The sequence below is a fragment of the Paraburkholderia sp. MM5496-R1 genome, from assembly GCF_050436205.1.
Classification (GTDB): Bacteria; Pseudomonadota; Gammaproteobacteria; order Burkholderiales; family Burkholderiaceae; genus Paraburkholderia; species Paraburkholderia tuberum.
This window is the reverse complement of record NZ_JBNDLT010000001.1, coordinates 172,864-230,534: the sequence shown is the minus strand read 5'-3', so window position 1 is coordinate 230,534 and position 57,671 is coordinate 172,864. Positions and strand designations below refer to the sequence as shown.

Genomic DNA, 57,671 nt, shown 5'->3' with positions numbered 1-57,671 from the left:
GGTTTGTTACTGACCAGGACTGGTCTGTCGCCGTCAGTCGACGAAACACTTTTCGCTACGTCGCCGTTCGAAGATCGCTGACGTTGCAGCTCAGTGGTCAGTACGACGCCGTCAATTGTCCCGCCAGCTCGCTCTATCGCTACGGTCCGAAGACGATCAGCCGGCCTCCCTTGGCTCGATTTTCGCAAGCACTTATCCCGGGCGGAGGTTGCTCATCGACCCGCGGAACCTCGATGCCATCCTCGGAAACTTGGCATCTTCTTCAAAATGCAGTGGGTAACGGGGCTCACGGGGCGTGCGGGTTGAAGCTGGAGAAATCCAGCTTGCCGGCGATGAGAAAGAGGACGGTGCGCATCGTCGTGAAGCGCGCGTCACCGCGAGCCTTGCGCTTGGCAGCTTGAAACAAGCCTTGATGACCTCGATGAAGCCGTTGGTCTGGCAGGTCTGAGTCCAGGCGACGATGCGATCGAAGTGCTGGCGAATCATTCGCGCCACTTCCTTCATCGGCTTGACCTTCGAGCGCATGACGTTGGTGCACCACTGCCGCAACACGCGTGGACAATTGACGCACCGCAAGGTTTGCGTATGTTCAAAGTGTTCAGCTTCTCAATTCCTCGTATGATTCACTCAGGCGGCCCGAGGTAATGTCAAACCAAGCATAGTGCTGGTCAGAATGCCATTAGGAAGAAAAGCGATCGTCATCTATGGCTTTCGTTTTCCTGCAGCGGGCATCGGCTACGCAGTACGCCGGCACCACCGCCTCAATCTTAGTCCACGGGAATTGCGCTGCACTATCTCGGTTGGCCAATTCCCCTCTAACGGCGGAACAAGTTCCTATGGACATGCTAGACGTCATCGGTATTGGTATCGGACCGTTCAATCTAAGCCTCGCGGCGCTCATTCAGCCCACCGGTTTGCGAGCGCTCTTCTTTGAGAAGCGCATAAAATTCTCCTGGCATCCGGGGCTCATGCTGCCCCAAAGTCAACTCCAGGTGTCGCCGCTCAAGGATTGTGTGACCCTGGTGAATCCCACAAGCCCATATTCATTTCTCAACTATCTCGCTGTACATCGACGCCTGTACAGTTTCGTGAATAAAGGTGGAAACAGCACGTCGCGACGTGAGTTCACCCACTATTACCAATGGGTCGCGCAATGCCTGGACACGCTTCGATTCGGCGAGGAGGTGATCGATATCAGGCCTTGCAATAAGGGCTATTGCGTGACCACTACCGCGCGCACCTATCATGCGCGCGCGGTAGTGGTCGGGGTCGGCGTCGAACCCAAGGTGCCGGCATGTGCGCGGCAGGTGGTTGGCGAGACGGTCTATCACGTAGACGACTACCTTAACCGGAAACCGTTCAGCGAAGACGAACATGTGCTGGTGGTAGGCGGCGGGCAGAGCGGCGCGGAAGTCGTCGAGCACATGCTGACCGAGTCAGGTCCCGACAAGATCACTTGGGCGACGTCGCGCGCCAATCTGTTTGCGATGGACGACAACGCATTTGTCAATGAAGCATACATGCCCAGTTATAGCCAACGCTTTCACACGCTGCCGATCCAGCAGCGCCGGGCCATCGTCGAAAGCGAAAAGCTCACCAGCGACGGCATCTCCGCCAGCCTGTGCAACCGGCTCTATGAAGCGTTGTACGAACGCAGCGTCCATGGCACGCTAGCCGACTGCTTTCGTCTGTTGCCTTCGGTGACGATGGACGAGATCACCCGCCGCAGCGGTCGATGGCATATCGGGTTGACCTCGCTCGTCACGTCGCAGCGCAACGGCATAAGCGCGGACAGAATCATCCTGGCAACCGGTTTTCAGCCGCGCCATTTGCCATTCGTTCAGAAGCTGCTCGACGGCGCAAGCCGTGAAGACGGTCTGCCAACGCTCGATCCCGATTACGCCGTGCGCTTCGATGCGCCAATGCCCGGTCCCGTGTATCTGCAAAACCAAAGCCGCGTGCAGCACGGCCTGCAAAGCGTCAATCTTTCACTGGTCGCGTACAGGAACAGTCGCATCATCAACAGCCTGCTAGGTCGTGCGTTCTATCCGGATGTTCCGGACCGGCAACTGCTCGACAGCATTGAGGATCAGGAGACTGAAGCAGGGTCGATACTGTGCGACGCCCCTCAGGCCTCGCGTCAACCGGCAGTGGCGTAAGCGCATGACTGGCTCCTCCATTTATCTATCGACTGGCGAGCGTGCGATCTCACACGCCGAGCACTTGCCGGCATCCCTCCAATTACGGGCGTTCATTCCGTTTCTGATCGCGTCACTGGTGATCGCCGCTTCGTACGGGACGAGTTTTCTCCTGCCCGAGTACCTGCAATCCCTGGGCATGAAGAGCGGTGTCGCCGGCGCCGTGATTTCGAGCGGCATGGTCTCGACCATGATCTGCTGCTGCGTGGCTGGGCGCATAGCCCAGCGTATCGGTGTCATGCCGACCATCGCGCTGGCCTCGCTCGTCATGGCAGGCAGCATGCTCTGCTTCGCCGCTGCGCCAATGGACATTCGTGCCGTCTATGCAGGCGGTTTGCTGTTGGGCGCTGGGTGGTCCGTGTTCTTCATACTCGCGCCGCTGCAAATCATCCATCATCTGTGCCCCAACGCGCGTATCCAGTACCTGACCTTCGTCTCCGGCACGCAAATGGCCGGCCTGGGCATGGCGGCGCCTTTGAGCCGCCTGATCGCCCAACATACCGGCTCGATCGCGCTGGCCTACCTTCTGTTCGCTGCGGCATGCGCGGTGGCGGCAGTCTGCGTCAAGATCGCCGGCGAGGCGATGAGGGATAGGTCCTGTTTACCGATGACGCGCGTGGCCATTACCGCGACAGACACGTTGGCCCTGCTCAGGGCACGAACAGCAGTGCCGATCGCAATGATCGCACTGGCAGCCTGTGTCTTCGCCGGGCTGGCGACTTACCAGACACCCTATGCCGTCTCGCGTAACCTCAGGCCAGACCTGTTCTTCCTGACGTTCACGATAATCAGCGTGGCACTGCGCTTGTCGCTCGCGAGAACCATGGGACGCATCAAGCCCGCGCGACTGGCGCACGCATTGTTTTTGCTGACCGGCGCCTCGCTCGTACTGTTCCTGTTGAACCACGGCAGCACGACGCTTTATATCGTCGCTACCGCGCTGTTCGCCACGGGCTACGGACTGAGCTACTCGACCCTGAACGGCATGGCCGTGAACCTCGCCGGAGACCACGGCGTATCGGTGCCGGTGACTTCGCAAATCTTTACGCTTGCCTATTTCATCGGTCTGTTCGGATGCCCTTCCCTATGTGGCGTTCTGATTCACGTTTTCGGCGCCGATGCAATGCTCGTCGCCCTGCTAGGCGCCGTACTCGCCAATGTCGTGCTACTCGGCGTCATGCGAATGAAGGCGCATTTCGCCGCCTGACTTCTCCTTGAAAACTCCGTTCTTTAACGAGGTGGTTCGTATGCTGAATGAAACGCAAAAATCCAAGTGGCACGAAGATGGATATCTAAAAGTAGAGGGCTTTTTCGATCCGGTCACCCGCGAAAAAATTTCTGCTCTGGTCAACGATGTTTCGCGCTGGGAAATCAGCGACAACAAATGGATGATGTGGTTCGAGAAGACCGAGGACGACCGCAGGATCGTTTCAAAGGTAGAGAACTTTTTAGACTTCAACAATGAGCTGCGCGACCTGTTGCTGGCCGACAAGCGCATCCAGACGGCTGTCGAATCGCTTCTCGATGAAGATACCCGCATGCTCAAGGAACTGCTCATCTTCAAGTACCCGGACAGCGGCGGCTACCGTCCGCATCAGGACATCTATCACATCCCGCACAAAATTCCTGAACGCATGGTTCATGCCGTGGTCGCCATCGGCATCGACGATTCCGATCCGGACAACGGCGGCCTGTTCTTCAGTCCGGGCAACCATCAGAAAGGTGTGTTCCCGATGGACGCCGGCGGCGTGATTCATCCGGAAGTGGCCGAGACGTTCAAGTGGGAACCCGTGCCCTGGAAGGCCGGCGACATCTTCGTCTTCGACGACTACGCGCCGCACTATTCGCAGCCCAACAAAAGTAACCGTTCGCGCCGCGTGCTCTATCTGGTGTTCCAGCGCGCCTCGACTGGTGGCCCCACGCGTACGGAATACAACAAACTGAAGCGTGCCTACAACCCACCCGAAGGAAAGGAATCGGATATCCACGATCTGAAGCCGCCAAATGGCATTTTCTATCGCACCTAATGTAATTCAGCGGAGGATGTGCGTGTACACAAAGCAGATTGACCCATCCATGATGCGGCCGGAATACGGCGTTCTTGTTTGCCGGCTGCTCGAACATCTGCCCGCTGGCCTGACAACAGCGTTCGGCACGTCGATTGTTGAGGTCGTGCCGGCGGGCGCTGTCAATCTGCACTCCCATTCCGAGCATGAACTGTGGGTACTCATTTCAGGCAAGGGAGTCTTCGAGGTGAATGGTCAGGCGCGGCCAGTCGCAGATTCAACGCTGCTCTATATCGAGCCGAATCAGGAGCACGCGATTCGCAATGCCGATCCGGCAGCGAGCCTGAAATTTCTATCGATATGGTGGGACTAACGTGACCACACGCACTTTTTTCGTTTGCCCCGCACCGCCCTGCCCGAACGGCAAGCTGCATCTCGGCCATATTGGCGGGGTCTATCTGCTCACCGATCTTTTCGTTCGCTTTCAACGCATGAGAGGTCACCGCGCCTACCATGTCACAGGTGCGGACGAGCATGGCACCTATACGGTAGTGAAGGCGCGCAAGCTCGGTCGTCCGATTGACGAAGTCGCGCAGTTGCATATCGACGAGATAATGGATTGCTTGCGGGCAATGCACATCGAGCCCGATGTCTTCATCAGAACAACGGACGCTACGCACAAGCAGAACAGTCTGAAGATCTTTCGCGAGCTGGAAGCTGCAGGCTACATTGATGTGCGTGATGGCCATCAACTCTACTGCGAAAACTGTGACGAGTTCGTGGCCGATTCGCTTGCCGTCGGCCTCTGCCCCGCGTGCGATGCGTCCACCGACAGCAACTTGTGCGAAAACTGCGGTTTGGCGCAACAGCACTCGAAGTTGCGAGCGCCAGTCCACACGTCGTGCGGCAAACCGCTATCGCTTCGCCCTATCGAACAGGCGGTTTTCGACGTCCCTCGCATGGCAGCCATGCTTGACGATGCGATCAAAAGGAGTGAATGGGATCAAACGATCCAGCGTAAAGCGCGTGCATGGTTGCGTGACGAATTGCGGCCGCTGCCTATGTCGCGCATTTTCGACCGGGGTGTGACACTTGAAGCACCCGCGAAGATTGCGGGGCAAACGTTGATGACGTGGTTCGAAGGGCTTTGGTGTTTCGAGACGGGGATCCGCTTGCAGTGCGCGCGCGACGAGGTCAACTACGATACCGTGATGCGCGACCCCGATACACGCCTCCTGTTTTTCATGGGCCAAGATAACCGCTTCTACTACACCATCGGCGTGACTGGCAGCCTGCTTGCGCGCGGCTACCCGCTTCCGGCAAATCATTCGATCCAGGACTTCTATAAATTGGAGGGCGAGAAATTCTCGACCAGCCGCGACCATGCACTCTGGGCAGATGAAGTATCCCGGCAGGTCGACCCGAGTGTGTTGCGCTATGCGCTCGCTCGGATTGCCAAGCCGTTCGGCACCAACAATAACGATTTCCAGATCGGCGAACTGATCCGGTCGGCTTCGCACATCCTTGCGTGGGAAAGCGCCCTCCGCCGCGATTCACTGCACTCGGCGAATGTCGATGGAAGCGGTCTTACGCCGGCGCACGACGACATAGTCCAACGTTATATCACCGCGATGGACCAGGTACGCTTCTGGAACGCCCTCGATCTGATTGACGAATACTTCGTCGCGACGGGCTTCGGCACGAGCCCGGAAACGTGGCGGCCGGTGCACGTATCCGTCTTTCTGAGCATGCTCCATCCCGTGATGCCAGTGCTGGCCGAACGCTATGGAAACGTGTTCTTTGGCGAGAATTGGACACCGGCACTCGGCGCAAACGCTACGCCATTGGCTACGCCTCCCAGAGCAACGGCCGAATTTCCGCCGTTCGGAATGCCGATTGCCGACTCGTTCATCCGCCAATATCAATCGCGCTTCCAGCGCGCCGTCGATGCCGCGTAACCAACGACGGAGCCAGTCATGTCGATGCGCAGTCGCACTTCGCTCAGTTATGGGGTATTCGACTACACCTCAGGCAAGGACACAGTCAACTTCGCCTATGGGCTTCCCGATCCTTTGACGTTCGCCCGCCTGCAATGGCCGGACCCGCTTACCGTCGAGACGGGCGTCAGCATCTCCGACCTACCGCAGTACACCGACGCCTATGGCCTTCCTGAACTGCGCGGACAGCTTGGCCAAAGGTACCGGATGGCGCGTGGCAATGTCATTCTGACGAACGGCGCTTCACAAGCCCTGCAACTGCTCGCCGATGCTTTTATCGACCCAGGAGACGTCGTGCTGACCGAGGACCCGTCCTATCTCGGGGCGTTGCGCATTTTCTCTATTGCGGGCGCGACGGTGGTTCAAGTAGGTGCGGATTCCTCGGGTGTCGACCTCGATCTGCTCGAACAAGCATTGCTGCACGCAAAGGGGCGAGCCAGGTTGTACTACACCACTCCGGCGTTCCACAATCCGACTGGACGATACTTTGCACACCGGCATATGGTCGAGGTGGAGGCTCTACTGTCCCGCAACGGCGTGCGGCTGGTGCAGGACCTGGTTTATAGCGAGTTGCCCTATGATGGCGCGTCACCCGAGATTCTGCAGGCGGGCGGTAACATCATCAATGTGCATAGCTTCTCCAAAATCTCAGGCCCCGGGCTTCGCGTAGGCTGGGTGCTGGCCGAGCCGGAAATTGTCGACCGCCTAGCCCACCTGAAATGCGATGGAGGTGTGAGTCCCATTGTCAGCAATATGGCGCTCGCCTTATTGCAGTCGTCGTCTTTGGACGCTCACGTCGAACACCTAAGGACGCACTACCGGAGCAAGCGCGACGCAATGCATAGGCTGTTACAGGCCTGCCGATTCTGCGAACCGGATTACGAGATTCCGAGTGGTGGATTTTCGTTCTGGGTCTCGCTTGCCGAAGGCGTCGATTCCGCCGAATTGGTCGGCGAGGTGCGCCGGAAGCACAATGTGAAACTCGTCGAAGGAAAGCACCATGGGCCGAGCGGTGCAGCCCGTGTACGCTTAAGCTTCAGTTATCTCCAGCCGCGTTTGATAGAGCGCGGCTTGGCTCAGATAGACGATGCGCATGCGAGCCTTCTGAGATCGACGCGCTTTAAGCGGCGTGGCTAGAGAATGCCAAGTACTACGGATAGTCGGTGCGAGATGTACAAGCGTAGGCCGAGCGAAGACATCCACTGTGCCGCCCTCTACCGCAAACAAGTCGACGAGCGCTTTTCGGCATGGCACCAGGTCACTGATTTCGCTCAGGATCCGTCCGTTATATAGGCAGACACCCCCTTCGCGCGTGTCTCGGAACCAGTCAATTCCTGTGCGTTCTGTACGATCAGCACGTCATCGCTCTGCAGCCGATATCAACATCAAGACCTACCCGATGTAAACGGTATGGGATTCCGACCAAAATCGAAACAGGAGAGCAAGTGAGAAAACTGCTGATCGTGTCGATCGCGGTCGTGCTGATACGCTATCTCTGCATCAGCGGTATCGCGATTCAACGAGTACTGGATCGCTTTGGTGGTGTCCGATTTCGCTGAGAGTGTGAGAAGCGTCGCCTCGAACCCACCGCTTCATGTCATCAAGCAGCGCAACGGCGTGTGCCTGGCGGATGCGCCGTCGCTCTTCGGGCGGCTTGCCTCGAATGTGCTCTTCGATGCGATAGAGTGCGCCAATACGCTTTAGTGCTTCGCCGGTGATCGACGATGGCCGGACAGCGTGCAGATCGTGCAGCTTTCGACGTGCGTGCGCCATGCATGCTGCCTCCTGAATCTGACCGCCCACGTACAGCTCCGCATAGCCCGCGAACGCGTCTGCCTGTAGCACGCCCTTGAAGTTGGCAAGATGCCGCTGCGGATGTTCGCCGCGACGATCCGGTGTATAGGCAAACCAGACCGCCGGAGCTTCGACGGAGCCACTGGGCCGATCATCGCGCACATACACCCAGAGCCGGCCGGTCTTCGTGCTGCTGTCGCGTGATCTGGCTGCTTGACGATACGCCGGCCAACCGCAGGCTGATTCACCGCTATATCGACGTGTGGGAGTGTCCGGACGGACGCCTCGAGATCCGCGCCGATGGTGTCGCGTTGCCCTGTGTCCAGTACGACAAGCTTGCCGAGATCGACCAGGGCGCGGTGGTGGAGCACAAGCGTCTTGGTCATGCGCTGAGTAAGCACCTCACGACGACCGTCGTAGACGACGGCGAGAAGCGACATCAAAGTGGTGCCCATCATTTTCGATTTGATGGACATCACTGTGACAGAGTCGGAAGCCAAGTCGGGTAGCCGCAAGGGGCGCCCGAATTATGATCGCGAATTTCGACGCCGTCTTGCGGCCGCTGCATGCGAGCCCGGTGCATCGGTCGCGAAGCTGGCGCGGGACAATGGCATCAATGCAAATATGCTGTTCACCTGGCGGCGTCGCTATCGCGAGCAATTGCAGGCGGAAACGACGTCGCTGATTCCCGTGGCGGTGGTCCATGAAACGCCGCCGCAGCGCGTGACGATGCCCTCGGATGCAGGGGCCGTCGGCAACCGGACTACACGAGCCGGGACAATCGAGATCCGGTTCGGTGACCTGGTAGTCAAGGTGGACGGCATCGTCGACGCCGATACGCTACGGGTCGTACTGGGGAGCATGCGATCGTGATCTCTCTAACCACGGGTACACGCGTCTGGCTGGTGGCAGGCGTCACCGACATGCGCTGCGGGTTCCAGGGGCTGGCGGCAAAGGTGCAGACGGCGCTCGAGGACAATCCGCTGGGTGGCAACGTGTTCATCTTCCGGGGACGGCGCGGCGATCTTGTGAAGGTTCTGTGGGCGAGCGAGGACGGGCTCTGGCTTCTTGCGAAGCGGCTTGAGCGTGGTCGCTTCGTCTGGCCGCAGGCCGATGGCGGCAAGGTCCATCTGACGGCGGCGCAATTGTCGATGTTGCTCGAAGGCATCGATTGGCGGCAGCCGCGTCGCACCGCTGCACTGTCGATGTTGTAAACCGAGCAGAAGACTCGTAAACTGCGCCGCATGTCGAACGGCGCCGAACTTCCTGACGATGTTGCAACCCTGCGGGCCTTGCTGGTCGAGGCTCGTGCCCAGCTTGCCGAGCGCGATCTGGAGATCGAGCAGCTCAAGGCGCAGCTCGACAAGCTTAGGCGTATGCAATTCGGGCGCAAGTCCGAGCAGTTGGACCGGGAGGTCGCGCGGCTCGAAACCGCGCTCGAGGACTTGACGGGCGAGCGCGGCGTCTCTGATGTGCGGCGCGCCCGCCAATCAAGCGCGAGCACGCCTGTGGGCAACGCATCGCCGAAAGAAGCGCTGCCGCCGCATCTGCCACGCGAAGAACGCGTACTCGACGCCGACGCGACCTGCCCGAAGTGCGGCAGCGCCATGCACCCGCTCGGAGAAGACGTGTCCGAGCAGCTCGCCCGCGTCGCGGCAATGTTCAAGGTGATCCGCACGATCCGGCGCAAGACGGTCTGTCCGTGCGGCCACCACTTCTCGCAGCCGTCCATGCCCGGCCTGCCGATCACGCGCAGCATTGCCCATCCGAGCCTGCTGGCCGACATCCTCGTCTCGAAGTACGCTGACCACGCGCCGTTGTACCGGCAGTCGCAGATTGCCGCGCGCGACGGCGTGAAGCTGGATCCGGCCAGCATGGGACGCTGGGTCGGCCAGTGCGAGGCCCTTTGCGTGCCGCTGACCGAGGCGCTTCGCCGCCACACGGTGGCACCGTCGAAGCTGCACGCGGATGACACGCCTATCCCGGTGCTCGAGCCGGGCAAGAAGAAGACGAAGACTGGGCGCCTGTGGGTGTATGTGCGCGATGACACCCGTTCGGGCTCGACCGAACCGGCCGCGGTGTGGTTTGCTTACTCGCCGGACCGCAAAGGCATCCACCCCCAGACCCATCTTGCTGGATTCGAGGGCATCCTGCAGGCCGACGCCTACAGTGGCTTCAACGAACTGTACGAGAGCGGCAAGATCCGTGAAGCTGCATGCTGGGACCACGCGAGACGGTACCTCTACGACGTGCATGCCCGAACGCCTACCGAGGCGACCCGAGAGGTGCTCGAACTGATCGGTGGACTTTACGGCATCGAGGCGGACATCCGTGGCAAACCAACCGCCGAACGGCTGTGCGTGCGGCAGGAGAAAAGCGTGCCGCTGCTCGCGACCATCAAGACGTGGATGACGGACAAGCTCGCAACGCTGTCGAAGAAATCCGAACTGGCCAAAGCGATCCGTTACTCGCTCAACCAGTGGGACGCGCTCGCGCTGTACTGCGAAGAGGGTCGTGCTGAGATCAGCAACGCCCTGGCCGAAAACGCGCTGCGCTGTGTGAGTCTGGGCCGCAAGAACTTCCTGTTCGCCGGCTCCGACAGCGGAGGCGAGCGGGCAGCCGCGATGTACGGTCTGATCGGCACATGCAAGCTCAACGGGATCAACCCGCGCGCCTACCTCGAATACGTCCTGACCCATATCGCTGACCACCCCATTAACCGCATCGACGAACTGTTGCCCTGGAACGTGGCCACGAAGCTGCCTCGGCAGTCTGGCCCATCGGCGTCTGCTGACACGTAACCCGATTCCCGATCATGCCTCACGCGGGCGCCGCGTTGCGGACGGCCGTCGCGAGGTGCTTACTGCGCTGAAGGTAGCCCAGGCACTGCAGGCGCAGCGCGACAACCGCCGGATATCCGGCTCACCGTCACGCACGAACCGCAGTGAACCGGTGCGTACGAAGGCGCGGCTGCCTGGCACGAGGAAGCCGCGCGAAGTGACGCTCGAGGACTGGAATGCGACAGTCATGGGGACACACCAGAACCCGGGAGGCTCGGTGCTAAAAACCCCTCCAGAGAGAGATAAAAGGACTGCAAAACGACCCTAACCCACCACCCAAAACCGACCCTCAACCCCGACATCTGTATCTTGCTGGAACCCCGACATTTCAATCTGGCCTCGACAAATTTTGTGATTGATGTGACGGCTTTTTAGTAATGTCCGATTCTGGCCAAGTTCAAATGTCCGCTTCCGTGGCGCGTAAGCTGACCAGCGGCCGGTACCTCGGCGCTGGAGGCTGCGATGGCTGCGACCGAACGGATCACGATGACGATGCGCGAACTGGACAGGTACAAAGTGATTCAGGATGTTGCCGATGGCGTGCTCACACCGTGGCGGGCTGCGGAGCGACTTGGGCTGACGACGCGGCAAATCGGTAGTCTTGTCGGCCGGCTGCGTGAACACGGGCCGCAAGGACTCGTGTCAGGGCGGCGCGCCATGGCCAGCGCAAACGGTGAGCTGGTCACACTGTACAGGGAGATCAGACGGTACATCCTCGACCTGCAGAAGGAACCAGGCTGAGGGTGCCAGTGCCGTCGAGCGGCTCGCGCGCGATCTCGAGGCAGTGTTTCCCAACATGCGCGGGTTCTCGCCCGGCGGCCTCAAATACATGCGTACATGCGCGCGCAAGCCTTTCGCCTTTGGGAATTTGTGCAACAGCCCGTTGCATAAATACCGTGGTCGCACGCTGCCACACTTCTCGACAAGCTAGACGGCGCAGCTCGGCGACTCTGCTATGCCCGCCTGAGATAGCGGGAACGTCCTGCCCCGGCGTGTCTACCGTCCAGAATAATCAGTAAGCGCCCAGGAGGCGATCCAGCGCGGCCGTGATCCGGTCACGGTGTTCGACAAGCGAACCGGTCTTCGGCCCCAGTTCGCTTAAGGGCACGGCCGCGACAAACGCCGGATGCAGGATGCACCGGATGCCGCCGATATCGAATGATGGCGTGAAGTCCGCCGGGAGCTTCCCGGGCGGAAAAGCATCAGCCTGAATTAGCGGTACGACGACGCGGGTATTTCCGCATCCTGTTAGGACGCTCACCTCCCGATGCCCCGTTCCCGCCGTTCCGGCAGTCCGCGAATGCCGACGCACCTCCCGAAGACAATGCTTCTGCCGTTGTCGGCGAAGCATGTTTGCTCGATCTCGCTCGGCTACCATCTGGCGCTAGCTACATGCCGCGGCACGGGCGGGACGCTGACGTCGATGGACGAACTGACGCGCGCCGTCTACCTGTCCTATTGCTTGGGGAAGCTGGGCTACGGATGCGCTAGTGAGGTCTTTTACCGGGATGCGGAAGCGCACCTCGAAATTGCGATTCGCCACGCGATTGCAGACGGGGGCTTCCATCTCGGCCCGCATGGCGCGACCGCGGCGGTGTTGCGCGTCCTGGACGGACAGCTTGCGAGCGCACAGACCCTGCACGTGGTTGAAGCAGGCAATCGCTTGGCCCGATGGGTCGCGGGCACGTACCTCAAGTCGCCGTTGACGCATAAGTCAGAGGTTTCTGGCTGACAATTGGGGGTGCGTTTCGGCAGGGACCGCCTAAAATAAAACGGTCTCCCCCTTTTCGAGGCTCATGTCATGAACACCTACTCTCGCCCGGCGCTGATTGCGCTGCTCGGTGCGTCGTCTGTGGCCTCGGCGTATGGGCAACCCTCAATGCAATCGTATGATCCATCGGCCCCCAAAGCACGCGCTCAGGTAATCGCCGAACTTAACGAGTGGTTTGCCGCCGGTTTCAATCCGCAAGAATGGTACTACTACCCCGACAATGCTCTATCTGCTGGGCGCCTCGTCGCGCAACGACGCGCCGAGACAGCGCCGATTCAGCAGTAGCCGACTCGTCGGATAGTCGGTGAAGGCTGGCTTCCCGGCCTCTCGAGGGTGTACGTGCGACTTCGTTTCAGGGCGCTGCGGCTCGCCAGTTCAGTTGCCGCGGGTCCTTTTCGCTTTTCAATTCCGGCTCCCGTATCGCGAGAGGGCCGCCCGAATCGAGGCTTGAAGTCGCACGGATCTCCGGACGGGGCGCCAGCGCGCGCGAGTGGTCGCACCGTTGAGTATTCTCGGCGCAGCCGCTCGGTTTCTGCCTGCTTTCCAAGACGGGGGCGCCCCGGTCCTGGCCGCTCATTTCGCGCGGATTCCCGCTAGATGTCCTGTCGCGCCGCAAAACGCTTAGTGGCCCAAATGTCTTCCATCAGGCGTTAATGCGGCAGAGTCTAACCAGTCCGCAGGTTAAATCTCCGGCACAATGCCTTGTCCAACAGACGGGTGGGCAGGAACTTGCTGATATGCCACATCGGATTGAGCGGATAACGCGCCTTCGGCCTCGGTTTGAGCAATGCGTCGCGAATGACCGCGCTGACCGTCTCCACCGGCTGCCCACGGATCGCCGCCACGTTCCCGACTTTTTCCATCGCCTCCATCGCCGCAGAAAAATCGGTGGCGGCGTAGCGTGAATACAGGTCGGACCGACGGGCCTTATCCCAGATGGGGGTGCGAATCGGACCGGGTTCGATCGCCGCCACATGAATTCCGTAAATTGACAGCTCTCGACGCAAGCCATCAGTCATCGCTTCCACCGCAAACTTCGATGTGGAATAGGCCACAGCCATGGGTGTGGCGACGCAGCCGGCATTCGAACTGACGTTCACGATGCGCCCCGGCGGATGGGCGGATCCCCGTTTGGCACCGAGCAACGGCAGAAACGCCTGGGTGACGCGCAAGACACCTGTAACGTTGATATCGAGGAGACGCTTGAAATCGCTGACCGGCATGTGCATCAACGGTCCGACAGGCGCGATCCCCGCGTTGTTGACCAGACCCGTCAAACCGTGTGAGCCAACCATAGCTTCGACCGTTGCGACGGCCGCAGCGATGGCGTCTTCGTCGGTCACGTCAAAGACGAGCGGACTAAAGCCGTCGCCCAGCGCATGACCTACCCGTTCGCCATCCTCGACGCTGCGTACGCTGCCAAAGACGTGACAGCCGTTGGCGATCAGTTCGCGCGCGGCGTCGTAGCCGATGCCTGTGGATGTTCCGGTGACCAGTACATATTTGTTCATTGACTCTTCCCGATCAGTCCCATGATTGATTGCGCTGCGACGAAGTGGCGGACGTGGACCGCGTCACGTGTACCTTCCATGCAGCTTGTGTACTGAGGTGGGTGCATTGTCCTCAGATCCATCAAAGCGCGAGCTGGTCCGCGCCCTTGAGCTGCAAAATTTCGCGCGCTTCATCGGGCGTGGCGACCTCCAGGCCCAGTCCTTCGAGAATCTGGCGCACCTTCCTCACCTGCTCGGCATTGCTTTTGGCAAGCTTGCCTTTACCCAGCCATAGACTGTCTTCCAGCCCCACGCGCACATGGCCACCCATGGAAGCCGCCATCGCCGCGATTTTCATCTGGCTCGCGCCGGCACCGAGCACCGACCAGTGATATTCCCCGCCGAACAGGCGGTCGGCGGTGCGCTTCATATGCATCACGTCGTCCGGGTGTGCACCGATGCCGCCGAGGATGCCGAACACTGTCTGGATGAAGAAAGGCGCTTTGATCAGGCCGCGCTCGGCGAAATGTGCAACGTTGTACAGATGCGCCGTGTCGTAGCACTCGAACTCATAGCGCGTGTTGTTCGGGCCCAGTTCCTTGAACACGGTTTCCAGGTCACCGTAGGTGTTGGGGAAGATCAGCTCCTTGCTGCCTTCCAGGTAAGGACGCTCCCACTCGTGCTTGAACTCGTTGAAGCGGTTAAGCATGGGAAAAAGTCCGAAATTCATGGTGCCCATATTCATCGAGGCGATTTCGGGCTTGAACAGTTTGGCCGGCTGCATGCGCTCCTGCACCGCCATGTAGGGCGAGCCGCCTGTAGTCAGGTTGAGGATGGCGGGACTTCGCTGCTTGATCGATTTCAGGAAGGGCGTGAAGGCCTCCGGACGCTGATCAGGTTTGCCCGTCTGTGGATCGCGCGCATGCAGATGGACGATGGCTGCGCCTGCCTCGCAGGCCTCGACCGCCGCGTCGGTGATCTCCTCGGGCGTCACCGGCAGGTAAGGCGACATTGAAGGAGTATGGATCGCGCCCGTCACGGCGCAGGTGATGATGACTTTGTTCTGGAGTGTCATGTCCGCCTTCTATTAGCGTGAAGACGGAGCCGCAGGTGCCGGCGCACCACGCCGGCACCGTCGGGATGAACTCGCACGTCTGACGTCACGCAGCGCGCAGCGGAACGTTTTTCTCACCCGGTTTGCGGTTCGGCGTCATGCCGTTGGCGGCCAGGGTTTCGTCGGCCGCTTTGTACCAGGTGCCGATGCGGTAGATTCTCTTTGCTTCCTTGCCGTTGGCGATCTCGCGGCCCAGTTCCTGGGCGATGCGCACGGTTTGCCGAACCTGCTGCACCGAGGTCATGCGCTTGCCGTGCTGGTCGATCAGGGTGTCCTCGATGCCGCAGCGGGCGTGCAGGCCCATGGCCAGCGCCATCGTGTTCCACGGAAGCACGTTCTTGAACAGCGATTCGGCGGTAATCGTGCAGCCGTCCGGTGCACGCTGGATGAAGTCGAACAGATTGTACGGATGCGGGCCATGATGACCGCCGCCGATGCCGATGCAGGTCAGGTTCAGCGGACCCGTGTAGACACCGCGACGCACCAGACGGTCCAGCGATTCAAGCGCATGCATGCCGACCAGTTGGAAATGCGGCTGGATGCCGGCTTTCTGCAGGCGGCGCAGGTGCTCTTCCACCCATGCCGGGCCGGCGGGAACAATCATTTCACTGTAGGCCTCGATCACAGCCGGCTTGTCGAGCGAGGTGCCTTTATAGTATTCCGGGTAGATCAATTCCATGATGTTCATCTGGATGGTATTGATCGCCACGGTCACCTGGTCCGGCTTCGGGTCAAGATCGGCCAACGCGTGACGGGTATCGTCCGACAGCCACTTGGCGGCCTGGCCCTCGTCTTCCGGCGCGAATGAAATGGAGCCTCCGACCTGGATGATCATGTCGGGCACCGCCTTGCGCACGCCGGCGATCAGTTCATTGAACATGGACAGGCGCTTGGAGCCCTTGCCGTCGGGTTCACGTACGTGCAGGTGCAGCACGGTGGCGCCGGCTTCGTAGCATTCCACGGCCTTGTCGATCTGTTCTTGCATGGTCACCGGAATGTCTTCCGGGAAGTCTTCCGGCATCCACTCGGGTCCATACGGGGCCACCGTAATGACCACTTTGTCCATGTTTTCCGGGTGCAGGGAATCGTCTAGAAATTGCATTTGTGTCTCCTCGATGGGTACGGCGGATGGGACAAAGTATCCGCGAAGGAGAGAGCGCCAACTTGACATTCCGGGGCATCGATTTTACATTTTGGGGCATACGTGGAGACCCCCTATGCTGAACCTGCTGAGAAGCTCAACCCTGACGAACTATGTCGAGGTTGCACGCGCTTCCGGTCTGGATCCCTATCGGCAGTTGCGCAAGGTCGGCATCAGCAAATCGGCGTTACTGGATCCGGACATCAAGATCGCGGCGAAATCCGTCAGGCGCCTGCTCGAAGAGTCCGCCCAGGTTGCGGGCGTCGAGGACTTCGGACTACGCATGGCCGAGACCCGTCAACTGGAGAACCTTGGACCGCTGGCTATTGCCCTGCGCGAGGAACCAACGCTGCGCAAGGCCTTGAATTCGCTGGTGCGCTATTTCGGCTTGCACAACGAATCGCTGGTCTTGCGCATCGAGGAAGCGGACGGCGTGGCGATTTTCAGTCAAGAACTGATAGATGCGCGAGGATCGCTGCGGCAATCCGTCGAGCTCGGCGTTTGCGTGATGTACCGGATACTGAAGCAGCTCCTTGGAGCGGGCTGGAAGCCTCGCGGCATCTGTTTTACGCACAGCGCGCCGGCCAGCCTGGCCACCCACCGGCGCTTGTTTGTCGGTACGTCGGTTCTGTTCAACCAGGACTTCGACGGCCTCGTATTGGCCGAAGCGGATCTCGATGCAGCGATCATGTCGTATGACCCGGCCTTGGCTCCTCATGCGCGGGAGTTCCTCGATGCGAAAATGGCCCAGTCGGACGCGACGATGCCCGAGAAAGTCAGAAAGCTGGTGTTCGCGCTGCTGCCCACAGGAGCGTGCGTAGCCGAACGTGTGGCGCAGGAGCTTGGCGTGGACCGCAAGACCATGTACCGTCATCTGGTCTATCACGGTCACAGCTACTCGACCATCGTCGATGCGGTTCGGGTCGATCTGGCGACCCGATACGTTGAGAACCGCGAACGGCCGCTGTCAGATGTGGCGACGCTGCTGGGCTTCGCTTCATTGAGCGCTTTTTCGAGATGGTTCTCGGGTCGCTTCGGTTGCAGTGTCTCGAAGTGGCGCCGCGAATGACCGGCCTGTCCCGGAAATTCGCGGAATGGAGTCGGCGGCCGTCGCCGCCGGCGACGCCATATCGTTGACAGATCCACAATCCGCTGCATTGACTGGCGATCGCTCAATCCCCCCTTCACGCCTTGCGATGCAGAACATCAGCAAACCCAGGCATTGCAAGATCGCCATGCCCAAAGCCATGTAGAGTGTGCTGCCGAGCAGTATCGGCACGAGCAATGCGGAGGACAGGAAGTTTCCGAATTGCTGGACGGTGACATAACAGCTGGACGCCAGCCCGCGCCGCTCCGGGAAACAGTCAAGAGCCATCACTTGCAGACTGGGCTGGGTGATCATCATGCCGGCCGCAAAGATGGGCAGCGCCACCAGACTCCACGGCAATGGCGATGCGTGCACCGCGTTGACGCCGATGTTGATGACGCCGGCGGCGATCATCACCATATGGCCAAGCATCACGCTACGCACCGGACTGCCCTGCCCGGCGATACGGTGTGCGATGGCCGCGCCGGCGATCAGGCCCACCACGATAGGCACAAAAAGATAGCCGAAGGACTGCGCGCCGAGGCCAAGATGCTTCACCACGAAGGTTGGCGCAGCCAGCACATAGAGGTAGATGCCAAGATTGACCGCCGCGTTGGCGAATGCGAGCGCAACGAAGCGTGGGTTCGCGAACAGGGTTGCGTAGGCCCCCCCGAGTGCAACCGGATGCAAGGGGTGGCGGCGGGACGGCGGCAGGGTCTCGGGCACGAGAAACCAGCTGATCACCAGCAGCGATGCCGACAGTATCGCGAGGAAGATGAAGATGCCGCGCCACCCGGTCCAGAGCAGCAACCAGCCGCCACAGACGGGCGCGAGCGCGGGCGCAAGCGCGAAGATCATCGCGACCAGCGCCATGATTTTCTGTGCGTCGGTCCCATGAAAGACGTCACGCACCATTGCCCGGCCGATAATTACACCGGCCCCGGCGCTCATGCCTTGCAGCGCCCGTCCGGCATAAAGCAGCGAAATGCCTGGGGCGGCCGCGCACATCAGCGACCCGACCGTGAACAGCGCGTTGCCGAGCAGAATCATCCGGCGACGGCCCGTTGCGTCGGAGATTGCGCCGTGCCAGGGAATCATCATTGCGAATGGCAGCAGGTAGGCTGACAACGACTGCTGGATTTGCGTCGGACTGGCATGTAGCGCCTGCGCCATGGCAGAAAACGCGGGCAAATACGTGGCGATCGCAAACTGACCGAGCATGGACAGTCCCGCGACGAGTACGACGATCGTCCCGGTGCCAGGCTCCTGCTCTGCTATCTCCGCTGTCTGGTTTCGAGTCGACATTCAACCGCCCAGATCGAGGTTCGCCGCAAACCCTCGGCTCGTACCGTCTTGCGCGGCCGCGCAGAAGGCAACGCTCAAACTTTTAAACCGTCCTGTCGTTCTTGCGCTGCCACCGCATGTCTTGACGAATCCGGAATGAAGCCTGTCCCAGTCCGACGCCGACAGATGGCGCCGTGCCGCCGGCAGTATGACTCCTAGTTCCCGTCCCCGGGCGGCCCATATTTGCCGCGCGTATTGCTCAAGCGCTACCGCGAGGGCGGCCACCGCGGACTCGCTGTCCAGCGGCTGCGCGATCTTCGACTCAAGATCGTCAAGCAGTTTGTCTTCGCGCTGTCCAAGAAGCAGGAGTTCATCTATTTCAGCGCGCACGTCGTCAATGCGTTGCCGAAGCGGGCCGAAAAACCAGGCCTCCTTACAGCATCGCAGTGGATGCACGGTGTCGCGCACGTGGTCGACAACCGCCTGCATGCCCGCCCGATATGGGTCCAGCGTTCGCTGTCGCAGCGGATCTGGGCTGCTCAAAAGGAAGAGCCATTTGAATAATAAGGTGATAAGTCGCTGGTATTCGGTATGTAGCAGTTCAAGGGCGGCAATGCGAGGCGGCAGGCAGCCGCTCCCGAACGTCAAAACCGGAACGGATGCGTGCGAGAGCATATCGATCGTCGCTGGCCCGTTTTCAGCAAGCTGCTTGGGTTCACTAACGATAACAATAGCGTCGCATCCGGCGATTTGCGCTGCATTCAGGAGCTCGTGTGCAGGCTGCGCGGCGAAGAGCGCCCCGGCCCGGGTCGGTATACCCATTGCATGCGCGGCGGCTTCCACCCGGGCCAGAGCTTCGCTCGCCCTGTGCTCGCGACGTAGCTGATCCAGCGGACCATCCGGCACGCCTTGCGCGTACCAAAGGCTGATCCGCGCGCTATTTGCGCTCGCAAACTGTAGCGCCTGTATGGCCGCCTCCGAGCAGTGATCGCTCGAATCAATGGATACGCCGAGATGATGCAGCATGTAGTCTTTCGTTGGTCATCGAGCCGCCATGATAGGAAAAATCGTGCGAAAAATCCCCCCCATTGGTTGGGGGGGAACGGACCGCAGAACCCGCTAAATGCGTAAAAAGCGCCGGACATGGTCCGTTATATAATCAGCAGGCCTTTCAGCCTGCCCGCCTCCCGTGAACGTCGGCACGCTCGGCAACGGTACTATCGGCCCCAATCGGATGACCAATCAACAATCTGTCGCGAACCCCGAAGCGACTCTGAAGATCAGCCCGCCCCGTGCGCCGCGGCACATGCTTGCCCGCGCGCGCCTGAGCTCGGACTGCGAGCGTTTCCGCAATTGCGCCGTGACCATCGTGCAGGCGCCGCCGGGGTTCGGCAAGACATCCCTGTTGATCCAGTGGCGCCAGGAATACCTGATGCACGGCAGCGCTGTGGCGTGGGTCTCGATTGACGGCCACGACGACCCCAGGCGCCTGCTCGCGAGCCTGACGCTGGCAGTCCGCTCCGGATCAGGGCGCACAGCATTCGGCAGACGCCTGCTTGAAGGGGGCGCGTTGCCAGATGCACCGATTGAAGGAGTCACAGCATGGCTGGCCGAAGTGGCTCGCACCGCGCTCGATATTGTGCTGATACTCGACGAAGCGGAGCAGTTGCCGCAGGCTAGTCTGGAAGCGCTCATCTACCTGCTTGAGAATCTGCCGGCCAACCTGCGCATCGTGATTGCCTCGCGCGCTGGATTCGAGAAGGTCATCGCACGCCTGAGCCCCTATGGCCAGTGTGCAGCGGTGGATGCCGCGGCGCTTCGCTTTCGCCTCGATGAAACGATCGCGCTGATCGGCAGCCGGTTGGGCGCCGTGGTCGATGCCGATGCTGAGGCGAGCGCCAGATTACACGACATCGCGGAAGGCTGGCCACTCGGCTTGCAGATTGCCCTTGCTGCGATCGCTGACAGCGATGACCCGGTCGCGAGTATCGACGCCTTTGCCAGCAGCACCGGCGGCATTCGTGAGCAATTCATTACGGCGCTCCTTGAACGGCTAAGCAGCGAGGACACCGAGTTCCTCACCCGTATTTCGATTGTCGACCTGCTGCACGAAGATTTGTGCGAAGCCCTCACCGGAGCCAAGGATGCGAAGCAGCGGCTCTTGCGCCTCGCTCGCGAAACGCCGCTCTTTTTCAGTGCTCAAGGACGCGGTCAGTGGTATCGCATGCACTCGATGGCACGTGAAGCAATACGCGCGCATCTGACTATCCTGCCGCCTGCAACGCACAGTGAGCTGCACCGCCGCGCGATGCATTGGCTGGCGGACCACGGCATGACCGAAGCTGCGGCACGCCACGCGCTAGCGTGCGGGCAGGAGGAAACCGCCTACACGCTCGCGCAAGGATCGCTGCACGATGCGGTAACTCAGGGTCAACTTGTAGCTGTACTGGAATGGCTCGAATGGCTACCGGAGCCTGTCCTGGATCGCCATCCGCGCCTGCGGCTTGCCATGGCATGGGCGCTGGCGCAGAGCGACCGTCAGCAGGAGGCGGAAGAGCAGGCGCAGGCTATTCTGCGCAGCACAGAGCCTGACGAGGCGATGCGCTACGAGATCGATCTCATTCTGAGCGCAGCCGCCTATTTCGCGGATGAGCCAGACCGGGCCGCGCGACTGCTCGATCGCTGGGGTGATACACCGCCCGTCAGTGACTCGTGGCTCCTGCAGGTTCATGCGAACCGACTCGCCGTGCGAGCTGTCATGGAGGGCGAGTACGCGAAGGCCCGCCAGCTCCGGCGGCACATGCCGCGCGGGAATGCCAGCGCTGCCTATCGGTACGTGGTTCGCTGGCGCGCTTACACGACGGGCCTCGGCTATCTGCTCCAGGGGCAGATGCTATCGGCCGAGCGCACGCTGCGCCCGGCCCTTGTCCAGGCAGACGACGACCTTGGCCGCCGGCACCCGTTTTCCTGCATGATGGCCGCGCTGCTCGCCACCACACGTTTCAAACGCGGCGATTTTAATGAAGCGGCCGCGTTGCTGGCAAACCGGCTGGATGTGCTCGAACGCAGCGGAACACCCGACGCGGTGATTTTCGCCTATCGCACCGCCGCGCGGGTCTCATCGGCCACCGGCGCGGAGCACCGGGCCTTCGACCTGCTCGAGACACTCCATGCAATCGGCACCGCGCGGCGCATGCCGAGGCTATGCGTGGCGAGCCTGACCGAACAGATCAGGCTCCACAGTGGTCGCTTCCGCTCGGCGTCCTGCCGCACGCTCGCTCGCCGACTGGAACAGATTGTCGCGGAACATGCCACCGCCGATTCTCCCCTCAAGCGTCGTGCGCTGCTCCTGCATCAGCATGTTGCGCAGGCTTTCGTGGCAATTGCCGAGCAGGACTGGACTGCCGCCGACCGTGCTCTCGCGTTGGCCCAGCAAGACACCGAGGCGATGAAGCTGGGCGCGGTCGGCGTCGATCTGCTTACGTTGCACGCTTTCGTGCTGGACCGTCTCGGCAAATGCGGAACCGCCCTGCTGCGCGAGGCCGTGGATCTGGGCGCGGCATACGGAATGAGTCTCACGGCGCCCGACCTTCATCCGGCGTTCGCGGAATGGTTGCATGAGCGCGGAGCGGATGGCGCGCCGCGCCTCGCCGATGTCGGCCCACCCCTGCCGCCAACCGTTGCCGTTTCACCCGCGCCAGGGCGGGATGCCGAGCCGCGCGTAGCGCCCAGCATGGTACTGACGCCGAAGGAGCGCAGTGTGCTGGAGCTGACTAGCCGCCACCTCACCAACAAGGAGATCGCACTCGCGATGGGCGTCGGCCAGGAGACAGTCAAGTGGCATATGAAAAACCTCTTCATCAAACTCGACGCGACGTCGCGCCGGCAAATCGTGCGCCGCGCGCAGCTACTGGGCCTGCTGCAGGAAACCTGAACGGGGGAAGCACCCCGGAACCACAGCTGAAGAGAGGCGACACCATTCCGCGCGACCCTGACGGTTGCGATGTCAATTAAATCGACAAGCCGCGCTGGCGCCGTCCCAAGGGCGACATGGTTAGCCCATGGATCCGGCTCGGGTCCTTTTCTCTTTATACGTTGGGACGCTTCCATGGTGGTTGTTATCGCAACCATCGATCGAAATATCCGCAACCCGTCATTTTCTGTCACCAAGTTGCAACACGGATAGGCGGTGTCGCCCCCTTCCGGCAGTGCGCGGTCGCCTTGAGGATGCCGCGAAAGCCGTGCCGGATATGGCTGGCCAGCGCTTACCGCGCCCCGGTATTGCCGATAACCCTCCCCCCCAAGGGTGTGGGGGAGTCGAGCTGCGTGGCTGTACGTATGCTCCTCTAGACATGCAGCGCCCATATGTTGCACGGGCGTTCTGTACCTAAGGGTTGAACAACGCTACGCAGGAGACCACATGAAGTTGAGGATTACCGGAGCCGCAGCACTTCTCGCGTTCGCGGCATCCGCGCACGCGCAGTCATCGGTGACGCTCTATGGCGCAGTTGACTCGGGCCTGCTCTGGCAGAACACTTCGGCAGCAAACTTTCTGCCGAATGCAAAAGCAAACCCGAACCTGGGCCACGTGTTCCAGTTCAAGGACGGCGGTGTCTATGCGAGCATCTTCGGGTTGAGGGGCACGGAAGACATCGGCGCCGGCTACAAGGTCAACTTCAAGCTCCAGGGCACGTTTAACAGCGGCAACGGCAAGTCCGGGCTGGCCAGCTCGCCGGGAGCAAGTTCGATGTTCACGCAGGTCACGACGGTCGGCGTGTCGGGGCCGTTCGGCCGGATCGATGTCGGTCGCCAGTTCGCGCCAATGGCTTACGCGATGGCGGAAACGGATGTGCGCAACGCACAGTACTTCGGCAGCGTCCTGACCGCATGGTTGACCATGAACACGGCGGCTGGCTGGCCAGGCACGAGCACGAACGGCCAGATCGGCGCACTTTATGACGACAATGCGATCGTGTATAACTCGCCGTCTTTCCATGGTCTGTCGGCCGCGCTCCAGTACGCACCGGGCGGTACGCCGGGCGCGTTCCAAGGCGGCACGCGCGAATCCGCCGTGCTCAAGTACTCGAACTTCGGTCTGAATGCCGATGCAGTCTACTACAACGGCCATGACGCCAACCCTTATCTTGGCGCCAGTCCCACCCCGCTCCATCCGGCGACCGGCCTCAACAACAACCGCTTCGTGTACCTGGGCGCGAAGTACACGTGGCGCGGCCTGTCCGTGTCCGGCTCGTGGAGCAACGGGCGCAACCCGGCAGCTCCAAACGGGAATCCCGCGATTGGCGCGATCTCGGGCGACTTCGACATGTTGACGGGCGGTATCGGGTATCGCTTTAGCCCCTCGTTCGACATCACGTCGGGCGTCTACTACGTGAAGGACGAAAAGCACAACCAGAACCAGTCGACCCTGTACGTGCTGGGCGGCAACTACAACCTTTCCAAGAGGACGTCGCTTTACGCTCAGGTAGGCTACGTCTCCAACCGCGGCGCGATGAACCAGGAGATTACCTACGGCAGCCCGGTGGCAGTGGGGAAGAACACCGCCGCAGGCAACGTGGGGATCCGCCACTCCTTCTGATTTTGGAACCGGGTTCGCGAGCCGTCTGCTCGCGAACCTCGGTGCTGTCTTCCGTCTCCATCCGAAGCCGCCCGCGCGCGCGAGGCGGCTTTGCTCTTTCCGGACTGACTTACAAGGGGCACTAACGTCCGACACGGGGCACTCTTGGCCAAGCGGCCGGCGCCACATAGATCGCCTGCGAAGCCAAGCGGCTCCGCGCGTAAAATTTGACCGCCTGCGTGGGTCCGGGCAAGATAATGGGCTTGCATCCCGCAACCTTGCGTTTCATCCATTTCTGAATGACATCATGTCGATCATCGAGTCCGGACCTCACGAATCCCTGACCTACCGAATAAAGGCGTTAAACAAAATCGCCGATCGCATGAGCGCCGAATTATCCCGAGAGAAACTTGGCGTGCCCTATCCGGAGGCAAGCATCATCGGCGTGCTCGGTACGTTCGGCCCGCAGACCATCAGGGATATTTCCCGCCGCGCCAATCTGGACAAGAGTCAGGCGAGTCGCACAGTTGATGCCCTGCTCGCCAAGGGGTTTCTCGGGCGCACGGCCAGCGACCAGGATGGACGCAGCGTGATCATTTCGCTGACATCCGACGGACGCAAAATCTTCAAAAAGGTTGCCCCCACGATTGATCGGCGGGACACAGAGCTCTACCAGTGTCTCAGCGAGCCGGAAAGCGAGGCGCTGCGTTACCTGCTGGACAAGATTCTCGCGGCCCACGGATGGGAGGCCATCTGATTTCAGGCGGCCCGCGTATTGCTCGTAGGCTGCCGGCTCAAGGCTGCTTTATCAATCAACCATTCACCGACGCCTGAGCGGCCACATACCGGGCCGGGCGCGCCGGGAGCCAAATAAATCGCGCGGCCCCCACTCCCAAGTTCCGCGCCCGGATACACGGATGGTGAGAAGTCGCCGGGGCCGAGTCCTCATGGGCTGGCGACAGCAAGCTTACATGCCGCCGAATGGTTTGCGCACCGTAAGCTTGTTGGCCACCGAAGTGACTCCTGGAACACCCTTCGCGATTTCCGCGACCTTGTCGACCTGGGAAGCCTCCGTGACGGTGCCATTCAGCGTCACTGCGCCGTCTTTTGCCGTAACACTGATATTTCCGGCGCTGATCTCCTTGTGCTTCCCGATCGCGGCATAAATCTTCCGGCGAAGGGCACGATTCGCTTTTCTTCCGGTGGCCGGCGCCGCGGTGCCCGACGCCGCCATCGCCGACGCGCTCGCCGCACTGGCCGTTTCGCCGTTTTGGGCCCATGTGGTGATGGACGTTGCAACCATCAATGTTCCGACAGCCATCCTGAATGTCTTGTTGTTCTGCATCAATTGCTCCAGTTGTGGAGGGGTGGTGGAATCAGAAGGTGTGGCGGATGCCGATCATGGCTGCCGTGGTAGATACGCCCGGCGCTACGAGGGCACCATGGATGATCGTCTGGTTCAAGCTGTTACTCTTCGCCGGGTTCTTGCCGATGCTGTACAAACCGGATATCGAAAATCGGTCAATCGTGTACAGCGCACCGAAATAGATGAAGCGATTGTTGGCAAGACCCGTTGCGGACACAGCCGGAGCGGCGGGATAGGTCAGCGGGAACGGATTGGTGTCATGCCCGTTGTAATACACGGCCGACAGATTCAGACCGTAGTTCGAGAACTTGAGAACCGCCGACTCGCGCGTGCCGCCCTGGAACTGGCCCGCGACCCCGCCCGGCGCGTACTCGAGCGCAAGCGACGTCCCATAGAATTTCGGCGAATTGTAGACCAGCGCATTGCTGTCATAAAGGGCGCCGATCGGGGTGTTCGTGCTGGTGCCGGGCCATCCGGCCGCCTGATTCATGCCCAGCCACGCAGTCAGGATACTGCCGAAATACTGGGCGCCACGCACGTCAGTCTCCGCCATCGCGTAGATCATCGGGGTGATCCGCCGGCCGGCGTCGAACGTGCCGAACGGACCGGATGCCCCGATCGTCGCGAACTGGTTGAAAATCGCGGTCGTGCCCTGGGTGTCGGCCAGGCCAAACTTGCCGTTCATGGTGTTGAACGTGCCCTGCAGCTTGAAGTTGATCTTGTAGCCGCCGCCGACCTCTTCGCTTCCCTTGAGGCCCCAGTAGCTGGAAATGATGCCGCCGTCCTTGAGTTGATAGACGTGCCCCAAGTTCGGCGCGCCGCCGTGCTGCTCAACTTCGATTTCGTGCCTTCTCCTCCGGGTGGCGCGGCGGGGTGGACCCGGCGGCTTTCGTGATTGTTGCTCGAAGCAAGCCATGTTGCTGCCGGGTCGGCGTGTCAGGCCGACAGGTAGTAGTCCCGATACTGGTCCCGCAACTGGTTCTTGAGGACCTTGCCGGTCGCGCCCAGCGGAACTGACTCGACGAACACCACCGCGTCGGGTGTCCACCATTTCGCAACGCGGCCGTCGAAGAACGCGAGCATCTCGCCGCCGCCCAGAGCACTGCCGGGCTTCTTCACGATTAACAGTAGCGGCCGTTCGTCCCACTTTGGATGCCGCGCGGCGATGCACACCGCAGTGGCAACTTCCGGATGCAGGCAGGCGACATTCTCGATGTCGGTGGAACTTATCCATTCGCCGCCAGACTTGATGACGTCCTTGCTGCGGTCGGTGATCTGCATGAAGCCGTCTGGATCGATCTTTGCCACGTCGCCGGTCGGGAACCAGCCGTCGCGCAGCGGCGACGCGTCGCCGTCGCCGGCGCCGAAATACTGCCGCGTGACCCACTGGCCGCGCACCAGCAGGTCGCCGGCCGCGTGGCCGTCCCACGGCAGCGCTTCGCCGTCCGGGCCGACGATCTTCATGTCGATGCCGAACACCGAGCGTCCCTGCTTCGCCTGAACCGTGTAGCGCTCCTCGGTGGACAACGACAACTGATGCGGCTTAAAACTGCAAACCGTGCCCACCGGGCTCAATTCCGTCATGCCCCATGCGTGTAGTACGTCGACCTGATAACGCTCCTGAAACTGCGCGGTCATCGCCGTCGGACAAGGGGCGCCGCCGATAATCGTGCGCCGCATCGACGCGAAGGTCTCCTGCCGCTCGCCGACGTGCGTGAGCAGGCCTTGCCAGACCGTCGGGACGCCCGCGGACAGGGTGACCTGTTCCGCCTCGATCAGTTCGTAAAGCGACTTGCCGTCCAGCGCCGGACCCGGGAACACCAGCTTCGCGCCGACCATGCAGGCGATGTATGGCAACCCCCACGCGTTCACATGGAACATCGGCACGACAGGCAGGATCACGTCGCGTGCCGAACAGTTGAGCGAGTCGGGCAGCGCCGCCGCGTACGTGTGCAGGAGGGTCGAGCGGTGGCTGTACAGCACACCCTTCGGATTGCCGGTGGTGCCCGACGTGTAGCACAGCGATGACGCGCTGTTTTCATCGAGCAGCGGCCATTCGAAAACGTCGTCGTGCAGCTCGAGCAGATCCTCGTAGCACATCAGCATGCCGGTCAGGTCGTTCGCTTGCGGCATGTGCGCGCGATCAGTCATCGCCACGAATACCTTGGGGCTTTTAACGCGCGGCGCAACGCTCTCGATCAGCGGCAGAAACGTCGCGTCAAAGAATACGACGCGATCTTCCGCATGCTCAATGATGTACGCGAGCTGGTCGACGTGCAGTCGGGGGTTGAGCGTATGCAGCACGGACCCGGATCCCGACACGGCGAAGTACAACTCCATGTGCCGGTAACCGTTCCACGCCAGCGTCCCTACCCGCTCGCCCGGCTTGACGCCGAGGCCTTCCAGGACGTTTGCCATGCGGCGCGCGCGTTGCGCAAGATCCCGATACCGATACCGGTGAATGTCCCCTTCGACACGTCGAGACACGATTTCTTGTCCGCCGTGATGGCGTTCAGCGTGCGCGAGCAGCGAAGCGACCAGTAACGGTTGCTGCATCATCAAACCTTGCATCCCTTTCTCCTGAATAGTTGTATGGTCCCGCGCCTGGATGACGTCGTCGCACCCTCATGCATGTGTCGGACTGGCGGCGGGCCCGTCGAGACTCACGACCAGTTGTCCGTCAACGGCCCGGACCGGGAAAGTCGTCAGGCTCAGGCCGCCCGCCCCCGCCATGGATCCCGTGCGCAAGTCAAAGCGCAGGCCGTGCGCCGGACAGCGCAGCATGCATCCCTCCAGTTGACCGCTCGCGAGCGACGCACCGTTGTGGGGACACGAGTTATCAATTGCGTGGATCGCGCCGGCGATGTTGAACAGGACAATGCTGCGGCCATCGATGAAGGCCAGCTTGCGTTGCCCTGGTGCGAGTTCATCGACCGTTCCAACCGATATCTGACGTGACACTCTGCGTTCCTTTAGTCTCGGACCGCCAGCACCATGGCTTCGAAGATCGCGTCGGGAGAATGGGCTCCCGAAAGCGCGTAGCCGGCGTTGAACACAAAGTGCGGAACGCCGTTCACGCGATGGCTGGAGTGCAACATGTGCCGGCCCGATTCGGCCAGATGATCTGTCAGGCCTGCGTAGTCCAGACCGCACTCGAGTCCGAGCTGCTCAAGGATCCGCGGCTCACCAATGTTCTCGCCTTCCATGAAGTAGGCGGTGAACATGCGATCGATCAATGAGGCTAGTTGGGCCTCGCTGCCGCGGCTGGCTGCATAAGCAACGAGCTGGTGCGCGGCAGCGGTGTTGGGCAGCACGCCGATCCGGTCGAACGCAAATTCGACGCCGGCGTGGTAGCCTGCGCGCTGCACCTGCGCGCGCCTTGCCGCCACCGCCTCGGGACTACCCAGGCGATCAAGATAGAACGCCTGGTAATCCTTGCCATTGAGCGGCGTATCGGGAAGGAGTTGATGGGAGCGCCACAGCACCGCCAGCGGCACATCGGGCCGCAACCCGGCAAAGCGGCGCACGGCCGCGTCCATATTGCGTTTGCCGATCAGACACCACGGGCAGATGAAATCGAAGAACACCTCGATCGTCATGGGGGGACGCTCGGCCGTCTCAATGCCTGGCTGGGTGGCGCGCTTCGGGTCAGATGAGTTCATGGATCAGGCTCTCTGCCATCGGCCATTCACCAAAGCCCGCGGCGGGGTTGAGGTGACCCACTTCGCCGAGGTCGACGAGGCGGCTGCCCCAGTCTTTTGCCATCGCGGACACCCGCTCGAACTGCGCGAGCGGATCGTTGCGACTGGCGCCGACGATGCTCGGGAACGGCAGCGGTTTGCGCGGGATCGACTGCCAGCCGTTCTGGGCCAGCGCATCGATGGCCGGATAGCCGGCCGGCAGCGGCGTCTCGAGGTCGGCCGGAGCGGCAAGCAGCGCGCCGTGAATCTTGCGGCTGTGCTGCTGCGCCCAATGCACCGCAATCATCACGCCCGCGCTGTGCGCGACCAGGATAACCGGGCCGTCGATTTTCGCGAGGGCCGCGTCGAGCGCCGCAACGCGGGCCGCGCAACTGAGCTTGTCGTGCTCGAGCGGCGGCACCGAGAGCGCCTTGGGCAACTTCTGCTCCAACAGGGTTTGCCAGTGTTCCGCGACGTGGTCGCGCAAGCCGGGCACCATCAGAATGGTCGGTTTCAATTCGTAATTCATGGGAAGCTACCTGCTAGTTCAGTACGGCTTGTCGCCGATGATGCCGGCGCGTTCCATTTTGCGATGGCACGGCGGGTAGTCCATCACCGCGTAGTGCTGCGTGCTGCGGTTGTCCCAGATCGCCACGCTATTGGGCTGCCAGCGCCAGCGCACCTGGTACTCGGGGATGTACGCCTGGCTGATCAGATAGCGCAGCAGATCGCCCGCGCCCGGATTCGCGTCCTGCCCGAAGCGCACTCGCTCCGGCGTATGAAAGTTCGTGAAATGGCTCGTGAAAGCGCTCACGAACAGCACCTTCTCCTCCGTTTCCGGATGCGTGCGCACGACCGGATGCTCCGCGTCCGGAAATTGCGCCTTCAGCGCGAGACGCTTTTCGATCGGCATCGCGGCACCGAAGCTCGCCTCGATGCTGTGGCGCGCGCGCAGGTCCGCGATCTGAGCCTTCACGTACGCCGGCAGCTTCTCGTAGGCGAGGACCATGTTCGCCCACATCGTGTCGCCGCCGACGGGCGGACACTCGACGCAGCGCAGCACGGCACCGAACTGCGGCGCTTCGCGCCAGGTGGCGTCGGCATGCCACGCGTTTTCGTAACGGTCGTTGGGCTGATCCGGGGTCTTGTAGATACGCACGAGGCCCGGATTTTCCGGATCGCTGCCCGCGACCGGATGGTCTTCCAGTTCGCCGAAGCGGCGCGCAAATGCCACGTGTTCGGCGCGCGAGATGTCCTGGTCGCGGAGAAACAGCACCCGGTGCTTCAGCAGCGCCGAGCGGATTTGGGCAAACAGGCCATCGTCGTAGATGGCGTGGGCGAGATTCACCCCTATCAGTTCGGCGCCGATCGAGCACGTCAGTTGTTCGACTCGCATGGCTAGCTCCTCAAATGACGAAGACCGACGAACCCGTCGTCTTGCGGGATTCCAGGTCCAGGTGGGCTTGCGCTGCATCCTCGAGCGCGTAGCGCTGATTCAGCTCGATCTTGATGCGTCCCGAGGCGATGTGCCCGAAAATTTCACCGGCGAGCTCGTTCTTCTCGGCGGGGTCGGCAATGTAGTCGGCCAGCGCCGGGCGGGTCAGGTGGAGCGAGCCCTTCATCGCCAGAATCTGCGGATTGAACGGCGGAATCGGGCCCGAAGCGGTGCCGACGCAGACCATCAGGCCGCGGCGCTTGAGCGAATCGAGCGACCCTTCGAAGGTGTCCTTGCCGACGCTGTCGAACACCACGCTCACGCCGGCGCCGCTGGTCAGTTCGCGCACTCGCTTCGCGACGTCTTCCCGGCCGTAATAGATGATGTGGTCGCAGCCATGGGCGCGGGCCACCTCGCCCTTGGCTTCGGTCGAAACCGTGCCGATCACGGTGAGACCCAGCAGCTTCGCCCATTGCGACACGATCAGGCCCACACCGCCGGCGGCCGCATGCAGCAGGACGGTGTCACCCGCCTTGAAGTCGTAAATGCGGCGCATCAGATACGACGAGGTCAGGCCTCGCATGGTCATACCGGCAGCCGTCTCGCATGAGATCGCGTCGGGCAGCTTGATGAGTGGCGCGGCCGGGATCAGGCGTTCGGTGCTGTAGGCGCCAAGCGTATTGATGAAGCCGGTGTACGTCACACGATCGCCGACCGCGACGTTCGTTACATCGGCACCGACTGCCTCAACCACGCCTGCGGCCTCGACGCCCATGCCTGAAGGCAGCGGAACCGGGTAAAGGCCGCTGCGGAAATAGGTGTCGGCGAAATTCAGGCCTACGGCCTCCTGGCGCAAGCGCACCTCGCCGAGGCCGGGGTCGCCCACTTCAACGTCCTCATAGCGCAAGACTTCCGGACCACCGGTTTCATGAAAGCGTACTGCCTTTGCCACGCTGAATCTCCTATTCGTTACTCAAACTGCAAAATCGACTACGCCTGCGGCGGAAAATTTCGACCTACCGTAGGCGTCTTTGCCAGATCAGTGTTGTGTCTAAACAAGTTGCAATATCACGCAAATCCTTCAACGACCGGCGCCGTCGCGTGGTAAGCGAGCGAACGGCGCCGGAGGTGAGAGTTCCGCTCAGCGCACGGCCTGCTCACGCAGCGCGTTCAGGCGATCCAGGTCGACGGCATAGTTCCGCTTGCCGATGAAAAATGCGGTAGCCGCAATGAGGGGCGCAAACGGAACGAGTTGCAACGCGCCGAGCAGCCCGATCCGGTCGGCGACAATCCCCGTCAGGACGGCTGCGGGAGCCAGACCGAGAAAATTGTTCGCCAGCGTCAGGGTCGCAAACGCCGATGCGTGAATCGACGGCGGGGTGAGGTTAGCCACCATCGCACCCGACGGGCCGCTCGCGCCTGCGCTGAAGAACATGCCGGCGCCGATCACCACGAGCTGCAACGTACCCGCCGGCAGGCGGAAACCGATCGCGAGCAGCGTGAAGCAGGTCACACAGTAAGCGATCGCGGCGGCCCACTTCTTTTCTCGCGAGTTCTTGCTGAGGCGGTCGGCAAGGTTTCCACATACCACCATGCCAACGCCCGTCACCAGCACAAACGCTGCAGCGGCCATCGCAGCCTTGCCGGTGGCCATGCCGTAATAGCGATTCAGGAAGCTCGGCATCCACGCCCACACTGCCGCGGGAACAAGCAGATGGATACCGCTGCCGACATAGGCACACACGACAGACTTCGTCGAGAAAAGCCCCTTCATCAGCGTCTTGAAACTCATGCGTACGCCGAACCCTGTTGCCTGCGCGCCCACGGTTTCCGACTTCAGCGGTGCGAGCCGTTTTTCAGTGACGACAATCCGGTAGACGATGACCAGGATCATCCCCAATGCCGCCATGGCACCGAAGGCCGGGCGCCAGCCCAAATGAGCCGCGACCCCGCCGCCGACAGCCATGCCCGTCACCGAGCCGAACGCCCCGCCCGCCATGAAGGTGCCCGTGAGCGTGGAGCGCAGACGTGCCGGGAAGATGCTCAGGACAAGCGCGAGACCGACGCTGCCATACGCGGCTTCGCCGATGCCGACGAAAGCGCGCGCGAGCAGCATTTCACCGTAGTTGCTCGAGAGCGAGCACCCCAGTGTCGCGAGACTCCACAGAGCGGCCATCAGCACGATGCTCTTCACCCGGCCCCAGCGATCGGCGAGCACCGACAGCGGGAAAGTCAGGACGCCGACCATCAGCGCGACCACACTGCTAAGCGAACCCAGCTGTGTGTCGGAAAGGTTCCATGTGGCCTTCAACAGCGGAAACACCGCATTCAACACCTGCCGCGACATGTAGTCGGAGAGCAGCAACCCGACCGTCAACGCAAACACGACCCACGCATAGGTGGGCACGTCCGATTGTGCTGCTGAAACGCCGCCCGCGGTGGGCTCGGCATGTTGCATGAGCATGGTTTGTCTCCTTCCCGTCTATCTCGTTTGCAGCCGTCTTTGCCCGTCAGGGCAAAGGGACCGATTATGGATGCCCCGTTACCCTCCCCGGCGCTTGCCGAGGAGTCCTCCCTTTGAAACCCGGTATCCGCTGAAGCGGTCGGCCGGGTTCCAATCCGTCACGCCGCGCGCAGCGGCAGGTTCTTCACGCCGGTCTTGCGGTTCGGCGCCATGCCGTTGGCGGCCAGCGTCTCTTCGACCGTCTCGTACTGCACGCCGATGCGATAGATCTCGCGTGCTTCCTTGCCGCTGGCGATCTCGCGGCCGAGTTCACGCGCAACGCGCACGCACTGCTCGATCTGCTGCACCGACGAGAAGCGCTTGCCGTGCTGGTCGATGATCGTGTCCTCGATGCCGCAGCGCGGATGCAGGCCCATCGACATGGCCATCATGTTGAACGGCAGCACGTTCTTCAGCAGCGACTCGGCGGTGAGCGTGCAGCCATCCGGCGCGCGATGCACGAAGTTGAAGAAGTTGAATGGATTGGGGCCGTCGAAGCCGCCACCGATACCGATCCATGTCAGGTTCAGCGGGCCCTTGTACACGCCCTTGCGCACGAGGCGCTCGAGCGTTTCGAGCGCGTGGATGCCCGTGAGCTGGAAGTGCGGCTGGATGCCCGAAGCCTGCAGGCGGCGCAGGTGTTCCTCGACCCAGGCGGGGCCAGCCGGCACCGTCATTTCACTATAGGCGGCCATGAACGCGGGATTGGAAAGCGAGGTGCCTGCCAGATACTCCGGATAGAGCAGCTCCATGATGTTCATCTGCGTGGTGTTGATCGCGACCGTCACCTGATCGGGCTTCGGATCGAGATCGGCCAGCATATGGCGCGTATCGTCGGACAGCCACTTCGCGGCTTGTCCGTCGTCTTCCGGTGCGAACGAGATCGAGCCACCGACCTGAATGATCATGTCGGGCACTGCCGCGCGCACACCCGCGATCAGTTCATTGAACTTCGACAGGCGCTTCGAGCCCTTGCCGTCCAGTTCGCGCACGTGCAGGTGCAGGACCGTGGCGCCGGCGTTATAGCAATCGACGGCCTTCTGGATCTGCTCGTCCATCGTCACGGGGATGTCTTCCGGGAAGTCCTCGGGCATCCATTCCGGGCCGTACGGCGCTGTGGTGATGACTACCTTGTCGTGATTCTCAGGGTGCAGCGAATCGTCGAGAAATTGCATCTTTTATCTCCAGATATGGGTGACTGGCTTGCCGTGCCGCGACAGATCGCGCGTAAGCTGGTCGGAACATAACGAACCTTCCTGACGGCACGATACGGCAATCGCGGGTTACACTTTTATGAATAGACGCCATCGTTTTAGCGGTCCATGCCACTCGGTGTTAACGCCAGTGTTTGCGCGGAGCGGGCATGCCATGACCGGGAGTGAGGCGCAGCTTGTCGGAAGCGGAGGGGAAAGCGATGGAAACGATGCTGCGGTCGGTAGCGATGAGCGGGTACTTCGACGTGATGCGGCGGCTCGGGCTGAACCCGGTCGAGCTCGCGCAGCAGGTGGGGATCGACGCCGCGGCTCTAGCCAATCCGGACGATCGCGTTCCGGCCGCCGCCTGCTGCCGCCTGATGGAACTCTCGGCCGAAAAGGGGGCGTGCCCGACTCTTGCACTGCAAATGGCTGAAACCCGGCAGAAGTTCGGTACCGGCATGGTCAATGTCCTGCTCGCGCATAAGCGCACGCTGCGCGAGGTGCTGCTCGCCGCAGCCGAATATCGGCACCTGCTCAACGAGGCGCTGGCCGTCTACGTCGAGGACGCAGGCCAAACGGTCACCATTCGCGAGGAACTCGTCGTTGAACCTGGCACGCCGACGAGACAGGCGATAGAACTTGCGCTCGGTGTCCTCGCGCGACATTCGAGCGCCCTTCTCGGCAACTACTGGAAACCACGCGCAGTCCATTTCACTCACGCAAGACCCGCAGACCTGACATTTCATCGACGCTTCTTCGGCTGTCCGCTGGAGTTCAGCAGTGATTTCAACGGGTTCGTATGCGCTGCCGCCGATCTCGACTACCCAAATCCGGCCGCTGACCCGGAACTGGTGCGCTATGCCGAAAGCCTCGCCGCTCCGCTGAACATGACGGGTGCGCATTCAGCGGCGCTGGAAGTGCGCAAGGCAATCTATCTGCTGCTGCCACTCGAGCAGGCCACAACTGAGCTCGTCGCCCGCCATCTGGGTCAGAGCGTACGCACGATGCAGCGCCAACTGAAATCGGACAATACAAGCTTCTCCGAACTGGTCGAGGAAGTCCGGCGCGAACTTGCCGTGCGTTACATGAGCAATCCGCGCTATCCAATCGGACGGGTCGCGACCCTGTTGGGTTACACGCAACAGGGATCGTTTACGAACTGGTTCTTTTCACGATTCAGCATGACGCCGCGTGACTGGCGGAGCAGTCAATCATCGAAATGAATGGCGCGGTGCGAGCCGTCCATGCGTGAGTTGCAGCGTTTGATCTGGAATCGCCCGCGCCGGCTTCCAGACGGTTGCGACCGTTGCGCCGGGCGAGATACATCGCGCGATCGGCGCCATAAAGCGGGGAACGCGCCGATGTTCCTATGCGCTACGAGGATGGCGGGCTCGTGCTGTCGCCCTTGCCGCGTGGCCTACCAACGATGTACGGGAAACACTCGCCTGCTACGGCTCCGCATCTGGCCGTCGTACAGCGATGCGAGGAAACCGGACGAATTTACGCGCACTCGGGCGGGACATCGTGTGCGGTGCGGGGACGACGGTACGATCGCCAGCAAAGTACGCTTCCAATCAACGGGAGAGGGCCGCGGCCTCCGGGAATGGAGGCGAACCTAGCGCGACGCGGTACCTTTTGCTTTGCTGCCGCCCTTTGCTGCGACCTTTCGCGGCGCGATCTTCTCGGGAGCTCTGCGAGCCGCCCTGGTTGCGGCTTTTTTGGCGGGCTTTGAGTGCGTAACGAGGGTTTCGCCCTTCTCGATGAGAAACACTGAGCGGTCTTTTGCATCCTTGATCCAGGCCGGCGGCCGCGCAACGCCGCTCCAGGTAGCACCGGTCTTGGGATCAAAATATTTGGGCGCCAGCTTTCCCTGGGCTGGTGGGGCAATCGGTGTCGGCGACTTGCGTCGGAAATCGATGCCGGCGTCCAGGAGCATTCTGACGGCTGGAGACTCGTCGGAGGCGCTAGTCGCGGCCGACGCCTCCTTTTGGGCACCTTTTGCCACGCCATCATTCTTTGCCAGCGTACCGACGCGTCCGGCTGGGACCAGGCCGCGTAGCTCGTCGGCCGTAATGTCGAAACGCGCCATCTCCGCGAGAATTCTCTTGATGGCGTCATTGCGCTCATCAATGCGCGCTTCCTGTGCTTCCTGTTGCAATTCCAGAATCTGTGCCTGAATCTCTTCGTAAGACCTTTTTGCCATGGCGCTACTCCTCGTTGGCTTTATGTGGCGGAATTATAAGTCTCCGCCGCGGAGTCGGCGCACCATGGGCTTCGCCTGGAGAAGCTTTCGAGAGCGGGGCGAGATTACGCGGCAGGGCCGCCGACGAGATCGTTGAGTGCGTGAGATTCGAATAGTGGTCGACACCCGCTCGGGAGGGAGCGTGCACCGGTGTATTGGCCAGAGCTTTCGGAGTCGACCGGACTTTCGACGTCGCAACCAGGCGTCCCCGCGTTGCTGATGCTGTCGCTCGTCCGCCGAGCCTAATGCCGATGATATTGTTTGACCTGCACCATCCTGCAGGACCGGTAATACGTCTTACACGTCGCCCGATTTTTACACACCTATAATTGGACAGCGGCGAACGTCTACAAAATCTATGCATATCGTTGTTTTATCATCGTTTCTGGATGCGTTCATAACCTGGTTTCAATGAAAAAGAATGACGGCATAACTCACTTGCAGGCTGGATCAGCTTCAGGTTGGAGACCAGTACCCCCCGTTTATGCTCCCTCGGACCCTTTTACGCTATAACCAGCGAAGAGCCCCGTCTGGTAGGCGCTGCTCCAGCGGCGTTAGCAACGCCCGAGACCCGCAGCATCCGGATATCCACCAGGTTTTTCCCAGTTATGATTCTGCCGCCCATCATTACCTCCTGCTTTCGGCATTAACTCAAATAGGTGCTGAGAATGTCGTTAGCCGCGGCCCGCACCCAATCCTGTTCCGCGCGACAAGTCAATTTGGACCGCTTCGTCTTCACATGTTCGGCCCGACTGACGCTGTGGCCCATCAACAAGCCAAAGTCGTAGGCGCGCTCAAGGGCCTTAGCAAGACTCGATATCCGGACGAGCCGAATGTCTGTCGTGACTTTGCCTGACTCCGTTAGATAGTTAATCCCGAGTTCCTCGCTGGCGATTGCTATTAGCGGATCCCAGTGAACTTCGTTGCCAACTCTTTCAACCACGATGACCTCCTGTGTTGTGCCTCTTGCCTTACCATCTGTAAGTTTATATGCGTGGCACAAACGCGAGAGCGACGTTCCGTCGCATCTGGATTCAGTAGTCACTTAACATGTTGAATTATCAATGTATTGGAGGATACGACAACAATATAAGTGGAAACGATACGGGAGATAATCGGCTCAAAAGCCTGGCGCACCTGGCCTCCTTCGAGTTGCGAGGCGGACCGGTCTAGCGGAAGGATTGCCGCGTCAGGGCGTCTTGACCGGCGCTCGCCAGGACGCCGGGGACTGGCCCGGAACGCGCCGCGCGTACGGTTCTGGCCAGGCCGCTGAGGCTGAGCCGGCCACTTGAGCGTCATTGCACCGGCGCGGTCGAGCGAGATGTCGCGGCCGCTTTCGCCAAGCCGCTTGATCACTTCAGCGAGCGTGCCATCGGCCCGCCATTGGTCGAAACGGCGACGGCAAGTCGGCGACGAGGGGTAGCGGCCCGGCAACGCGTTGCAGCTCTTGCCCGTCGACAGCAGCCATAACACGGCGTTGACTACCGCGCGAGCTTCGATGCGTCGTCCTTGGTGCGCTCTGCGTCGGTTCCTCATAGAACAGCTGCTCGATTAGCGCCCACTCGTCGTCTGTCAAATCTTCAACCGCCATCTTGTTCACTCCTTTAGCGAAACTATCTCCGGCGCCGCGCCCGGCCGAGCGACCCTGCGAATGCTACGTAACGACATAGCAGCACCCCGACATCATCATCGGGTGAAGTGGCAACAAACTTGAGCACCCCATGCAGCATCAAACCTATGCCGGTCCAGATAAGTGAAATAGCGAAACGCAGAATACCGCGGTCAGTACAGCAGTCGACGTGCGGGAGTTGACATAGCCACGCGAGGGATTGCGCATCGCATTTACCTTGCAGAGCTGCGTCGGTCATACGAACTCATACTTACCGCTTCAACTTTAACGGCAATTTTCCGAAATCTGGAGAACCTGTGTGTCCGATCCATCCTTTCAGATTGCTATCACAACCTTATTCGTTGATTTATCTCCTTCAAGCTAGGAGTCCCCATGGAATCTGGGCGAGACACCGCACTTTCTCCTTTCTGTCTTACAACGGGACACCGAGTCCCCAAGCTGTAGCATAATCAGCCGAGCAGCCGTTGATTTCCGCTATTCCCCAGCATCGCCGTCACCCCATCTTCTTTGGGATGCCGCGCCGCCGTGCTCAAGGCGCATATCGTTGCTATATCACTCGGATTCGATATTCCCACGATATCCTCGTCAGAGCGGACCAACCACGCAGGTCTCTTGGACACCAACATTCAGGGAGTTTTGTAATGGAAAGAGAAGTAGTAGTTGTCAGCGGTGTGCGTACCGCCATCGGTAAATTTGGCGGTAGCCTGAAAGACATTCCGACGACCGAACTCGGAGCGCTCGTTGTGCGCGAAGTCCTCGCGCGTGCGGGGGTTGCCGGTGACCAGGTTGGACACGTCGTTTTCGGCAATGTCATCCCGACCGAACCCAAGGATCTCTATCTCTCGCGGGTCGCTGCCATTAACGGTGGGATCGCCGAATCAACCCCTGCCCTCACCGTGAATCGCCTGTGCGGTTCTGGCCTGCAGGCGATTATCTCCGCAGCACAAACGATCCTTCTCGGCGACGCCGAAGTAGCCATCGGTGGCGGCGCCGAGAACATGAGCCGCGCGCCCTATATCTCCACGGACGCGCGATTCGGCTCCCGCATGGGTGACAGTCGACTGATCGACATGGTGCTTGGCGCACTAAACGACCCGTTCGAAACGGTCCACATGGGCGTCACCGCTGAAAACGTGGCGCAGAAGTTCTGCATCACGCGCGAGCAGCAGGACGCACTGGCCCTGGAATCGCACCGTCGCGCGGCGCACGCGATCGCTGAGGGCCGGTTCAAGGAACAGATCCTCGCGATCAAGCGCAAGGTCAAGGGCAAGGAAGTCGTGTTCGATACCGATGAGCACGTGCGCACAGAAATCGACCCGGCCGAACTCGCTGCCATGCACACTGTCTTCAAGAAGGAAAACGGCACCGTCACGGCCGGTAACGCATCGGGTATCAACGACGCCGCGGCCGCCGTCCTGATGATGGACCGGCAAGTCGCCGAGCGGCGTGGCATCAAGCCGATGGCACGACTGGTGTCTTACGCACACGCAGGTGTCGATCCGCGCTACATGGGCATTGGCCCCGTGCCGGCAACCCGGATCGCGCTCGACCGTGCGGGCTTGCAGATCGGCGACATTGACGTCATCGAAGCGAACGAGGCATTTGCTGCGCAGGCTTGCGCCGTCACGCAGGAGTTGCAGCTCGACCCTGCCAAGGTCAACCCTAATGGATCAGGAATCTCGCTCGGACACCCAATCGGCGCGACGGGCGCACTGATCACCGTCAAGGCGCTGTATGAACTGAAGCGCACGGCAGGCCGTTACGCGCTCGTCACGATGTGTATTGGAGGCGGTCAGGGCATCGCGGCCATCTTCAAAAACATCCAGTAAGTGAATTCCTGCAGATGAAAATCGGACGTGTAGGCATCGTCGGCGCGGGCGCGATGGGCAATGGCATCGCCCAAACCGCTGCCGTGGTCGGCCTGAACGTGGTCATGATCGACGTGACCGAAGCGGCCCTGTCCAAGGGCGTGGCGACCCTGATCAGCAGCCTCGAACGGTTGGTCTCGAAGGGGAAGCTGGACGCGGACGCACGCGCGGCCTCCCTCGCCCGGATGGAGACATCGACCGACTATCAGCGGCTCGTCGACGTCGACCTTGTGATCGAAGCCGCCACCGAAAACAACGATTTAAAGGTCCGCATACTCAAGCAGATCGAAGCCGTGGCTCGACCCGACGCCATCATCGCGTCGAATACCTCGTCGATCGCGATCACGGCGCTGGGCGCGACACTCGCTGATCCGTCGCGGTTTATCGGCATGCACTTCTTCAATCCGGTGCCGATGATGCCGCTCGTCGAGATTATCCGTGGCGTGCGCACGAGCCAAGCGGTCGCCGAGGCAATCCGCGAGTTGACCGTACGGTTTGACAAAACGCCCATCGGAGTCAAGAACTCACCTGGGTTCGTGGTCAACCGGATTCTCGTGCCGATGATCAATGAAGCCTTCTTCGTGCTGGCCCGAAGGCGTCGCCACCCCCGACGAAATCGACGCCGGCATGAAGCTTGGGGCCAATCACCCGATCGGCCCGCTCGCGCTGGCCGACCTCGTTGGCCTCGATGTCGTTCTGTCGGTGCTGGACGTGTTCCTGAAAAACTTCGGCGATCCGAAGTACCATGCCTGCCCGCTGTTGCGCGAACTGGTTGCGGTCGTCGCCTCGGTCGAAAGACCGGCCACGGTGTCTACAGCTACGGGTAACCACACTCGCCGGTTTTCGCAAAGCCAGAAGTTGAAATTACAACCAGCCGTTATCTCCGGCAACACACCAATTAGCGCCCCCACTGCCACTCGTCCGCTTGCCCGGGCAGCCTCTTCCCCCAAGACCATTCCGTTGAGCAAGTCTCAACCGAGTGGTCCCCAGATTCGGTCGCCTTCGTGCAGTTGCGCTTCAGTGGGTGCACAGAAAACGGCCTGCAACCACGAGGATTGCAGGCCTGTTCCGACACACTGGATCGCTATGAGCAGGCATTCACTTGTTGCACGCACCCACCTTGCCGACTAGGCTTTGCTCGTGCGCAGCGGCCTCCTCAATCAGGATGGGAGCAGCAAGACTCATCGAATGGATACCAAGGACGGACACGTACTGCAAGACAGCCGTGATCTCCTCCCGGGTCGCGCCAAGTTCCAGTGCCCTGCGGATATGACGTCGCACCCCGGGTCCATACATGTGAGTGCACGACGCATCAACGGCGATAGCGAGAAACTCGACTGTCTTCGCATCAAGCACGCCCGAGGTGATCGGAGCCATCGCCATGGCCATGAATTTCTCTGTCCATGCGGCATCGAGTTCCGCAAAAGGTTCCCAGCTCGGATTCCAGTTGCCGGTCGCGCGCAGGGCATCACAAACCGGTGTGGCTGTTGCTTCGTTGAATTTCATCGACATACTCTCCTGTACGGGATCAACACGTGTCGCACGAAGCCCCTGCCTGCACCGCTTCCGTGTCACGCTATGACCTCCAGTCTATGGAGCAGCCCTCTGCGTCGCTTGACATTGTGGGTCACTTGCTTATCCTTTTGGGCCACCCCGGGAAGACCCCGATGCCGAAACTCGTTCGCAGCGCCAGCCTGACGCAGTACGCTGAAACCGCGCGCGCGGCAGGACTCGACCCATATCGCCTGATGGCAGAAGTGGGGCTGCCTGCTGCCAGCCTTACCGAGTCCGACCTCAAGATTCCGGCCGACCGGGTCGCGTTGCTGCTCGAACTCTCCGCGCTGCGAAGCGGCATTGAAGCGTTCGGGCTGACCATGGCTCAGACGCGGCGCGCATCCAATCTGGGCCCGCTTGCGCTCTACGTGCGCGACGAGCCCACACTGCGCCACGCGCTTAACGCTGCCGCGCGCTTTCGCCATCTTCATAACGAAGCACTGTTCATCGCGATCGAGGAAGAAGGTGACGTCGCAATCATCCGTGAGGAACTGCTGAGCGGCGCGGTCGTGCCGGTACGGCAGGTGACCGAACTGGCCGTCGCCGTCATGGTGCGCCTGCTGCGCTTCTTCCTCGGTGACGACTGGCAACCGAAGACGATCTGCTTTACTCACGAAGCACCCCGCAGTCGTGCTATTCATGCTCGCGTCCTGGGGAGCGGAGTCAAGTTTGGCCAGCCGTTTTCGGGCATCGTATGTGACGTCCGTGACCTCGACCTGCCTCTTCCGTCCGCCGACCCGGTGATGGGCCGATATGTCCGGCGATATCTCGGCAGTGTGGATACGGAGTCTGATGTACCACTGTCGGATGAGGTCCGCAAGCTGGTGTTTCTCTTCCTGCCGTCCGGGCGCAGTTCGAACGACACTATCGCGCGCCAGCTCGGCATGAGCCGTCGAACCATGCACCGCCATCTGGTAAAGGAAGGCGTGAGCTACCTGTCGATCCTCGATGCCGTACGGGGGGAACTCGTGCTGAGATACCTGGAGCGTCGAGAACGTCCGCTGTCGGAAATATCGGGCCTGCTTGGCTTTTCCGAGCCGAGCGCCTTTACGCGTTGGTTCAGGATGAAGTTCGGCTGCTCCCCCACTGAATTTCGCGAGACCAAAGCGCGGTAATATCATGCCCAGGACTCGCATTGCGCAGAGTCAACCATTTAGTTGAATTACTTAACAACAAAACAAGGAGGAGCAGCATGGTTGGCGGACCCGGCAATCCAATGAGGGCTAGTGAAACTCTCGGTTCAGAATTGATGGTGATCTGTATCGATGTACAGTCTCGTGTCGTCTACGCCAATTCGGCCTATCAACGCGTGACTGGGTACACGAACCAGGAACTCCAGACAATGCCGCCAGCAGAGCGGCTCAAAGACGTACCATTGCAAGTCGTGGTGGACTTCGCTTCCGCACTGCGTAGTGGTAAGCCCTGGACGGGCGTCGTCAACGTTTCCTGCAGGAATGGAGTGGATTACTGGAGCCGTATGAATGCGTCGCCGCTGCTCTCGCACGGCCAGCATATCGGCTTCTTGCTGGTGCTTGAGAAGGCCTCCGCTGAGGAGATCAGCAAGACCGAGGCGCAGTATCGCGTAGTAAGGTCCGGTCGGCAGAAATTCGGGTGGAAGCAGGGGCGCCTCGCGCGCCTGAGCCTTCTGGGAAGAGCGATTAGCAACATTCGCGCGCTCGGTCTCAGACGGCACGTCTGGGGCGCGGTCACTGCTTTGGGATTGATCGAAACCGCAGCGCTGCTCGCGCTGAATGGCGAGGTGACTTCCCTGTCATTCTGGGCGGCCTTGTGGGGGCTACTGGCGGCCACCGTCGCGGTGGGTGCCTATCTGTTGCACGCCATCGTTGCGCCTTTGCGAGAAGTGGTCCAGTTTGCAACAGAGATCTCCGCGGGTGATCTGAGCGCCGAGTTCGGCAGCCCGCGTAGCGATGAGATTGGCGATGTTGTGCGGACACTGAACCGGGTGAGCATCAACATGCGGGCCACCATCATGGACGTACGCGACGGCGTGCACGCGATGCAGCAGGCGACGGCAGGGATTGCATCGGGCACGCTCGATCTCTCGTCGCGCACTGAGACGCAGGCGGCCAGCCTCGAGCAGACTGCGGCCTCGATGGAAGAGGTCAACGCCACCGTCAGAAACAACGCGGAGACCGCACGGCAGGCTAGCGAACTGGCGGCACGGACCCGGGACACCGCGCAGGCGGGTGGGAAGGTGGTGGGCGACGTGATATCTACCATGAAGGAAATCACGGAAGCGAGCAGAAGGATTGGCGACATCGTGTCCGTCATCGACGGCATCGCCTTCCAGACCAATATTCTCGCCCTGAATGCGGCAGTCGAAGCGGCCCGTGCGGGCGAGGCAGGACGCAGTTTTGCGGTGGTCGCGGGCGAGGTCAGGGTGCTCGCGCAACGCAGTGCGCAGGCGGCCACGGAGATCAAGGCGCTGATCGCCGATAGCGTGGGTCAGATCGACGAAGGCGCGCGGCTGGTCGATTCGGCAGGCGAGACGATTGAAGATATCGTGTCGCAGGTGGAGGCGATGACGGATCTGGTCGGTCAGATCGCGACCGCGTCGTTCGAGCAGTCGGCAGCCATTGGGCAGGTGAGTCAGGCGGTCGAGCAACTCGACGACGTGACGCAGGAGAATGCTGCGCTGGTGCAAGAAAACACCTCAGCGGCTGAGAGGTTGAATTCGCAAAGCGACAGACTGGTCGAGACGCTTTGCGTCTTCACGCTATTGCGCGCCGAGACCAACGCGCTGTTGTTGCGATCCCGTGCCGGGGGAGCAACCACAGCGCCGGCGCCGGCAAAGATCGCGACCGGACGGCCCGCGGCGCGACAAGCGGAGGCTCGCGCTGTGTAGATGTAAGCTAAATGTTCTGCCTATGGGAAGACTCCTGTTAGCGGCGGCAAGGACTTGCCCGGCAACCAGCCGGGCGAGTGCCGCGAGAAAATAGGTGAACTGGCAGGAGTCGGCGTCGCGGTGTACCGCGTGAGAAACGCGTTCTCTCAAGCGGAGGCCACCGAGGCCGCCGCCGATATAGCGATCACGCCGCGCGCTGGTAGTACAGGTTTTGCGGATGACGAGCCTGAGCAAAGAAGAACCAGCGCTCGGCAAGAAGGCCAACGTACTGAATCACGCACGCATCAAGGAGCAGCTTCGCGGACATCGGATGCAACGCTTGCGCGAGCAGCCCGAGGGGCATTAGAAATGCACTCGCGAGGAAGCCCCACTTTACCCAGCACATCGTTGCATCGGTCTGGCCGTGAAAGAACTCGCGCAGATTAAAGGCGCTTGCCGTAAAGCCGCGCGAAATCTGTGTGAGCTTCTCGGCCTTGATGCCCGTCGCGCTTTGCAGCGTCGAACGTGGATGCAAGCGCTCATTGCGCGCCAGTGAGGCGACACGGCTCACGCAACCCGCCACCGTCAGGACACAAGCCGCGACCGCCAAAGCCGGCACGATGTCAGGTGCCAGCCGTGCAGCACAGGCGGTGGCAATCGTAAGGCCCGATGCACAGCCGAGCAGTACGAAATTGACCAGCGTGAGCGGCGTCGCCCATTCCTGAAGGAAGCGCAGGCACTGATAGATCATGGCGGTGCACACGAAAAGGGCTACGCTCGCAAGAACTGCAATCGCACCGATCGTGATCGACCAGGGCGTGTCCAGCCAGTGCGCCAGACCGTACAGGAACGTGGCCGCGAGAAACACGGGCAGCGCCAGGCACTCGCGCGAAAGCCACGACGTGCGCCACATGGCGACTGCACGCCACGCACGTTCCGGATGACCCAGATGGAAGAACGCAGCGACCAGCCCCAGAACGCCGAGCACGAGCGCAAGGCCGGTGCCGCAGACGTAGAACTGCTGCGGCACATGGAACAGCGCCGACGATTCCGGATGCATCCGCATGAACAGCTCGACGCCGAACAGCGCGATGAGCAGCCCCTGCCCGGCACCGGAAAGCGTGGTCAGAAAAACTACGGAAAATGCTGGTCTCATTCAAAACTCCTGCGTCGCTGCGGGCCGCACGCGCGCAAACACCGACTTCACTCGCGTAGCAAGCGCAGCCAGGTTCAGCTTGCCCGAGTCCATCTGTTTCCCGAGCGCCTTCTCGCGCGCCATCGCGGGTGTGCCGCGCTGAATCGCAAAGTCAACGAGGTTGATGGGCTCACCGTATTCGATCGCGTCAGCAGGTGAGCTCGCGGACTCCTCGCTCTTGCATCCGCACGAGCCGCTGCCGCAACTGCTTGCGGTCTTCTGACGGGGCAGGTAGTGGTTGGACGGCTTCGTCCCCCACTCCGGCATCAGCTGGTAGCCGCCGCGCGCCTCGATCGCCTTCGAGGCGTCAGACTCGGGATCGTGAATATCACCGAAGATGCGCGCGGAGGTCGGGCAAGCCAGCACGCATGCCGGCTTGCGATCGCGCTCGGGCAATGCCTCGTTGTAGATGCGGTCCGCGCACAGCGTGCACTTCGTCATCTCCTTGCGCTCCTCGTCGAGCTCGCGCGCGCCGTACGGGCAGGCCCACGAGCAGTACTTGCAGCCGATGCACTTGTCATAGTCGACCAGCACGAGCCCGTCTTCCTTGCGCTTGAAGCTCGCCCCGGTCGGGCACACCGGTACGCACGGCGGGTCTTCACAGTGAAGGCACGACTTCGGGAAGTGGATCGTGTCGGCATTCGGAAACTCGCCCGCTTCGTAGGTCTGCACCCGGTTGAAGAAGGTGCCGGACGGATCGGCGTCGTACGGACGCACATCCGAGAGGCTCCCCGCCTGCCCGGAGGTGTTCCACTCCTTGCAGCTCGTCACGCATGCGTGGCATCCCACACAGACGTTCAGGTCAATCACCAGCGCCATTTGCGTCATATCAGGGTCCTCCTTACTTTCGCTTCACCGAATTGCGCAGACGCTCCGCGAACTTGCCGCTGCCCGCGAAATACGCCTGAACCTTCGCCACCGGTCCAGTGGAACCCGGCAGCGGCTGCATCGGCTTGAACTGCGGCAGCGTGTGGTCGGCGTCCGCCTCGGCGGGATAGACGCGCACGCGCACGTCGTACCACGCGGCCTGTCCCGTGATCGGGTCGGAGTTCGAGAAGCGCCGCTCGCTGTCCCCGTCAGGCAGTTCTTCGGTGATCAGGTGGTTCAGCAGAAAACCCCGTTGCGACTCATTGGCATCGGGCCCGAGATTCCACGCGCCCGCCGCCTTGCCAATCGCATTCCATGTCCACACCGTCCCCGGCTCGACAGCCTCGCTGTAGCGCGCCATGCACCGGACCTTGCCCCATTGGGATTCGACGTAAATCCAGCCGCCGTCCTCGATACCGTTTTCCTGCGCCATGCGCGGATTCATGTAGAGATAGTTTTCGCCATGGATCTGTCGTAGCCACGCGTTCTGCGAGTCCCACGAGTGGTACATCGCCATGGGGCGTTGCGTCACCGCGGCGAGCGGATAACGCTCAAGGTCGGTGGCGCCAAGCTCGAGCGGTGCGTACCAGAACGGCAGCGGATCGAAATAGTTTTCGACACGAGCGCGCAGGTGTTCGGGCGGCTGCCGCCCCGCCGTCCTGCCTTGCGCGGCAAGGCGGAATTTCTGCATCACATCCGAATAGAGCTGAATGATGATCGGCTCGCCGAACTTGCGGAACCCCTTTTCGACCGCGAACTTCATGTACGGCCCGTTGACGTTGCGCATGTACTGCATTTCTTCGGGCAGCGTGTAGTGGAAGACGCAGTTGTTCTTCGCGTACTCCTCCCACTGCCTGGGATTGGGCTCACCCACGAGCGCCTTGTCGCCATCCTTGCCGCGCCAGCCGATCAGGAAGCCGACACCCGAATCCGGCGCGGTCTGGAAGTTGACGATGAAGTCCGGATAGTCCTTGAACTTGCGGTTGCCGTCGGCTGTTGTGAACGCAGGCAGCTTCAGCCGGCTCGCCAGTTCGACGAGCACCTCCTGGAACGGCCGGCACTCTCCGGTTGGCGCAAGCACGGGCACACGCACGGAATCCACCGGACCGTCGAACTCCGAAATCGGCCGGTCAAGCATGGACATCGCGTCGTGCCGCTCGAGGTAGGTCGTGTCCGGCAGGATCAGATCGGCGAAGGCCGTCATCTCCGACTGGAACGCGTCACACACGACCAGGAACGGGATCTTGTACTGCCCGTCAGGCCTGCGGTCGACCAGCATCTTGCGGACCTCGCTGGTGTTCATCGACGAGTTCCAGGCCATGTTGGCCATGAAGATCAGCAGCGTGTCGATCGGGTACGGGTCGCCGCGCCATGCGTTCGTGATGACTTTGTGCATCAGGCCATGCACGGCGAGCGGGTATTCCCACGAGAAGGCCTTGTCGATGCGAACCGGCTCGCCCGCCTCGTCGATGAAAAGGTCGCCGGGTGCAGCGGGCCAGCCGAGCGGCCCGGCAGGAAGCGGGGTATTCGGCTTGACGTCGTTCGGGCTGTTGGGCGGTTTCGCCGACGGCGGTACCGCGCGCGGATACGGTGACTTGTGGCGAAAGCCACCGGGCCGGTCGATGGTGCCGAGCAACGACATCAGCACGGCCAGCGCGCGGATCGACTGGAAGCCGTTCGAGTGCGCGGCGAGCCCACGCATTGCATGGAACGCGACCGGATTGCCCGTCACGGTTTCGTGCTTCACGCCCCACGAATCGGTCCACGGAATGGGCAGCGTGATCTTGTGGTCGCGCGCGGTCTGCGCCATTTCGCGCGCAATGCGCCGGATCGTCTCTGCCGGGATACCGGTAATGCCCTCCGCCCACTCAGGCGTCGTGTACGCGACACGCTTGCGCAGCATCGAGAAGGACGGTGAGACCGGACTGCCGTCGGGCAACGCATAGTGCCCGTCAAGCGCCGGCTCTGCACCGGGGGCATGGTGGACGACCGCCTGCTGGGTATGAACATCCCACCACATATGGTTCTGCGGATACAGCGGGTTGACTTCCGGCGCCGACGGATCCTTGACGAACAGCCCAAAAGAATCACTGTCGGCCCGCATATCGAGCAACTCGCCGGCGTTGGTGTATCGCTTGACGAATTCATGGTCGAACGAGTCGGTCCTTATCATTTCGTGGATCAGCGCCATGAACAGCGCCCCATCCGTACCGGGACGAATCGGCACCCACTCGTCGGCAATTGCCGCATAGCCCGTGCGGATCGGATTGATCGCGATGAAGCGGCCGCCTGCGCGCTTGAACTTCGAGAGGGCGATCTTGAGCGGATTCGAGTGGTGGTCCTCGGCCGTTCCGATCATGATGAACAGTTTCGCGTGATCGAGGTCCGGGCCGCCGAACTCCCAGAACGAACCGCCGATCGTGTAGATCATGCCCGCAGCCATGTTCGCCGAGCAGAAGCCGCCGTGGGCCGCGTAGTTGGGCGTGCCGAATTGCTTCGCGAACAGGCCCGTGAGCGCCTGCATCTGGTCGCGTCCGGTAAAAAGGGCGAACTTCTTCGGGTCGGTCGCGCGCAGATGCGCAAGGCGCCTCTCGATCATATCGAGCGCCACCTCCCACGAGACGGGCTCGAACTGCGCGGTGCCCCGCTCCGCGCCGGGCTTTCGCATCAGCGGTTGCGTCAGGCGCGCCGGTGAATACTGCTTCATGATCCCCGACGAACCCTTGGCGCAGATGACGCCCTGGTTCAACGGGTGTTCCGGGTTGCCGTCGATGTAGCGCACCTCCCCGTCGCGCATGTGGACGCGGATGCCACAGCGGCACGCACACATGTAACAGGTCGTGGTTTTGACATCGAGCTTTTCGTCTTGCTGGCGGGCGCCTTGCTCCATCCGAGCCTCCATTCGTTGGCGTGTCCGGACAAACGTTCAACGCGGTCCGGTCAACCCTGTATGGTAAGCGCAAGTGGTAGATATCACAACTTTGTAGTTGTGATATCTTCTATATGATAAGCCGATAGTTCCACGTCGCATCGACGCACGGCCGCTGTGCGCGGACCGGGAAACCTCGGGTTGTACCTAGTTGCGCCATCATCTATTTCCCCTAAAAATTCCATTTCTCTATCCTGGGGCCGGGCCTTTCGATCTGGCCGCGATCCGGGTTACGCCGGCTTCCTGCCGCCTTGGGCCAAATATTTCCGGCTCCACGCTTTTCAGACGCCCTTGGTCAAACGTCGACTCCGGCGATTGGACGCATCGCCGTCACCGTGGCCATCACCTCGGAAAACACGGACCTCGTCGCCGAAATCTGCTGCCGCCAAGCGTGATCAATCGAATGTGGGAAAGATCGATCACAACGAAGAGTCAATAATGGGTTTGATCCTGCTAATTGCCGGCGTACTGACAACCAGTGCTGCGGGCTACCACTACGTGGCCTATCCCGATCGCGATGTCGCGATCCAGGCGGCCTATTACCTCGGCCAGTCGGCCGGCATGGGAAACGAGGACTCTCAGGTCAAGTTCGATGAACGCTTCCATGGCGACAAGGACGCGCGCCTCGCATATGAGCACGGGATGAAGAGCGTCGAGCCCCCGGGCAACGCTCGCGTCGACATCCAATAAAGCGGGGCGACTCGCCTGGGCTTTCTGCATAGACTTGTTCTATGCCCGAGCAGGCCTACCCCACCTCAGATGAGATGTTCGCTACTTCAATCGCTCGCCGCTTTTACCTCGATGAGCAGATCCTTCGCAGCTACGCGCTCACCCGGCAGTACGTGCACCGCAACGATTTCGCAGTCACGTTCGGCCGCGATGTGCGTCTCCATCTTCATCGCCTCCAGGGCGACCAGCGTGCTACCGGCTGAGACGCGCTGCCCGGGTTGAACCGAGACGGTCACAATCGAACCCGGCATGGGCGCTGCGATATGCCGTGGATTGGCTGGATCGGCAACCGGCCGGCTCGTACGCGCCGGCCCCGCCAGCACGGTACTGCGCTGCTCGATGACGGCCGTGCGTGACTGCCCGTTCAATTCGAACTGGACCTTGACCATGCTCTCGTCGACATCGGCGTGCTGTCCCTGCAGCGACACGAGCAGTGTCTTGCCCGGGTCGATATCCACCGCGACTTCTTCCTGCGGCTGCAGGCCGTACAGGAACGCCGGCGTGGGCAACACGGAGGTGTCGCCGTACGCGCGCAGGTGTGCGTGGTAGTTGGCCGTCTGCTTCGGATACATCAGGTACGAAGCGAGCTGTCTGTCATCGAGCGGGTGTTCGCAGGCAGCCTCGCCGTGCGCGCGCGCCACGTCCAGATCGACTGGCTGAAGCTGATCGCCGGGCCGATATGGCGCGGGCGGATTGCCCCGCAAGACCTTACTCGACAACTCCGCCGGAAAGCCGTCGGGCGGGAAGCCGAGCTCCCCTTTGAACAGCGACACGACCGATTCGGGGAAAGCGATATCCTTCGCCGGATCGCACACGTCAGTCGCGCTCAGATCGTTGGCCACCATCATCAGTGCCATGTCGCCGACCACCTTCGAGGTCGGCGTCACCTTGACGATATCGCCGAAGATCCGGTTGACGTCCGCGTAGGCGCGCGACACCTCCGTCCAGCGATGTTCGATCCCGAGCGAGCGAGCCTGTTCACGCAGGTTCGTGTACTGGCCCCCCGGCATCTCGTGACGGTAAACGTCCGCCGTGCCGGCCCTGATCTCCGATTCGAACGGCGCGTAGTAGCGACGCACACCTTCCCAGTACATCGACGCTTCGTGCAACCGATCGAGACTGAGCCCGGGATCGCGCTCGCTGCCTGCCAGCGCAGCGGCAATGCTCGAGAGGTTCGGTTGCGAAGTGAGGCCGCTCATCGCATCGAGCGCGCCGTCGACTGCATCGCAGCCGGCATTGATCGCGGCGAGTGCCGAAGCGGCCGAAATACCGCTGGTGTCGTGCGTATGGAAGTGAACAGGCAAACCGGTCTCTTCCTTGAGCGCCTTCACGAGCGTGGCGGCAGCCTGTGGACGGCAGATGCCCGCCATGTCCTTGATGCCGAGAATGTGCACGCCGGCGCGCTGGAGTTCCCGTGCGATGCCGACGTAATACTTCAGGTCATACTTCGAGCGGGACGAGTCGAACAGATCGCCCGTGTAGCAGATCGCTCCTTCACACAGTGCCCCGCTCTCACCCACCGCATCGATGGCCACACGCATGTTGCGCACCCAGTTCAACGAATCGAAGACCCGGAACAGGTCGACGCCGGCACTCGCCGCCTGGCGGACAAAGAAGCTCACGACATTGTCCGCGTAGTTCGTATAGCCTACTGCGTTCGAACCACGCAGCAGCATCTGGAACAGGATGTTGGGCACCCGTTCACGCAACTGCGCGAGGCGTTCCCACGGGTCTTCCTTGAGGAAGCGCAGCGCGACGTCAAACGTCGCGCCGCCCCAGCACTCCATCGAGAAGAGCTGCGCAAGCTCGCGGGCATAGAACGGCGCGATCGGCAGCATGTCGCCGGTACGCATGCGCGTGGCGAACAGCGACTGGTGCGCATCGCGCATCGTCGTGTCGGTCAGCAGTACCTGCTTCTGGTCCAGCATCCAGCGCGCGAACCTTTCGGCTCCAAGTTCGCGCAGGCGGTCTCGCGTGCCCGCGGGCATTGGGCCTGGCGTGTCCACTGCGGGGATCACCGGCCTCGACAGCGGCAACGCAGGCAGTGCACGGCCGCTCATTTCCGGATGCCCGTTGACGCTCACCTCCCCGAGGTAACGCAGCAACTTGGTCGCACGGTCACGACGTTTCGTGAAGGCGAGCAGTTCGGGCGTCAGGTCGAGGAAGCGCGTGGTGACATCGCCTCGTCCAAAGGCCGGATGATTGATGACGTTCTCGAGGAACTGCAGATTCGACGCGACACCGCGAATGCGGAATTCGCGCAGCGCGCGGTCCATCCGCCGGATCGATTCGGCGGCCGTCGGCGCCCACGTGGTGACCTTGACCAACAGCGAATCGTAGTACGGCGTGATCACCGCGCCACCATACGCAGTGCCGGCGTCCAGCCGCACGCCGAAGCCTGCCGCGCTGCGGTAAGCGGTCAGCCGCCCATAGTCGGGCAGAAAGCCATTGTCGGGGTCCTCGGTTGTGATCCGGCATTGAAGCGCATGCCCGTTCAGCGGAATCTCCGCCTGAACCGGTACTCCGGCGGAACGTTTGCTGATAGCACCATCGTGATCCAGCGTGTCTTCGGCGAGGCCGATCCTGCCGCCTTCGGAAACGCGAATCTGCGCCTTGACGATGTCGACTCCGGTGATCATCTCGGTGACCGTGTGCTCCACCTGGATGCGCGGGTTGACTTCGATGAAGTAGAACTTGCCCGAGTCCGCATCCATCAGGAACTCCACCGTGCCGGCATGCGTGTAGCCGACCGCCCGCATCAGGCTTAGCGCCGATTCGCACAGCCCGGCGCGACCTGCCTGATCGAGATACGGCGCGGGTGCCCGCTCCACGACTTTCTGGTTGCGCCGCTGCACCGTACAGTCGCGTTCGTAGAGATGCACGAGGTTACCGTGCGTGTCTCCGAGCACCTGCACCTCGACATGGCGTGCGTTGCGCACCAGCTTTTCCACATACACTTCGTCGTTGCCGAATGCAGCGAGCGCTTCCCTTCGGGCCGCGGCAAGCGCTGTCTCGAGATCCTGCTCGCTTTCCAGCACCCGCATGCCTCGGCCGCCACCGCCCCAGCTTGCCTTGAGCATCAGCGGGTAGCCCACTCCCGCCGCAAGACGTTTGCATTCGTCGAGATCGCGTGGCAAAGGGTCCGTCGCGGGCATCACCGGCACGCCGGCAGCGATCGCCGCGTTACGCGCCGCCACCTTGTTGCCGAGCACGCGCATGACTTCCGGGGAGGGGCCGCACCAGCGTATGCCGGCGTCGATCACAGCCAGCGCAAAATCGGGATTCTCCGAGAGGAAACCGTAACCCGGATGAATGGCGTCGACCTTCGCTTGCCTCGCTATCCGCAGGATGTCGTCAATATCGAGGTAGGCCGCGAGCGGCTTTTTGCCCTCACCCACCAGGTAGCTCTCATCAGCCTTGAAACGATGAAGGGCGAGTCGGTCTTCCTTCGAATAGATGGCCACCGTACGGATGTCCATCTCAGCGGCCGCCCGCATCACACGGATCGCGATCTCGGAGCGGTTGGCGATCAACAGGGATTTGATCGGAAGGTAGTTCATGATAGGCAGGGACTCGTATGGGGTCGCGACGCCTGGCGAACCAGGCGTCGCAAACGGACAGCAGTTGCGCCAGCCGTCAGAGGCGGCTGAAGGAAAAGCGCCTGAAGGTACTCATCGAAGGCTAGCCCCTGGACAGGACCGCGTTCGCCGGAAACCTCCATAGGCACGCAGATTCCGTCGCCCGGAACAGAGCGGGGCGACCGGGCAGTTCAAATGTTGTGAGATCTACGTTGGTCCCGACGCAGGGACCGATCCAGCCAGGACAAGCCGTAATTACGCCCCGGCTCAGTCAAGACTGGCAAACGGCACGTGCGAATCCATCCAGTCGTAGTGACCGTGTGCCGTCGCCCACGCCCAGTTCGAGACGGGGTGAGAGGCAACCTTGCGACTCTCGTCGTGCGAGCGGCCGACTTGCATCCGCTCTTTCACATCATGCTCGGCGTGTAGCGGTTGTCTCCCGTTTGCTCCGTGGTTCATTCTGATCCTTACCCTCTGAAATTGATGGGATGCACGCCCGACCTGTCCATGAGGAAGGATCCGGTCGGCGCGCCCTCGAACGCTCGCCAACTTACCCGCGCGCGAATCCTCGCCATAGGAGCAAGGAACGGACCAAGCTGTCCTTCGATTGAAATGCCATTGATTTATCGACGTTTTCCAAAAACGGATCAACCTGCCGGTTTCAACATTGAATGATCAGGTTTCACTTGTGCACGCCGCATTGCTTCGAAAGACTTCCTTACTTCTGTCGCGCAACGACGACGATTGTGGCGAGAGAGATCCAATGGCTAGTTGCTTTATCAACTTTATGTAAGCCGCGGCCGACGGATGGCCCCTATGACTCTGCCGCGGCCCATCCCGCGTCCCGCAAGGCGCGAAAAAACTCGCTGCACGGCGTAATGCCGTTCAGTTAAGGTCTCTTTTAAGGACTCGAACGGTATAACGAAACGGTCGGGATTTGACGGTTCGAGCGCAACTGCGCCCGGACCGTTTCTCATTGGGAAGTTGCCTGAGCCGCTCATGCAGGCGCTTGAGCAGCGCAGGCAGTTTGCCGTACGAGCGCGTCACGGCCGCCCATGTCATCTCGTACTGAATGGTGTGGAACGCGCGGATGAAGCTCAGTTCATCGGGTGCATGTCCGGGCGCAAGTGCGGCTTTGGCCATCTCCAGACGTATCAGGTTATAGGCGATCAGCGCGCCCCAGAATTCCTGGTAGACGCCTTCCACGGTCTGACTGCGAAGGGTCAGCTCCATGCCCAGCATCGACTGCTTCAACTCGTGGTAGCGGGTCTCGATCTGCCAGCGACGCTCGTAGCACGACACAAAGTCGGCAGCCTTGAAACGTCTTCGGTCAGTCAGGGACGTCGCTACCCTCTCCCGACGCAGATGCGATACATCCGCGAAGTTGTTGCGGGACGACCTAACCCATGACGCCGTTGACCTAAGTCGCGCCAACCACGGTGCCGGCAGGCCGAGAAAGCAAGGTGCGTGTCCGGCGGTTGAATGGTCGCTTAGCGGGCGCATGCCACTGCTATGTGTCCGGTTACCGGTCGGGGCGAATGACGCCTCTTGGCCGAACCCCGAAGTACGCGACTTCGCCAGTTCCCTCCTTATTCCACGCTGCTGTCGTCCGCCGTAGAGGCTTATCAGGCGAAGTTTACAGCTTCGCCTCCCCCTCGTGGCCGATGCCCCGACTCCCCCCCAGGCCGCTGAACGACGCGGCGGATCCGTAGCCAACGTAATCACGATCACACGCCGCACTTGGAAACCACTTCTACATGCTTGTGATGGAAGGCGCGCCGGCAAGCGTCCCTCCGAACTGTCGCTGATTGAGCGGCCCCACGTGTGCCTCTCTATGCACGTCAAAAGCGCTATCCTCGATAGCAACAATGCGTAGCATGCCCGCTCTTCTGCTCATCACGTGGATTTCTGATCGATCGAAGCAAAGATATGGAGTGAGATGCGATGGCAAATCTGCTTGAATCGAGTCCGGCTCCGGGCGCACCTGGCAATCCGCTGAACTGGAGCCGCGCGGACAAAGACGCCGTCGGAACGGCGTACTCGCTGTCGAGCCAGGTCTGGTACACGACAGCAGGCGGCATCCTCACGGAAATCTACTTCCCGGACGTCGATACCCCTCAGGTACGAGACTTCCAGCTGATCATTACCGACGGGTCGACCTTCTATCACGACGCGCAGAAGGACTTCGACCATCGATGCGAATGGCCGGAGCCGCCCGCCTTATCCTGCCGGCTCACATCCCAGGCGAAAGGGCAACCCTACACCGTCGTGCAGGACGTGATCGCCGAGAAGGGTTCGGCCTGCGTGCTGGTTCGCACGACCCTGCAGGGGGACCAGGATTTCCTTAACAAACTGCACGTCTATGCCTTGTTGACGCCTCACATGGCGGGATACGGCGCTGGCAACACCGCGCATCGCGTCAGCACCGCAAATGGCGATCGCCTGGTCGCGACGCGTGACCATTACTGGCTCGCGCTGGGCGCCGACTGCGGCTTCGGCACGACGAGTTGCGGCTTCGTGGGAGTGAACGATGGCTGGACCGACATCATCGCAAACAAGCGCTTGCCGGTCTGGAACTACGACGCAGCAAAGGACGGATACGTCGCCGTGACGGCGGAGATCAACCGCGCAGGGCAGAATCAATTCGTTCTGGCACTGGCGTTTTGCGTCGACGAACCGACGCCGATTACGCAGAGCACGCCCAACAAGGCGCTGACCGCTGTATCCGAGGCGCTGGCCTACCCCTTCGACGGACCCGCCGACCCATACAGCCACAAGCAAGCGTTCATCCAGGGCTGGAACGACGCTGTTCGCGACCCGTTCCAGCCCAAGGCGAACATTACGGGCGATGGCAATGCGCTTTTCAACATGAGCCGCAACGTGTTGCTCGCGCATGAGGACAAGACGGCCGACGGCGCGCTGGTGGCTTCACTGAGCATCCCGTGGGGACAGACGGTGCGGGACCTCGCTGCCGGCTACCACATGGTCTGGCCGCGTGACATGTGCCAAAGTGCACTCGCGCTGCTGGCCGCGGGCGCGCAGGATGCGCCCCTACGCGGGCTGATGTTTCTCGCTGCGTCGCAATTGGCGGATGGTAGCTTTCCGCAAAAGTTTTTCATTGACGGCGAGCCTTGGCGGGACAATGCCTCGCAGCTCGACGAATATTCCTTTCCAATCATTCTGGCCTATCACTTGAGCGAAGCCGGTCTGCTGCGTCAGTTCGATCCCACCGGCATGGTGCTGGCCGCAGCAGGCGCATTGATCAAGAACGGCCCCATGACTCAGCAGGAACGATGGGAAGAACTCGAAGGATACTCCCCTTCGACACTGGCATCGAACATCGCGGCGCTAGTCTGTGCGGCTACTAAATGGGCGGACGCCAGCACTGCCCAGTTCCTGCTCGAATACGCAGATTTTCTGGAATCGCATCTAGAGACATGGTGCGTCGCTGCGGAAGGCTCACCGGTTCCGGGCGTGACGCAGCACTACATTCGAATCTTGCCGACGCACGTCAATGGCGTCTTTAATTTTCCAGAAAATCCAGATACCGCCCAAGTAACCGTCTGGGAGAAAGACTACAACGCAAACACCACCGTGGACGCGGGTTTTCTCGAACTGGTGCGCTATGGCATTCGCGCCGCGAACGATCCGATCATCGTCAACTCAGTCAAGGTAGTCGATGCAGTAATCAGAAAAATTCTGCCGCAGGGGCCTGCCTTTTACCGATACAACCACGACGGTTATGGTCAAGGCAATC

47 protein-coding genes and 5 pseudogenes (2 of these 52 only partly in view) are annotated in these 57,671 nt (G+C 61.3%); 25 read left to right on the top strand and 27 right to left on the bottom strand.

Annotated features, from left to right (window positions below; translation table 11 throughout):
* Positions 1-81 carry the end of a nodulation protein NodU gene (gene nodU / locus OKW38_RS01105; RefSeq protein WP_429359606.1) on the top strand. Its footprint begins 1,641 nt before the window's first position, so the window shows 81 of its 1,722 coding nt (coding positions 1,642-1,722); its start codon lies off the left edge, out of view; its stop codon occupies positions 79-81.
* A gap of 205 nt (positions 82-286) precedes the next feature.
* On the opposite strand, the pseudogene OKW38_RS01100 reads toward nodU, so the two are convergent.
* Positions 287-552, bottom strand: a pseudogene (locus OKW38_RS01100) (transposase); the annotation flags it as partial.
* A gap of 284 nt (positions 553-836) precedes the next feature.
* Between OKW38_RS01100 and OKW38_RS01095 the strand changes: the two are divergent.
* The 6 genes from OKW38_RS01095 to OKW38_RS01070 are packed head-to-tail and all read left to right on the top strand — an operon-like array spanning position 837 to position 7,338.
* Positions 837-2,159, top strand: coding sequence for a lysine N(6)-hydroxylase/L-ornithine N(5)-oxygenase family protein (locus tag OKW38_RS01095; protein WP_429359604.1), 1,323 nt, complete (start codon positions 837-839; stop codon positions 2,157-2,159).
* A gap of 4 nt (positions 2,160-2,163) precedes the next feature.
* Positions 2,164-3,405, top strand: a complete 1,242-nt coding sequence (locus OKW38_RS01090; RefSeq protein WP_429332358.1) for an MFS transporter — start codon at positions 2,164-2,166, stop codon at positions 3,403-3,405.
* A 7-nt stretch (positions 3,406-3,412) separates the two neighbouring features.
* Positions 3,413-4,225 carry a phytanoyl-CoA dioxygenase family protein gene (locus OKW38_RS01085; protein WP_429359602.1) on the top strand — a complete coding sequence of 271 codons (813 nt, stop codon included), beginning with the start codon at positions 3,413-3,415 and terminating at the stop codon, positions 4,223-4,225.
* A gap of 16 nt (positions 4,226-4,241) precedes the next feature.
* The gene (locus tag OKW38_RS01080) at positions 4,242-4,577 is read left to right on the top strand and encodes a cupin domain-containing protein (RefSeq protein ID WP_090811385.1); all 336 of its coding nucleotides are present in this window, start codon (positions 4,242-4,244) and stop codon (positions 4,575-4,577) included.
* Between the two features lies 1 nt (position 4,578).
* Positions 4,579-6,162, top strand: coding sequence for a class I tRNA ligase family protein (locus OKW38_RS01075; protein ID WP_429359600.1), 1,584 nt, complete (start codon positions 4,579-4,581; stop codon positions 6,160-6,162).
* Positions 6,163-6,180: 18 nt separating this feature from the next.
* Positions 6,181-7,338: a PLP-dependent aminotransferase family protein gene (locus OKW38_RS01070; RefSeq protein ID WP_429359598.1), complete on the top strand. Its 1,158-nt coding sequence runs from the start codon at positions 6,181-6,183 to the stop codon at positions 7,336-7,338.
* A 374-nt stretch (positions 7,339-7,712) separates the two neighbouring features.
* Here the strand turns inward: OKW38_RS01070 and OKW38_RS01065 are convergent.
* A pseudogene (locus tag OKW38_RS01065) lies at positions 7,713-8,184 on the bottom strand (IS66 family transposase); the annotation flags it as partial.
* Between the two features lie 8 nt (positions 8,185-8,192).
* Between OKW38_RS01065 and OKW38_RS01060 the strand changes: the two are divergent.
* The 5 genes and pseudogenes from OKW38_RS01060 to OKW38_RS01040 all read left to right on the top strand — a co-directional run.
* Positions 8,193-8,387, top strand: a pseudogene (locus OKW38_RS01060) (ISNCY family transposase); the annotation flags it as partial.
* 76 nt (positions 8,388-8,463) lie between these two features.
* Positions 8,464-8,868, top strand: a complete 405-nt coding sequence (gene tnpA / locus OKW38_RS01055) for an IS66-like element accessory protein TnpA (protein WP_429360657.1) — start codon at positions 8,464-8,466, stop codon at positions 8,866-8,868.
* Positions 8,865-9,209 carry an IS66 family insertion sequence element accessory protein TnpB gene (gene tnpB, locus OKW38_RS01050; protein WP_429359596.1) on the top strand — a complete coding sequence of 115 codons (345 nt, stop codon included), beginning with the start codon at positions 8,865-8,867 and terminating at the stop codon, positions 9,207-9,209. The genes tnpA and tnpB overlap by 4 nt, the downstream gene beginning before the upstream one ends.
* Positions 9,210-9,239: 30 nt before the next feature.
* Positions 9,240-10,796 (top strand): IS66 family transposase, encoded by a 1,557-nt coding sequence (gene tnpC, locus OKW38_RS01045; protein ID WP_429359594.1) that lies wholly within the window; start codon positions 9,240-9,242, stop codon positions 10,794-10,796.
* A gap of 501 nt (positions 10,797-11,297) precedes the next feature.
* A pseudogene (locus OKW38_RS01040) lies at positions 11,298-11,507 on the top strand (helix-turn-helix domain-containing protein); the annotation flags it as partial.
* A 340-nt stretch (positions 11,508-11,847) separates the two neighbouring features.
* Here OKW38_RS01040 and OKW38_RS01035 read toward each other — a convergent pair.
* A complete protein-coding gene (locus OKW38_RS01035) occupies positions 11,848-12,186 on the bottom strand; it encodes a CcdB family protein (RefSeq protein WP_429359592.1) in 339 nt (112 codons plus the stop codon).
* Between OKW38_RS01035 and OKW38_RS01030 the strand changes: the two genes are divergently transcribed.
* Both OKW38_RS01030 and OKW38_RS01025 read left to right on the top strand, forming a co-directional pair.
* Positions 12,136-12,567, top strand: a complete 432-nt coding sequence (locus tag OKW38_RS01030) for a hypothetical protein (protein ID WP_429360716.1) — start codon at positions 12,136-12,138, stop codon at positions 12,565-12,567. The two genes, OKW38_RS01035 and OKW38_RS01030, sit on opposite strands and share 51 nt — an antisense overlap.
* Before the next feature lie 69 nt (positions 12,568-12,636).
* Positions 12,637-12,891, top strand: a complete 255-nt coding sequence (locus OKW38_RS01025) for a DUF4148 domain-containing protein (protein ID WP_429359590.1) — start codon at positions 12,637-12,639, stop codon at positions 12,889-12,891.
* Positions 12,892-13,271: 380 nt separating this feature from the next.
* Here OKW38_RS01025 and OKW38_RS01020 read toward each other — a convergent pair whose 3' ends face one another.
* From OKW38_RS01020 to OKW38_RS01010, 3 genes are all read right to left on the bottom strand, one after another.
* On the bottom strand, positions 13,272-14,117 hold the full coding sequence (locus tag OKW38_RS01020; protein WP_429332365.1) for an SDR family oxidoreductase: 846 nt from the start codon (positions 14,115-14,117) through the stop codon (positions 13,272-13,274).
* A 121-nt stretch (positions 14,118-14,238) separates the two neighbouring features.
* A complete protein-coding gene (locus OKW38_RS01015; RefSeq protein WP_429359588.1) occupies positions 14,239-15,171 on the bottom strand; it encodes a 3-keto-5-aminohexanoate cleavage protein in 933 nt (310 codons plus the stop codon).
* Positions 15,172-15,256: 85 nt separating this feature from the next.
* Positions 15,257-16,312, bottom strand: coding sequence for a 3-keto-5-aminohexanoate cleavage protein (locus OKW38_RS01010; protein ID WP_429359586.1), 1,056 nt, complete (start codon positions 16,310-16,312; stop codon positions 15,257-15,259).
* Positions 16,313-16,427: 115 nt separating this feature from the next.
* Between OKW38_RS01010 and OKW38_RS01005 the strand changes: the two genes are divergently transcribed.
* Positions 16,428-17,420 carry an AraC family transcriptional regulator gene (locus OKW38_RS01005; RefSeq protein ID WP_429289925.1) on the top strand — a complete coding sequence of 331 codons (993 nt, stop codon included), beginning with the start codon at positions 16,428-16,430 and terminating at the stop codon, positions 17,418-17,420.
* On the opposite strand, the gene OKW38_RS01000 is transcribed toward OKW38_RS01005, so the two are convergent.
* Together OKW38_RS01000 and OKW38_RS00995 are read right to left on the bottom strand one after the other, a co-directional pair.
* The gene (locus OKW38_RS01000) at positions 17,349-18,743 is read right to left on the bottom strand and encodes a multidrug effflux MFS transporter (protein ID WP_429359584.1); all 1,395 of its coding nucleotides are present in this window, start codon (positions 18,741-18,743) and stop codon (positions 17,349-17,351) included. The two genes, OKW38_RS01005 and OKW38_RS01000, sit on opposite strands and share 72 nt — an antisense overlap.
* Entirely contained in the window at positions 18,744-19,748 is a 1,005-nt protein-coding gene (locus OKW38_RS00995; RefSeq protein WP_429359582.1) for a universal stress protein, read from the bottom strand.
* A 163-nt stretch (positions 19,749-19,911) separates the two neighbouring features.
* Between OKW38_RS00995 and OKW38_RS00990 the strand changes: the two genes are divergently transcribed.
* From OKW38_RS00990 to OKW38_RS00980, 3 genes are all read left to right on the top strand, one after another.
* Positions 19,912-22,656: a LuxR C-terminal-related transcriptional regulator gene (locus OKW38_RS00990; RefSeq protein ID WP_429359580.1), complete on the top strand. Its 2,745-nt coding sequence runs from the start codon at positions 19,912-19,914 to the stop codon at positions 22,654-22,656.
* A 486-nt stretch (positions 22,657-23,142) separates the two neighbouring features.
* Complete coding sequence (locus tag OKW38_RS00985) at positions 23,143-24,318, top strand: porin (RefSeq protein WP_090811406.1); 1,176 nt, start codon at positions 23,143-23,145, stop codon at positions 24,316-24,318.
* Between the two features lie 286 nt (positions 24,319-24,604).
* On the top strand, positions 24,605-25,054 hold the full coding sequence (locus tag OKW38_RS00980) for a MarR family winged helix-turn-helix transcriptional regulator (protein WP_090811408.1): 450 nt from the start codon (positions 24,605-24,607) through the stop codon (positions 25,052-25,054).
* A 210-nt stretch (positions 25,055-25,264) separates the two neighbouring features.
* Here OKW38_RS00980 and OKW38_RS00975 read toward each other — a convergent pair whose 3' ends face one another.
* From OKW38_RS00975 to OKW38_RS00930, 10 genes are all read right to left on the bottom strand, one after another.
* Positions 25,265-25,642 carry a BON domain-containing protein gene (locus tag OKW38_RS00975; protein ID WP_090811410.1) on the bottom strand — a complete coding sequence of 126 codons (378 nt, stop codon included), beginning with the start codon at positions 25,640-25,642 and terminating at the stop codon, positions 25,265-25,267.
* 31 nt (positions 25,643-25,673) lie between these two features.
* The gene (locus OKW38_RS00970; protein WP_429359578.1) at positions 25,674-26,579 is read right to left on the bottom strand and encodes a porin; all 906 of its coding nucleotides are present in this window, start codon (positions 26,577-26,579) and stop codon (positions 25,674-25,676) included.
* A 20-nt stretch (positions 26,580-26,599) separates the two neighbouring features.
* Positions 26,600-28,234, bottom strand: coding sequence for a 3-(methylthio)propionyl-CoA ligase (locus OKW38_RS00965; RefSeq protein WP_090811414.1), 1,635 nt, complete (start codon positions 28,232-28,234; stop codon positions 26,600-26,602).
* A 54-nt stretch (positions 28,235-28,288) separates the two neighbouring features.
* Positions 28,289-28,624, bottom strand: a complete 336-nt coding sequence (locus tag OKW38_RS00960; protein WP_090811416.1) for a Rieske (2Fe-2S) protein — start codon at positions 28,622-28,624, stop codon at positions 28,289-28,291.
* An 11-nt stretch (positions 28,625-28,635) separates the two neighbouring features.
* On the bottom strand, positions 28,636-29,325 hold the full coding sequence (locus OKW38_RS00955) for a DsbA family oxidoreductase (RefSeq protein WP_090811418.1): 690 nt from the start codon (positions 29,323-29,325) through the stop codon (positions 28,636-28,638).
* The gene (locus tag OKW38_RS00950; RefSeq protein WP_090811420.1) at positions 29,312-29,872 is read right to left on the bottom strand and encodes an RBBP9/YdeN family alpha/beta hydrolase; all 561 of its coding nucleotides are present in this window, start codon (positions 29,870-29,872) and stop codon (positions 29,312-29,314) included. Before OKW38_RS00950 ends, OKW38_RS00955 begins: the two co-directional genes overlap by 14 nt.
* Before the next feature lie 18 nt (positions 29,873-29,890).
* Complete coding sequence (locus tag OKW38_RS00945) at positions 29,891-30,739, bottom strand: TauD/TfdA dioxygenase family protein (RefSeq protein WP_429359576.1); 849 nt, start codon at positions 30,737-30,739, stop codon at positions 29,891-29,893.
* A gap of 10 nt (positions 30,740-30,749) precedes the next feature.
* Positions 30,750-31,730: a quinone oxidoreductase family protein gene (locus tag OKW38_RS00940; protein ID WP_090811423.1), complete on the bottom strand. Its 981-nt coding sequence runs from the start codon at positions 31,728-31,730 to the stop codon at positions 30,750-30,752.
* A gap of 189 nt (positions 31,731-31,919) precedes the next feature.
* A complete protein-coding gene (locus OKW38_RS00935; protein ID WP_090811425.1) occupies positions 31,920-33,242 on the bottom strand; it encodes an MFS transporter in 1,323 nt (440 codons plus the stop codon).
* 158 nt (positions 33,243-33,400) lie between these two features.
* A complete protein-coding gene (locus tag OKW38_RS00930) occupies positions 33,401-34,456 on the bottom strand; it encodes a 3-keto-5-aminohexanoate cleavage protein (protein WP_090811427.1) in 1,056 nt (351 codons plus the stop codon).
* 239 nt (positions 34,457-34,695) lie between these two features.
* Here OKW38_RS00930 and OKW38_RS00925 point away from each other — a divergent pair, with 239 nt between their 5' ends.
* Positions 34,696-35,700, top strand: a complete 1,005-nt coding sequence (locus OKW38_RS00925) for an AraC family transcriptional regulator (RefSeq protein ID WP_090811429.1) — start codon at positions 34,696-34,698, stop codon at positions 35,698-35,700.
* Positions 35,701-36,092: 392 nt separating this feature from the next.
* Here OKW38_RS00925 and OKW38_RS00920 read toward each other — a convergent pair whose 3' ends face one another.
* The 3 genes from OKW38_RS00920 to OKW38_RS00910 form a co-directional block, all read right to left on the bottom strand.
* Positions 36,093-36,680 (bottom strand): H-NS family nucleoid-associated regulatory protein, encoded by a 588-nt coding sequence (locus OKW38_RS00920; RefSeq protein ID WP_429359574.1) that lies wholly within the window; start codon positions 36,678-36,680, stop codon positions 36,093-36,095.
* A 685-nt stretch (positions 36,681-37,365) separates the two neighbouring features.
* The gene (locus OKW38_RS00915; RefSeq protein WP_176079021.1) at positions 37,366-37,662 is read right to left on the bottom strand and encodes a DUF6900 domain-containing protein; all 297 of its coding nucleotides are present in this window, start codon (positions 37,660-37,662) and stop codon (positions 37,366-37,368) included.
* Between the two features lie 98 nt (positions 37,663-37,760).
* Positions 37,761-38,255 (bottom strand): transposase, encoded by a 495-nt coding sequence (locus OKW38_RS00910; protein WP_429359572.1) that lies wholly within the window; start codon positions 38,253-38,255, stop codon positions 37,761-37,763.
* A gap of 735 nt (positions 38,256-38,990) precedes the next feature.
* Between OKW38_RS00910 and bktB the strand changes: the two genes are divergently transcribed.
* Positions 38,991-40,178, top strand: coding sequence for a beta-ketothiolase BktB (bktB, locus tag OKW38_RS00905; protein ID WP_090811433.1), 1,188 nt, complete (start codon positions 38,991-38,993; stop codon positions 40,176-40,178).
* A 14-nt stretch (positions 40,179-40,192) separates the two neighbouring features.
* Positions 40,193-41,044, top strand: a pseudogene (locus OKW38_RS00900) (3-hydroxybutyryl-CoA dehydrogenase).
* Positions 41,045-41,315: 271 nt separating this feature from the next.
* Here OKW38_RS00900 and OKW38_RS00895 read toward each other — a convergent pair.
* Entirely contained in the window at positions 41,316-41,723 is a 408-nt protein-coding gene (locus OKW38_RS00895) for a carboxymuconolactone decarboxylase family protein (RefSeq protein ID WP_429359570.1), read from the bottom strand.
* A gap of 161 nt (positions 41,724-41,884) precedes the next feature.
* Between OKW38_RS00895 and OKW38_RS00890 the strand changes: the two genes are divergently transcribed.
* Together OKW38_RS00890 and OKW38_RS00885 are read left to right on the top strand one after the other, a co-directional pair.
* A complete protein-coding gene (locus OKW38_RS00890; protein ID WP_090811435.1) occupies positions 41,885-42,886 on the top strand; it encodes an AraC family transcriptional regulator in 1,002 nt (333 codons plus the stop codon).
* 77 nt (positions 42,887-42,963) lie between these two features.
* Positions 42,964-44,637, top strand: coding sequence for a methyl-accepting chemotaxis protein (locus OKW38_RS00885; protein WP_244145161.1), 1,674 nt, complete (start codon positions 42,964-42,966; stop codon positions 44,635-44,637).
* Positions 44,638-44,821: 184 nt separating this feature from the next.
* On the opposite strand, the gene OKW38_RS00880 is transcribed toward OKW38_RS00885, so the two are convergent.
* From OKW38_RS00880 to OKW38_RS00870, 3 genes are read right to left on the bottom strand one after another with little or no spacing between them, the layout of a single operon-like run.
* Positions 44,822-45,772 (bottom strand): dimethyl sulfoxide reductase anchor subunit family protein, encoded by a 951-nt coding sequence (locus OKW38_RS00880; protein ID WP_429289946.1) that lies wholly within the window; start codon positions 45,770-45,772, stop codon positions 44,822-44,824.
* Positions 45,773-46,639, bottom strand: a complete 867-nt coding sequence (locus OKW38_RS00875; protein ID WP_090811441.1) for a 4Fe-4S dicluster domain-containing protein — start codon at positions 46,637-46,639, stop codon at positions 45,773-45,775.
* 13 nt (positions 46,640-46,652) lie between these two features.
* Complete coding sequence (locus OKW38_RS00870; protein WP_429359568.1) at positions 46,653-49,568, bottom strand: molybdopterin oxidoreductase family protein; 2,916 nt, start codon at positions 49,566-49,568, stop codon at positions 46,653-46,655.
* A gap of 477 nt (positions 49,569-50,045) precedes the next feature.
* On the opposite strand from OKW38_RS00870, the gene OKW38_RS00865 reads away from it, so the two are divergent.
* Positions 50,046-50,297 carry a hypothetical protein gene (locus tag OKW38_RS00865; RefSeq protein ID WP_090811444.1) on the top strand — a complete coding sequence of 84 codons (252 nt, stop codon included), beginning with the start codon at positions 50,046-50,048 and terminating at the stop codon, positions 50,295-50,297.
* Between the two features lie 86 nt (positions 50,298-50,383).
* Here OKW38_RS00865 and OKW38_RS00860 read toward each other — a convergent pair whose 3' ends face one another.
* The gene (locus OKW38_RS00860; protein ID WP_429359566.1) at positions 50,384-53,896 is read right to left on the bottom strand and encodes a pyruvate carboxylase; all 3,513 of its coding nucleotides are present in this window, start codon (positions 53,894-53,896) and stop codon (positions 50,384-50,386) included.
* 903 nt (positions 53,897-54,799) lie between these two features.
* Positions 54,800-55,417, bottom strand: a complete 618-nt coding sequence (locus OKW38_RS00855) for a transposase (protein ID WP_429332381.1) — start codon at positions 55,415-55,417, stop codon at positions 54,800-54,802.
* A gap of 441 nt (positions 55,418-55,858) precedes the next feature.
* Here OKW38_RS00855 and OKW38_RS00850 point away from each other — a divergent pair, with 441 nt between their 5' ends.
* Positions 55,859-57,671, top strand: the 5' portion of a protein-coding gene (locus tag OKW38_RS00850; protein WP_429359564.1) for a glycoside hydrolase family 15 protein. It continues 638 nt past the right edge of the window; only the first 1,813 of its 2,451 coding nucleotides appear in the window; it begins with the start codon at positions 55,859-55,861; its stop codon lies off the right edge, out of view.

Bases quoted from the DNA above. Each gene is read 5' to 3' on its own strand.
- OKW38_RS00875 (WP_090811441.1), bottom strand. From the start codon at position 46,639: ATGACGCAAATGGCGCTGGTGATTGACCTGAACGTCTGTGTGGGATGC.
- OKW38_RS00965 (WP_090811414.1), bottom strand. From the start codon at position 28,234: ATGCAAGGTTTGATGATGCAGCAACCGTTACTGGTCGCTTCGCTGCTC.
- OKW38_RS01005 (WP_429289925.1), top strand. From the start codon at position 16,428: ATGCTGAACCTGCTGAGAAGCTCAACCCTGACGAACTATGTCGAGGTT.
- OKW38_RS00970 (WP_429359578.1), bottom strand. From the start codon at position 26,579: ATGGCTTGCTTCGAGCAACAATCACGAAAGCCGCCGGGTCCACCCCGC.
- OKW38_RS01030 (WP_429360716.1), top strand. From the start codon at position 12,136: ATGCCGACGCACCTCCCGAAGACAATGCTTCTGCCGTTGTCGGCGAAG.
- OKW38_RS01035 (WP_429359592.1), bottom strand. From the start codon at position 12,186: ATGCTTCGCCGACAACGGCAGAAGCATTGTCTTCGGGAGGTGCGTCGG.
- tnpA (WP_429360657.1), top strand. From the start codon at position 8,464: ATGGACATCACTGTGACAGAGTCGGAAGCCAAGTCGGGTAGCCGCAAG.
- OKW38_RS01080 (WP_090811385.1), top strand. From the start codon at position 4,242: ATGTGCGTGTACACAAAGCAGATTGACCCATCCATGATGCGGCCGGAA.
- OKW38_RS00890 (WP_090811435.1), top strand. From the start codon at position 41,885: ATGCCGAAACTCGTTCGCAGCGCCAGCCTGACGCAGTACGCTGAAACC.
- OKW38_RS00975 (WP_090811410.1), bottom strand. From the start codon at position 25,642: ATGCAGAACAACAAGACATTCAGGATGGCTGTCGGAACATTGATGGTT.
- OKW38_RS00980 (WP_090811408.1), top strand. From the start codon at position 24,605: ATGTCGATCATCGAGTCCGGACCTCACGAATCCCTGACCTACCGAATA.
- bktB (WP_090811433.1), top strand. From the start codon at position 38,991: ATGGAAAGAGAAGTAGTAGTTGTCAGCGGTGTGCGTACCGCCATCGGT.
- OKW38_RS01090 (WP_429332358.1), top strand. From the start codon at position 2,164: ATGACTGGCTCCTCCATTTATCTATCGACTGGCGAGCGTGCGATCTCA.
- OKW38_RS01010 (WP_429359586.1), bottom strand. From the start codon at position 16,312: ATGCAATTTCTAGACGATTCCCTGCACCCGGAAAACATGGACAAAGTG.
- OKW38_RS00885 (WP_244145161.1), top strand. From the start codon at position 42,964: ATGGTTGGCGGACCCGGCAATCCAATGAGGGCTAGTGAAACTCTCGGT.
- OKW38_RS00860 (WP_429359566.1), bottom strand. From the start codon at position 53,896: ATGAACTACCTTCCGATCAAATCCCTGTTGATCGCCAACCGCTCCGAG.
- OKW38_RS00895 (WP_429359570.1), bottom strand. From the start codon at position 41,723: ATGAAATTCAACGAAGCAACAGCCACACCGGTTTGTGATGCCCTGCGC.
- OKW38_RS00855 (WP_429332381.1), bottom strand. From the start codon at position 55,417: ATGCGCCCGCTAAGCGACCATTCAACCGCCGGACACGCACCTTGCTTT.
- OKW38_RS00910 (WP_429359572.1), bottom strand. From the start codon at position 38,255: ATGAGGAACCGACGCAGAGCGCACCAAGGACGACGCATCGAAGCTCGC.
- OKW38_RS00930 (WP_090811427.1), bottom strand. From the start codon at position 34,456: ATGCAATTTCTCGACGATTCGCTGCACCCTGAGAATCACGACAAGGTA.
- OKW38_RS01095 (WP_429359604.1), top strand. From the start codon at position 837: ATGGACATGCTAGACGTCATCGGTATTGGTATCGGACCGTTCAATCTA.
- OKW38_RS00945 (WP_429359576.1), bottom strand. From the start codon at position 30,739: ATGCGAGTCGAACAACTGACGTGCTCGATCGGCGCCGAACTGATAGGG.
- OKW38_RS00920 (WP_429359574.1), bottom strand. From the start codon at position 36,680: ATGGCAAAAAGGTCTTACGAAGAGATTCAGGCACAGATTCTGGAATTG.
- OKW38_RS01000 (WP_429359584.1), bottom strand. From the start codon at position 18,743: ATGTCGACTCGAAACCAGACAGCGGAGATAGCAGAGCAGGAGCCTGGC.
- OKW38_RS01070 (WP_429359598.1), top strand. From the start codon at position 6,181: ATGTCGATGCGCAGTCGCACTTCGCTCAGTTATGGGGTATTCGACTAC.
- OKW38_RS00985 (WP_090811406.1), top strand. From the start codon at position 23,143: ATGAAGTTGAGGATTACCGGAGCCGCAGCACTTCTCGCGTTCGCGGCA.
- OKW38_RS00880 (WP_429289946.1), bottom strand. From the start codon at position 45,772: ATGAGACCAGCATTTTCCGTAGTTTTTCTGACCACGCTTTCCGGTGCC.
- OKW38_RS01020 (WP_429332365.1), bottom strand. From the start codon at position 14,117: ATGAACAAATATGTACTGGTCACCGGAACATCCACAGGCATCGGCTAC.
- OKW38_RS00935 (WP_090811425.1), bottom strand. From the start codon at position 33,242: ATGCTCATGCAACATGCCGAGCCCACCGCGGGCGGCGTTTCAGCAGCA.
- OKW38_RS00870 (WP_429359568.1), bottom strand. From the start codon at position 49,568: ATGGAGCAAGGCGCCCGCCAGCAAGACGAAAAGCTCGATGTCAAAACC.
- OKW38_RS00925 (WP_090811429.1), top strand. From the start codon at position 34,696: ATGGAAACGATGCTGCGGTCGGTAGCGATGAGCGGGTACTTCGACGTG.
- OKW38_RS00995 (WP_429359582.1), bottom strand. From the start codon at position 19,748: ATGCTGCATCATCTCGGCGTATCCATTGATTCGAGCGATCACTGCTCG.
- OKW38_RS00865 (WP_090811444.1), top strand. From the start codon at position 50,046: ATGGGTTTGATCCTGCTAATTGCCGGCGTACTGACAACCAGTGCTGCG.
- tnpC (WP_429359594.1), top strand. From the start codon at position 9,240: ATGTCGAACGGCGCCGAACTTCCTGACGATGTTGCAACCCTGCGGGCC.
- OKW38_RS01025 (WP_429359590.1), top strand. From the start codon at position 12,637: ATGAACACCTACTCTCGCCCGGCGCTGATTGCGCTGCTCGGTGCGTCG.
- OKW38_RS00955 (WP_090811418.1), bottom strand. From the start codon at position 29,325: ATGAACTCATCTGACCCGAAGCGCGCCACCCAGCCAGGCATTGAGACG.
- OKW38_RS00950 (WP_090811420.1), bottom strand. From the start codon at position 29,872: ATGAATTACGAATTGAAACCGACCATTCTGATGGTGCCCGGCTTGCGC.
- OKW38_RS01015 (WP_429359588.1), bottom strand. From the start codon at position 15,171: ATGACACTCCAGAACAAAGTCATCATCACCTGCGCCGTGACGGGCGCG.